Source organism: Actinoallomurus sp. NPDC050550 (assembly GCF_040655075.1).
Taxonomy (GTDB): Bacteria; Actinomycetota; Actinomycetes; order Streptosporangiales; family Streptosporangiaceae; genus Actinoallomurus.
Genome location: NZ_JBFAJC010000021.1, coordinates 113,528 through 170,503 on the forward strand (window position 1 = coordinate 113,528; position 56,976 = coordinate 170,503).

The 56,976-nt window shown below is 70.2% G+C and carries 54 protein-coding genes and 1 pseudogene (2 of these 55 only partly in view); 26 read left to right on the plus strand and 29 right to left on the minus strand.

All coding sequences use genetic code 11. The features are described from left to right. From AB0I04_RS27565 to AB0I04_RS27585, 5 genes are all read right to left on the minus strand, one after another. Window positions 1-680, minus strand: partial view of a serine hydrolase domain-containing protein gene (locus tag AB0I04_RS27565; protein ID WP_360890263.1) — the 5' portion only. Its footprint begins 880 nt before the window's first position; the window shows 680 of its 1,560 coding nt (coding positions 1-680); its start codon is at window positions 678-680; its stop codon lies beyond the left edge, outside the window. Window positions 681-961: 281 nt separating this feature from the next. Next, the gene (locus tag AB0I04_RS27570) at window positions 962-1,432 is read right to left on the minus strand and encodes an aegerolysin family protein (RefSeq protein WP_360890265.1); all 471 of its coding nucleotides are present in this window, start codon (window positions 1,430-1,432) and stop codon (window positions 962-964) included. 279 nt (window positions 1,433-1,711) lie between these two features. Beyond that, the gene (locus tag AB0I04_RS27575; protein ID WP_360890268.1) at window positions 1,712-3,616 is read right to left on the minus strand and encodes an amino acid transporter; all 1,905 of its coding nucleotides are present in this window, start codon (window positions 3,614-3,616) and stop codon (window positions 1,712-1,714) included. A gap of 175 nt (window positions 3,617-3,791) precedes the next feature. Then, window positions 3,792-4,337, minus strand: a complete 546-nt coding sequence (locus tag AB0I04_RS27580) for a TetR family transcriptional regulator (protein ID WP_360890271.1) — start codon at window positions 4,335-4,337, stop codon at window positions 3,792-3,794. Window positions 4,338-4,462: 125 nt separating this feature from the next. Next, window positions 4,463-5,278 (minus strand): helix-turn-helix transcriptional regulator, encoded by an 816-nt coding sequence (locus AB0I04_RS27585; protein WP_360890274.1) that lies wholly within the window; start codon window positions 5,276-5,278, stop codon window positions 4,463-4,465. A 71-nt stretch (window positions 5,279-5,349) separates the two neighbouring features. Here AB0I04_RS27585 and AB0I04_RS27590 point away from each other — a divergent pair, with 71 nt between their 5' ends. After that, window positions 5,350-6,738, plus strand: a complete 1,389-nt coding sequence (locus AB0I04_RS27590) for an MFS transporter (protein ID WP_360890277.1) — start codon at window positions 5,350-5,352, stop codon at window positions 6,736-6,738. Between the two features lie 79 nt (window positions 6,739-6,817). Here the strand turns inward: AB0I04_RS27590 and AB0I04_RS27595 are convergent, their stop codons facing one another. Beyond that, window positions 6,818-7,393, minus strand: coding sequence for a DUF4142 domain-containing protein (locus AB0I04_RS27595; RefSeq protein WP_360890280.1), 576 nt, complete (start codon window positions 7,391-7,393; stop codon window positions 6,818-6,820). A gap of 132 nt (window positions 7,394-7,525) precedes the next feature. Here AB0I04_RS27595 and AB0I04_RS27600 point away from each other — a divergent pair, with 132 nt between their 5' ends. Both AB0I04_RS27600 and AB0I04_RS27605 read left to right on the plus strand, forming a co-directional pair. Beyond that, a complete protein-coding gene (locus AB0I04_RS27600; protein WP_360890283.1) occupies window positions 7,526-7,696 on the plus strand; it encodes a hypothetical protein in 171 nt (56 codons plus the stop codon). A gap of 75 nt (window positions 7,697-7,771) precedes the next feature. Next, a complete protein-coding gene (locus tag AB0I04_RS27605) occupies window positions 7,772-8,395 on the plus strand; it encodes a class I SAM-dependent methyltransferase (protein WP_360890285.1) in 624 nt (207 codons plus the stop codon). A gap of 212 nt (window positions 8,396-8,607) precedes the next feature. Here the strand turns inward: AB0I04_RS27605 and AB0I04_RS27610 are convergent, their stop codons facing one another. Further along, complete coding sequence (locus tag AB0I04_RS27610; RefSeq protein WP_360890288.1) at window positions 8,608-9,609, minus strand: zinc-dependent alcohol dehydrogenase family protein; 1,002 nt, start codon at window positions 9,607-9,609, stop codon at window positions 8,608-8,610. Between the two features lie 25 nt (window positions 9,610-9,634). On the opposite strand from AB0I04_RS27610, the gene AB0I04_RS27615 reads away from it, so the two are divergent. Beyond that, window positions 9,635-10,111: a VOC family protein gene (locus AB0I04_RS27615; protein ID WP_360890291.1), complete on the plus strand. Its 477-nt coding sequence runs from the start codon at window positions 9,635-9,637 to the stop codon at window positions 10,109-10,111. 152 nt (window positions 10,112-10,263) lie between these two features. Here the strand turns inward: AB0I04_RS27615 and AB0I04_RS27620 are convergent, their stop codons facing one another. After that, entirely contained in the window at window positions 10,264-12,492 is a 2,229-nt protein-coding gene (locus AB0I04_RS27620; protein WP_360890294.1) for a SpoIIE family protein phosphatase, read from the minus strand. A gap of 104 nt (window positions 12,493-12,596) precedes the next feature. Beyond that, on the minus strand, window positions 12,597-13,298 hold the full coding sequence (locus tag AB0I04_RS27625) for a metal-dependent transcriptional regulator (protein WP_360890297.1): 702 nt from the start codon (window positions 13,296-13,298) through the stop codon (window positions 12,597-12,599). Between the two features lie 161 nt (window positions 13,299-13,459). Here AB0I04_RS27625 and AB0I04_RS27630 point away from each other — a divergent pair, with 161 nt between their 5' ends. Beyond that, window positions 13,460-14,107: a UdgX family uracil-DNA binding protein gene (locus AB0I04_RS27630; RefSeq protein WP_360890300.1), complete on the plus strand. Its 648-nt coding sequence runs from the start codon at window positions 13,460-13,462 to the stop codon at window positions 14,105-14,107. On the opposite strand, the gene AB0I04_RS27635 is transcribed toward AB0I04_RS27630, so the two are convergent. The 4 genes from AB0I04_RS27635 to pdxH all read right to left on the minus strand — a co-directional run bounded on the left by AB0I04_RS27635 (window position 14,104) and on the right by pdxH (window position 20,283). Then, window positions 14,104-16,215, minus strand: a complete 2,112-nt coding sequence (locus AB0I04_RS27635) for a zinc ribbon domain-containing protein (protein ID WP_360890303.1) — start codon at window positions 16,213-16,215, stop codon at window positions 14,104-14,106. The two genes, AB0I04_RS27630 and AB0I04_RS27635, sit on opposite strands and share 4 nt — an antisense overlap. A gap of 227 nt (window positions 16,216-16,442) precedes the next feature. Further along, the gene (locus AB0I04_RS27640) at window positions 16,443-17,819 is read right to left on the minus strand and encodes an FG-GAP and VCBS repeat-containing protein (RefSeq protein ID WP_360890306.1); all 1,377 of its coding nucleotides are present in this window, start codon (window positions 17,817-17,819) and stop codon (window positions 16,443-16,445) included. Window positions 17,820-18,304: 485 nt separating this feature from the next. Further along, a complete protein-coding gene (locus AB0I04_RS27645; RefSeq protein WP_360890309.1) occupies window positions 18,305-19,630 on the minus strand; it encodes an MFS transporter in 1,326 nt (441 codons plus the stop codon). Beyond that, on the minus strand, window positions 19,627-20,283 hold the full coding sequence (pdxH, locus tag AB0I04_RS27650) for a pyridoxamine 5'-phosphate oxidase (protein WP_360890312.1): 657 nt from the start codon (window positions 20,281-20,283) through the stop codon (window positions 19,627-19,629). The genes AB0I04_RS27645 and pdxH overlap by 4 nt, the downstream gene beginning before the upstream one ends. Before the next feature lie 175 nt (window positions 20,284-20,458). Between pdxH and AB0I04_RS27655 the strand changes: the two genes are divergently transcribed. From AB0I04_RS27655 to serC, 3 genes are all read left to right on the plus strand, one after another. Next, complete coding sequence (locus AB0I04_RS27655) at window positions 20,459-21,565, plus strand: citrate synthase 2 (protein ID WP_360890315.1); 1,107 nt, start codon at window positions 20,459-20,461, stop codon at window positions 21,563-21,565. Window positions 21,566-21,643: 78 nt separating this feature from the next. Then, a complete protein-coding gene (locus tag AB0I04_RS27660; RefSeq protein WP_360890318.1) occupies window positions 21,644-21,931 on the plus strand; it encodes a hypothetical protein in 288 nt (95 codons plus the stop codon). A gap of 79 nt (window positions 21,932-22,010) precedes the next feature. Beyond that, a complete protein-coding gene (gene serC / locus AB0I04_RS27665) occupies window positions 22,011-23,117 on the plus strand; it encodes a phosphoserine transaminase (protein WP_360890321.1) in 1,107 nt (368 codons plus the stop codon). A 64-nt stretch (window positions 23,118-23,181) separates the two neighbouring features. Here the strand turns inward: serC and AB0I04_RS27670 are convergent, their stop codons facing one another. Next, complete coding sequence (locus AB0I04_RS27670; protein WP_360890324.1) at window positions 23,182-23,790, minus strand: TetR/AcrR family transcriptional regulator C-terminal ligand-binding domain-containing protein; 609 nt, start codon at window positions 23,788-23,790, stop codon at window positions 23,182-23,184. Window positions 23,791-23,879: 89 nt separating this feature from the next. Between AB0I04_RS27670 and AB0I04_RS27675 the strand changes: the two genes are divergently transcribed. Beyond that, on the plus strand, window positions 23,880-25,520 hold the full coding sequence (locus AB0I04_RS27675; RefSeq protein ID WP_360890327.1) for an FAD-dependent monooxygenase: 1,641 nt from the start codon (window positions 23,880-23,882) through the stop codon (window positions 25,518-25,520). 31 nt (window positions 25,521-25,551) lie between these two features. On the opposite strand, the gene AB0I04_RS27680 is transcribed toward AB0I04_RS27675, so the two are convergent. Together AB0I04_RS27680 and AB0I04_RS27685 are read right to left on the minus strand one after the other, a co-directional pair. Next, window positions 25,552-25,851, minus strand: coding sequence for a hypothetical protein (locus tag AB0I04_RS27680; RefSeq protein WP_360890329.1), 300 nt, complete (start codon window positions 25,849-25,851; stop codon window positions 25,552-25,554). 4 nt (window positions 25,852-25,855) lie between these two features. After that, window positions 25,856-26,446, minus strand: coding sequence for a helix-turn-helix domain-containing protein (locus AB0I04_RS27685; protein WP_360890332.1), 591 nt, complete (start codon window positions 26,444-26,446; stop codon window positions 25,856-25,858). A 146-nt stretch (window positions 26,447-26,592) separates the two neighbouring features. Here AB0I04_RS27685 and AB0I04_RS27690 point away from each other — a divergent pair, with 146 nt between their 5' ends. The 8 genes from AB0I04_RS27690 to AB0I04_RS27725 all read left to right on the plus strand — a co-directional run bounded on the left by AB0I04_RS27690 (window position 26,593) and on the right by AB0I04_RS27725 (window position 33,813). Continuing rightward, window positions 26,593-27,126 (plus strand): hypothetical protein, encoded by a 534-nt coding sequence (locus AB0I04_RS27690; protein ID WP_360890335.1) that lies wholly within the window; start codon window positions 26,593-26,595, stop codon window positions 27,124-27,126. 41 nt (window positions 27,127-27,167) lie between these two features. After that, window positions 27,168-28,187 (plus strand): hypothetical protein, encoded by a 1,020-nt coding sequence (locus AB0I04_RS27695; RefSeq protein ID WP_360890338.1) that lies wholly within the window; start codon window positions 27,168-27,170, stop codon window positions 28,185-28,187. A 28-nt stretch (window positions 28,188-28,215) separates the two neighbouring features. Next, window positions 28,216-29,550, plus strand: coding sequence for a Dyp-type peroxidase (locus AB0I04_RS27700; RefSeq protein WP_360890341.1), 1,335 nt, complete (start codon window positions 28,216-28,218; stop codon window positions 29,548-29,550). 386 nt (window positions 29,551-29,936) lie between these two features. Beyond that, window positions 29,937-30,497 carry a hypothetical protein gene (locus AB0I04_RS27705; protein WP_360890344.1) on the plus strand — a complete coding sequence of 187 codons (561 nt, stop codon included), beginning with the start codon at window positions 29,937-29,939 and terminating at the stop codon, window positions 30,495-30,497. 340 nt (window positions 30,498-30,837) lie between these two features. Beyond that, window positions 30,838-31,260: a hypothetical protein gene (locus tag AB0I04_RS27710; protein ID WP_360890347.1), complete on the plus strand. Its 423-nt coding sequence runs from the start codon at window positions 30,838-30,840 to the stop codon at window positions 31,258-31,260. Between the two features lie 472 nt (window positions 31,261-31,732). Continuing rightward, complete coding sequence (locus tag AB0I04_RS27715; RefSeq protein WP_360890350.1) at window positions 31,733-32,233, plus strand: GntR family transcriptional regulator; 501 nt, start codon at window positions 31,733-31,735, stop codon at window positions 32,231-32,233. Between the two features lie 245 nt (window positions 32,234-32,478). Beyond that, window positions 32,479-33,369 (plus strand): lipase family protein, encoded by an 891-nt coding sequence (locus tag AB0I04_RS27720; RefSeq protein ID WP_360890352.1) that lies wholly within the window; start codon window positions 32,479-32,481, stop codon window positions 33,367-33,369. A gap of 75 nt (window positions 33,370-33,444) precedes the next feature. Beyond that, complete coding sequence (locus AB0I04_RS27725) at window positions 33,445-33,813, plus strand: YciI family protein (protein ID WP_360890355.1); 369 nt, start codon at window positions 33,445-33,447, stop codon at window positions 33,811-33,813. A 41-nt stretch (window positions 33,814-33,854) separates the two neighbouring features. On the opposite strand, the gene AB0I04_RS27730 is transcribed toward AB0I04_RS27725, so the two are convergent. The 3 genes from AB0I04_RS27730 to AB0I04_RS27740 form a co-directional block, all read right to left on the minus strand. After that, a complete protein-coding gene (locus AB0I04_RS27730) occupies window positions 33,855-35,810 on the minus strand; it encodes a hypothetical protein (protein ID WP_360890358.1) in 1,956 nt (651 codons plus the stop codon). Between the two features lie 16 nt (window positions 35,811-35,826). Then, window positions 35,827-36,777, minus strand: coding sequence for a hypothetical protein (locus AB0I04_RS27735; RefSeq protein WP_360890361.1), 951 nt, complete (start codon window positions 36,775-36,777; stop codon window positions 35,827-35,829). Window positions 36,778-37,008: 231 nt separating this feature from the next. Next, a complete protein-coding gene (locus tag AB0I04_RS27740) occupies window positions 37,009-37,575 on the minus strand; it encodes a Uma2 family endonuclease (RefSeq protein ID WP_360890364.1) in 567 nt (188 codons plus the stop codon). 114 nt (window positions 37,576-37,689) lie between these two features. On the opposite strand from AB0I04_RS27740, the gene AB0I04_RS27745 reads away from it, so the two are divergent. Beyond that, window positions 37,690-39,915: an ATP-dependent RecD-like DNA helicase gene (locus AB0I04_RS27745; RefSeq protein ID WP_360890367.1), complete on the plus strand. Its 2,226-nt coding sequence runs from the start codon at window positions 37,690-37,692 to the stop codon at window positions 39,913-39,915. 208 nt (window positions 39,916-40,123) lie between these two features. Next, window positions 40,124-41,878, plus strand: a complete 1,755-nt coding sequence (locus AB0I04_RS27750; RefSeq protein WP_360890370.1) for a hypothetical protein — start codon at window positions 40,124-40,126, stop codon at window positions 41,876-41,878. A 68-nt stretch (window positions 41,879-41,946) separates the two neighbouring features. Here AB0I04_RS27750 and secY read toward each other — a convergent pair whose 3' ends face one another. Together secY and AB0I04_RS27760 are read right to left on the minus strand one after the other, a co-directional pair. Next, window positions 41,947-43,245, minus strand: coding sequence for a preprotein translocase subunit SecY (secY, locus tag AB0I04_RS27755; RefSeq protein ID WP_360890373.1), 1,299 nt, complete (start codon window positions 43,243-43,245; stop codon window positions 41,947-41,949). Between the two features lie 249 nt (window positions 43,246-43,494). Next, the gene (locus tag AB0I04_RS27760) at window positions 43,495-44,133 is read right to left on the minus strand and encodes a hypothetical protein (protein WP_360890376.1); all 639 of its coding nucleotides are present in this window, start codon (window positions 44,131-44,133) and stop codon (window positions 43,495-43,497) included. A gap of 420 nt (window positions 44,134-44,553) precedes the next feature. Between AB0I04_RS27760 and AB0I04_RS27765 the strand changes: the two genes are divergently transcribed. The 4 genes from AB0I04_RS27765 (at window position 44,554) to AB0I04_RS27780 (ending at window position 46,957) form a co-directional block, all read left to right on the plus strand. Continuing rightward, window positions 44,554-44,997 carry a nuclear transport factor 2 family protein gene (locus AB0I04_RS27765; RefSeq protein WP_360890379.1) on the plus strand — a complete coding sequence of 148 codons (444 nt, stop codon included), beginning with the start codon at window positions 44,554-44,556 and terminating at the stop codon, window positions 44,995-44,997. Window positions 44,998-45,005: 8 nt separating this feature from the next. Next, window positions 45,006-45,749 (plus strand): 3-oxoacyl-ACP reductase family protein, encoded by a 744-nt coding sequence (locus tag AB0I04_RS27770; protein WP_360890382.1) that lies wholly within the window; start codon window positions 45,006-45,008, stop codon window positions 45,747-45,749. Between the two features lie 138 nt (window positions 45,750-45,887). Continuing rightward, window positions 45,888-46,733 carry a phosphoribosylaminoimidazolesuccinocarboxamide synthase gene (locus AB0I04_RS27775; RefSeq protein WP_360890385.1) on the plus strand — a complete coding sequence of 282 codons (846 nt, stop codon included), beginning with the start codon at window positions 45,888-45,890 and terminating at the stop codon, window positions 46,731-46,733. An 80-nt stretch (window positions 46,734-46,813) separates the two neighbouring features. Continuing rightward, window positions 46,814-46,957: a hypothetical protein gene (locus tag AB0I04_RS27780; RefSeq protein WP_360890388.1), complete on the plus strand. Its 144-nt coding sequence runs from the start codon at window positions 46,814-46,816 to the stop codon at window positions 46,955-46,957. Between the two features lie 31 nt (window positions 46,958-46,988). Here AB0I04_RS27780 and thpR read toward each other — a convergent pair whose 3' ends face one another. The 3 genes from thpR to AB0I04_RS27795 all read right to left on the minus strand — a co-directional run bounded on the left by thpR (window position 46,989) and on the right by AB0I04_RS27795 (window position 49,318). Further along, window positions 46,989-47,531 (minus strand): RNA 2',3'-cyclic phosphodiesterase, encoded by a 543-nt coding sequence (thpR, locus tag AB0I04_RS27785; RefSeq protein ID WP_360890391.1) that lies wholly within the window; start codon window positions 47,529-47,531, stop codon window positions 46,989-46,991. A 108-nt stretch (window positions 47,532-47,639) separates the two neighbouring features. Next, window positions 47,640-48,881: an MFS transporter gene (locus tag AB0I04_RS27790; protein WP_360890419.1), complete on the minus strand. Its 1,242-nt coding sequence runs from the start codon at window positions 48,879-48,881 to the stop codon at window positions 47,640-47,642. Between the two features lie 2 nt (window positions 48,882-48,883). Further along, on the minus strand, window positions 48,884-49,318 hold the full coding sequence (locus AB0I04_RS27795) for a MarR family transcriptional regulator (RefSeq protein WP_360890394.1): 435 nt from the start codon (window positions 49,316-49,318) through the stop codon (window positions 48,884-48,886). Window positions 49,319-49,629: 311 nt separating this feature from the next. Here AB0I04_RS27795 and AB0I04_RS27800 point away from each other — a divergent pair, with 311 nt between their 5' ends. Next, window positions 49,630-49,887, plus strand: a complete 258-nt coding sequence (locus AB0I04_RS27800; RefSeq protein WP_360890422.1) for a DUF2530 domain-containing protein — start codon at window positions 49,630-49,632, stop codon at window positions 49,885-49,887. Between the two features lie 153 nt (window positions 49,888-50,040). Here AB0I04_RS27800 and AB0I04_RS27805 read toward each other — a convergent pair. Beyond that, window positions 50,041-50,472, minus strand: a pseudogene (locus AB0I04_RS27805) (MBL fold metallo-hydrolase); the annotation flags it as partial. Window positions 50,473-50,501: 29 nt separating this feature from the next. On the opposite strand from AB0I04_RS27805, the gene AB0I04_RS27810 reads away from it, so the two are divergent. Together AB0I04_RS27810 and AB0I04_RS27815 are read left to right on the plus strand one after the other, a co-directional pair. Continuing rightward, window positions 50,502-50,873: a helix-turn-helix domain-containing protein gene (locus AB0I04_RS27810; RefSeq protein WP_360890397.1), complete on the plus strand. Its 372-nt coding sequence runs from the start codon at window positions 50,502-50,504 to the stop codon at window positions 50,871-50,873. Window positions 50,874-50,910: 37 nt separating this feature from the next. Beyond that, window positions 50,911-51,504 carry a TetR/AcrR family transcriptional regulator gene (locus AB0I04_RS27815; protein ID WP_360890399.1) on the plus strand — a complete coding sequence of 198 codons (594 nt, stop codon included), beginning with the start codon at window positions 50,911-50,913 and terminating at the stop codon, window positions 51,502-51,504. A gap of 761 nt (window positions 51,505-52,265) precedes the next feature. Here the strand turns inward: AB0I04_RS27815 and AB0I04_RS27820 are convergent. The 4 genes from AB0I04_RS27820 to AB0I04_RS27835 all read right to left on the minus strand — a co-directional run. Continuing rightward, complete coding sequence (locus tag AB0I04_RS27820) at window positions 52,266-52,814, minus strand: TlpA disulfide reductase family protein (RefSeq protein WP_360890402.1); 549 nt, start codon at window positions 52,812-52,814, stop codon at window positions 52,266-52,268. 526 nt (window positions 52,815-53,340) lie between these two features. Then, window positions 53,341-53,796 carry a S26 family signal peptidase gene (locus AB0I04_RS27825; protein ID WP_360890405.1) on the minus strand — a complete coding sequence of 152 codons (456 nt, stop codon included), beginning with the start codon at window positions 53,794-53,796 and terminating at the stop codon, window positions 53,341-53,343. Then, the gene (locus tag AB0I04_RS27830; protein ID WP_360890408.1) at window positions 53,793-55,739 is read right to left on the minus strand and encodes an ABC transporter ATP-binding protein; all 1,947 of its coding nucleotides are present in this window, start codon (window positions 55,737-55,739) and stop codon (window positions 53,793-53,795) included. Before AB0I04_RS27830 ends, AB0I04_RS27825 begins: the two co-directional genes overlap by 4 nt. Before the next feature lie 159 nt (window positions 55,740-55,898). After that, on the minus strand, window positions 55,899-56,976 hold the 3' end of the coding sequence (locus tag AB0I04_RS27835) for a hypothetical protein (protein WP_360890425.1). The gene runs 2,063 nt beyond the window's last position; 1,078 of the gene's 3,141 nt are visible here — the last part of the coding sequence; its start codon lies off the right edge, out of view — the gene reads right to left on this strand; it ends in the stop codon at window positions 55,899-55,901.

The following is a 56,976-nucleotide window of genomic DNA, read 5'->3' on the forward strand; positions in this document are numbered from 1 at the left end:
GTGTCCAGCGCGATCTTGCCCTCGGCCACCAATTGCAGTACCAGGGTCGCGGTGAAGGTCTTGGTGTTGCTGCCGATCCGGACATGCCCGTTCGTCGGCGGCTTCGCGGCCCCGCCCAGCTCGGCCGCACCCGCGCTGCCGGCCCACTCGCCCCGCTCATCGTGCACACGCAGCGACACCCCGACGAAACCGGAATCGACGATCTCCTCGATCGCCTTCTGCAACTCCGGGCGATCCTGCCCGGCAGCAGCCGCCGGCGCAGCCTCACTGTCGGCAGTGGCCACCCCGGCGTCGAGGGCGGCGGTGATCTTGCGGGCCATCTCGGCCGTGGTGGTGCTGGGCTTGTCCAGATGGACCTGGGCGGCTTCGATGGCGAGGAGGACGGTGCTGCGGAAGTTGTCGGCTTCTGCCGGAGCCTGCTCGCCGAGCAGGTTCATGGCCGCGGTCAGGGCCGGCAGTACGCGGTCGGCGAGTTCGGCGACGGTCTTGCCCTTCAGCTCGATGTCCTTGGCGTTCGCGGCGAGCACGTGCCCGACCAGACCGGTCGCCGATGTCAGGGAGATGGAGGCATTCGCGGCGGCCCTGCGGGGCGAGCTGGTGGCGGCGGCCATCAGCGACAAGGCGCCGTACGCGGCGGTCCGCAGGGTGCTCTTGTCCTGGCCGGAAAGGGTGATGGACATCGCGGTCTGCTCCTCGGAATCTGTCATGTCGGGGTCGGCGTCGCGCCGCTGCGAGGAGCTTCCACCCTGACCCAAGGTCAACCTCAACGATGATCTAGATCACAGCTCGCTCGCCGCGAACGGCGAGGTAACTCCCGCGCGGACTCCGCTCACCCGGCTGATCAGTGGTCAGTCGACTCAATGCGGGTTTCAGGCGTGCGTGGACCCGCTGACGGCCGATTCACCGAGGATCGCGCCCTGGTGGCGGGAGATGCCGCATGGGGCATCTCCCGCCGGATCCGTCAGGCGGGTATGAAACTCACGGACACGCCCGCGTGGTTTCCGGAGCCGCCGACGATGTTGGAGCGGAAGGCGCCGTCGGTGCCGGCGCTGTCATAGGAGTTCGATCCGATGAACGGATTGTCCCAGTGGAAATGGATGCGCTTGTTGTTGTTGGCCGGATTCCGGCAGGACTGGGTGAAGTAATCCGCTTCTCCCTCGGTCCCGGTGGCGATTCCGGCGGACACCGACTCCCACCGCCCCTGGTCGCCCAGCAGGATGAGCTGGGGCGGCCGGACCTCGAACTCGCCGTGGTCGAGCCGGGTGGTGACGAGGGTCAGGTCACAGCGGGTGAGGTTGTTCAGGAACACCTCGACGCTGCGGGCCGAGTCGGCGCTGGCCGGAGGGATGGACGCGAGTAGACCGCCGCCCAGGACGGCCGCGGCCACGGCGGTCCTGAATCCGGCTCGCATGGGGATTCCGATGTTTCGCATGAGATTTCCTCTCTTGGAGGTCGAAGAATCTCGACGAGTCCAAGGTAGGAACGGCAGCGGAAATGCGTTATCCCGAAACCTGGGGATTGCGGGCCGGCGGTGGGCGAGTTATCGGCCGACGGGACGGTCGGCCATTGACGAATCAGCCTAAAGGATATCAGGGGACATATCATCGAATGCGCATTTCATCCGGCGGCTGCCGCCCAGCCCCGCTGCCGGATACCGTTGGCGTCCCCAGGACGCGGCACATCACCGAGTACTGAGCGCGCTTGCTCCCACTTAGCTGGCGTGGATGCGGGGGCGTTGTTCGGGGTCGGGTTCGGCACGTCGCAGGACCTCGCGGGTGACGGGGGCGACCTCGCCATCGCCGAAGACCAGGAAGCGCAGGAGGTGGCCGAGGGGGTGGCCTTCGGTCCAGTTGAAGTAGGCGTGGGGGATCTGGCCGGTGCGGTCGCGCATGGACATCAGCACGGCGGCGATGGTGTTGGCGACGACCGGTCCCCGGACGGACAGGACGGCGTTGCCATAGCGTTTTTCGCCGGTGACTTCCAGGTCGGTCGTGAAGTCCGAGGAGTCGCTGACGGTGACCTCCAGAAATAGCCGGTCGTCGGCGGCCGAGGTCGCGGTCTCCTCGCGGAAGCCGTTGCGTTTGTCGCGGTATTCGGCGGCGTCGCGCCGCTGGGGCTCATGCGCGATGATCCGCAACGGTCCCGCGGCCACAGCCCGGTCGATCAGCGTGGTCGCGGTGGCGTCGAAAGTGACTCGGGTGCTGCGCAGTTCGAACGACCGGCGCACCCGGGAGGCGAACGAGGTGATCAGGATCCCGAGGATGAACATCGAAGCGATCTTGATGCCGTCAGGCCGCTCGACCACGTTGGTGGCCAGCGTGTAGCCGAACACCGCGGTGATGAGGCCGAATCCGACGGTGGCGATGCGCTGGCCCCTGGCGCGGGCGGCGATCGTCACAGCGAATGCCCCCGTGAGCATGAGAACCAGGACGCCGGTCGCGTAGGCGCCCCCTTGGGCGTCGACGTCGGCCCGGAACATCACCGTGATGATCACCGCGATCGCGACGAACACCAGCACCAGCGGCCGGACCGCCCGTGCCCAGTCGGGGGCCATGCCGTAGCGGGGCAGGTACCGCGGGACCAGGTTGAGCAGGCCGGCCAGAGCCGACGCGCCCGCGAACCACAAGATCGCGATGGTGGAGACGTCGTAGACCGTGCCGAACGCCCCGCCCAGGTACCGGTGGGCCAGGTAGGCAAGGGCGCGGCCGTTGGCCTGCCCGCCGGGTTGGAACTCGTGGGCCGGGATGAGCAGAGTGCTGGCCAGGCTCGACAGCAGCAGGAATCCGCTCATGATCAGCGCGGCGGTCGTCAGCATGTGGCGGGTGTTGCGGATCCGCCCGGCCGGGTGGGCCTCGGTGTCGGAGGCATCGCCGTGCACCTGCGGCATGACCGCCACACCGGTCTCGAACCCCGACATGCCCAGCGCCAGTCTGGGGAACACCAGCAGGGCCACCCCGATCATGCCCAGGGCCGACGTGTGCTGGGTGGTGGCCGCCGTCCACCAGTCCTTCATCACGACCGGAGTGGCCGCCACATGCGAGGCCGCCGTCACCAGCACCACCAGGTTGAGCGACAAGAAGACCGCCACCAGCGCGACGGCGATGCCGATCGCCTCCCGGAACCCCTTGAGGAATACCGCACCCAGCGCGCCCACCATGACCAGGGTGATCCACACTTTGCTGCCGCGGGCCCACTCGGGTGCCAGTGGATTGTGCACCATGTGGGCGGTGGCATCCGCCGCCGACATCGTGATCGTGATGATGAAGTCGGTCGCTGCGAACCCCAACAGCACCAGGACCATCAGTTTGCCCGCCCACCAGGGCAGCAGCCGCTCCAGCATCGCGATCGATCCCTCGCCGCGCGGGCTGTCGGCCGCCACCCGCCGGTAGACCGGCAGCGCCCCGAACAAGGTCAACGCGATCAGCACCAGGGTCGCCAGTGGCGACAGCAGACCCGCCGCCAATGCCGCGATACCCGGCTGGTAGCCCAGAGTGGAGAAATAGTCGACGCCCGTCAGGCACATCACCCGCCACCATGGGCGCCGGTGCTGCTCGCTCGAGACCGTCCCGTGCGGACCCGGATGCCGGGTGCTCTGCTCGGCCAGCCCCTCCAGCAACCAATCCCGCCAGCGGCGCTCTGGCGTCCTGTTCCGTTCGCCCTTCTGAGCAGGTACGTCAGTCCTGGCCTGAGCCATCTCTACCGTTCCCCCAGCACAGAACGGCCCGAGCTACCCGGGCCCCGAAAGTCGATCACCAGCCGTACAGCGGGCGGCCGGCCGTGCACTGCCTTCGTCACCGCAAGGTCAGCAGCGCGCGCAGGGAATCGGCCAGAGCCTCCTGGCCCAGGGGAGGCTCATCGTGCAGCATCGCCTGGATCATCACACCGTCCACGTACACCGTGATGGCCAACGCGGCGGGTCGGGAAATGCGCGCGCTCAGTAGATCGACCATCTCCTCGAACCAGCGGCGGGCGATCGGGCGCAACTCGGGCCGGTGGGTGGCGGCCAGGTACATCTCGACCATCAGCACCGGCTGCTTGACGCACCGCATCTGCCCAGCGATCAGCTCCGCGAGTGAAGCCGCCACATCATCGCTGCAGGCGATGCCCTCGGACAGCGAACGCATCGCTTGGAGGAACTGCTCACCGACGTACGCGATCGTTTCGTCGATCAGGTCCTCCAGCGAGGAGAAGTAGTACGTGGTGGAGCCCAGCGGAACGCCGGCGCGCTCGGCCACCAGCCGATGGGTGAGCTTGCCGACGCCGACCTCTGCGATCAGCTGCCCCGCCGCCTCGATGATGGCGCGGCGCCGCCCCTCCGGGTCACGGGCAGCGACCACAGACCACCTCCGCCTCCAGGGCCCTACGTCCGACCCGCCCGATCGGCCCAACCCACTCGTGTACATCAGTACAAGTACGAATGTACACAATGCCGTCGGATCCCGCTCGCGCCCGCAGACTGGCCTCAGGAGGCGTCGACCAGCGCCCGCAGCTTGGCGGCAGATTCGGCGTCGGCGGGGAGGTGGGCGGTGAGGATCTGCCCGGGGCGGCCGACGCACTCCAGCTTCACGTAGTCGAGCTCGATCAGGCCGACGGCCGGATGGTCGACGCGCTTGCGGGCCGGGTCGTGGCCACGGACGTCGTGCCCGGCCCACAGGTCGCGGAACTCCGGGCTCCTCTTCACCAGGTCGTCGGTGAGCGCGCGCATTCGCGGGTTGCCCGCCTGCTCGGCGGCCGCCGCCCGGAACTTGGCCACCATCGAGCGGGCGTCGGCCTCCCAGTCGACGATGCGCGCGCGGATCTCGGGACTGTTGAACATCAGCCAGATCACGTTGCGCTGCTCCGGCGGCAGCTCGTGGTACTCGGCGACCAATGCCGCCTGCGCGCGGTTGTAGGCGAGGACGTCCCAGGTCTCGTTGGCGATATAGGCGGGCTGTGGGTCGAGGGAGTCGACGAACGCCCGCATCGTCGGATGCACGTCGGCCTTCTCGGCCGCCGGCGTGGCCGGCTGACCGGCCAGGGTGAACAGGTAGTCGTGCTCGGCCGGCGACAGCTGCAGTGTGCGCGCGAGCGCGTCGAGCACCTGCCGGCTGGGCGTGACGTCCCGGGCCTGCTCGAGCCAGGTGTACCAGGTCGTGCTGACGCCGGCGAGCGTGGCGACCTCCTCGCGGCGCAGCCCGGGCGTACGACGCCGCCCGCCTCCGGGCAGGCCGACATCTTCAGGGGTGAGGCGCTCGCGGCGGAACCGGAGGAAGGCGGCGAGCTCATCACGGCTGGACATTGGGCGGTACTCCTTATACCAGGATGAAGCACATCTGGTACCCGTTTACTGTTCCTCCCATCGTGGGAGGCATGACAGCTCTCACGCAAGCCCCCGAACGGACCCGGATCCGGCCATGGCCCGCGCTGATCGCGGCGTACGCGGGCGTCTTCCTCACGATCAGCGACCTGTTCAAGGTGCTGGTGGCCGTCCCGGCCATCGAACGCGCCCTGCACGCGTCACCGGCCGTCGGACAGCTCGTGCTCGCCGGATTCCAGCTCACCTACGCCGTCACGCTCGTGACCGGTGGGCGTCTCGGCGACCGGTACGGCCGGCGGCGGATGTTCTGTGCGGGCGTCGCGCTGTTCACCGTGGCGTCGGCGGCGAGCGGTCTCGCGCCGGACGCCGGCCTTCTCGTCGCCGCCCGGCTCGTCCAGGGGGTCGGCTCCGCGCTCGCCCTGCCCCAGGCATTCTCGCTCGTTCAGGTGCTCTTCCCGCCGGATCGCCGGGACCGGCCGTTCGCGGTCATGGGCGCGGTCCTCGGCATGGCCTCGGTGACCGGGCAGGTGCTCGGCGGGGTCATGCTCCAGGCGTTGCCCTGGCGGGCGGTGTTCCTCGTAAACCTGCCCCTCGGAGCGGTGATCTTCCTGGCCGCCCGGGTCCTGATCCCGGAGTCGCGTGCCGCCACCGCGGGCCGGATCGACCGGCCCGGCATGGCCCTGCTCAGCGGCGCGCTGGTCCTCCTCGTCCTGCCCCTGATCGAGGGCCGTCAGCTGGGCTGGCCGGTGTGGACGTGGCTCTGCCTGGCCGCCGCGCCCCTCGCGCTGGCCGCCTTCGCCGCCGCGGAACGCCGGGTCGCCGACCCGCTCGTCGACCTGCGGCTGTTCCGGGACCGCCCGTTCACCCTCGGCGTCGTGATCGTCCTGACCTGGTACGTGATGGTGAACGGCTTCAACTTCGTGATCGCCATGGAGCTGCAGGAGGGTCTGCGGCTGACCCCGCTGCGGGCCGGGCTGGCGTTCACGCCGTTCGCGCTGGCCTTCCTGGCGGGGTCGCTGGCCGCCGGCCGGCTGGCCCCGCTCCTCGGACGCCGGCTGCTCATCGTGGGTGCGGTGATCGCGGCGGCCGGGCTCACCGTGCTGCTCCTTGAGTCGTACACCACGGTCTCGATCATGGCGGCGACGGTCGTCCTCGGCGCGGGCATGGGGCTGGTGCAGACGCCGCTGCTCAACGTGGCCCTGAAGGGTGTACGGGAGGAGCACGTCGGCACCGCCTCGGGCGTGCTGGCCACGGCCCAGCAGGTCGGCGGCTCGGTGGGCGTCGCCCTGGTCGGCGTGGTGGTGTTCCGTGCGGTCCCTCGCGGCTGGGATCACGCGTTCGCGGCCGGATGCGCGTTCGCCCTGGTCCTCGTCCTCGCCGGTCTCACCCTCATCCTGGCCCTACCGCGTACGCCCCGTCCCATGGAGCAGCCGACCTCGTAGCAGGCCGTAGCCTCAGTGCCCAGTCGCGCGGCGGTCGGTCAGCCTCCGCCCTCGCGAAGGTGAGCGCGTGAGACCAGGCTCAGCCGGAGGTCTCGGCCTTCCGCACCATCGCCAAGTGCTTGCGCAGCTCGGGGAGGGCCTTCTTGGCCAGGGCGATCACCCGGGGGGACGATCCCTGCGAGACCTGGGTCCGGGTGTCGGCGATGACCTTCTGGTGCCCGCTCGCCATGGTGCTGAGGAAGTCCTGGTCGAAGGCCTTTCCCGATTCCTTCTGCAACCGGTCGGCGGCGGCCGCGTCTTCCGGCGTGGGCGTCTTGGGCAGGGACACCCCCAGACGCTCGGCCAGGCGGGTCACCTTGCCGTCGAAGGCGGTGTGGTCGGTCACCAGCATCCGGCCGGCCGAGCGCACCGCCGGGGTCGTGCCCTTCTTCTGAGCCAGCCCGCCGGCGTCGATCTCCGCGAGGTTGGCCTGGTGAGCCTCTCGCAGCCAGGCGCGGTCCTGGGCGGACACCGGAGCCCGGGACGTCGGCGCGGCCGTCACCGACGTCGGCCGCGCGGCGCCGGCGCCGAATGCCGGGGCCGCCGTGACGGTGACGGCCGTCGTGACGATCGCAGCCGCCGCCGGAAGCGCGCGCAGGTACGGATGACGCTGCATGTCTCCCCCTGTCGGTAATTACCGCACTACTATCTGTAATGTTCCTCGCCGTACCCGCGGATGAGCGGCGTCATGCAGTACGGGGCTCCACCGGGTTAGTCTGGGTTCCGGGTCGGACCGGAGGAGAGAAGCGTGAGTGGGGTCGTAACGCTTGCACTACTGGCGATCCTCGTGGCGTTCATCGTCAGTCGCGTCGCGAAACGCATCGGGCTCGGCATGTCCCGTGATCGCGTCATCGGGCTCATGGTCGTCTTCGTGATCGTGGCGCTCATGATGTGGGGACAGCACCACGCCGGAAAGTGAGCGCCGTCACCGAACTCACGGTGCCGACGCTGCGTCTTATCGCTTACGAAGCACCGTCCTGCCCCGGAGGGCCCCATGCCACAAGCCAGCGCGCCCGCGACCGAAGCCGCCTGTCACGTGCGCAGACTTGTGGACTTCGCCGAGCCCCGGCCGGACGACACCTGTCTCGACGTCACTTGCGGCACCTCCGACGTCACACCGCTCCTCGGCCCGCGGGTTCAGCACCTGACCAGCGCGGACGCCACGGCCTTGCCCGAGGGGCCGTTCACGCTGATCACCGCCCGCCTGACGCCGACGCCCGACACGGACCCGGTGGCCCTGGTCCGGCGGCTCCTCGGCGTCTGCTCCGGACGGCTCATCATCACCGACCTCGTACGGACCCGCGGCGGCGACAGCGGCCGCATCGAACGCCTCCGTGACCCGGCCCGTACGACGACGCGCACGTTCGGCGAGCTGATGGACCTGGTCCACGAGGCCGGAGGTGAGACGCGCCGGCTCGAGGTGTTCACCATCGAGCGTCCGGTCGAACCGTGGCTCGCCAACGTCGGGAACGGCGACCGGATCCGGAATGAGCTGACCGCCGAGCTCGACGGCGGCCCGAAGACCGGAGCGCGCCCCCGCCTGATCGGCCGGGAGCTGTGGTTCACCCAGTCGTGGGCCTACGTCGCCGCCGACCCCGCCGACGCGGCACGCGCGTAGGCAACGCCGACGCGGCACGCGCATAGGCAACGCCGACGCCGAGCCCACCAGCGGACCGGACCCAGGCGACGTCGCCGTCGAGCCCACCAGCGGACGGAACGCAAGCAAGGCCGCCGTCGAGACGACCGGCGGTCCAAACGTGGGCGACATCGCCGCCGAACCGTAAGCGGTCGCAACGGCACGCCTGCCGACGGATCGCGTGGTCAAGCCGGTCAGCGGGAACCGGGTGGAAGCAGCACCGCCGCTCCGTTTACCCGGTCGGCGGCCAGGTCCGCCAGCGCGTGGTCCGCCTCGGTCAGGGGGTAGGGCGTGACCGTGACCTTGAGCCGCAGCCGGTCGGCGAGCCGAAGGAACTCCTCGCCATCCGCGCGCGTGTTGGCGGTCACACTCCGAAGCCGGCGCTCCTGGAAGAGGTCGGCCTGGTAGTTCAGGGCCGGGATGTCGGTGAGGTGGATGCCGGCGATGGCGAGCGTGCCGCCACGGTCGAGGCGCTCGAGGGCGGCCGGGACGAGCTCGCCGGCGGGTGCGAAGATGATCGCCGAGTCGAGCGACACCGGGCTCGGATCGAACGAGTCCTGTGCGGATGCCGCCCCGAGCTCGAGCGCCAGGGTGCGGGCCGCCGCCGCCCGGGTGAACACGTGGACCTCGGCACCCTCGGCGATGGCGACCTGCGCTGCGAGGTGCGCCGACCCGCCGAAGCCCCAGATGCCGAGCCGTCCGGCGGGCGGCAGCGCGGCGCTGCGCAGCGCGCGGTAGCCGATGATCCCGGCGCACAGCAGGGGTGCGAGCTCAACGTCGGCCCGGTCGCCGGGCAGCGGATAGATGTACGCCTCCGGGGCGACCGCGAACTCGGCGTATCCGCCGTGCGCGTCCCAGCCGGTGTAGACCGAGCGGGGGCAGAGGTTCTCGTCGCCGCGCCGGCAGTACTTGCACATCCCGCAGGTGCCGCGCAGCCACGCCACCCCGACCCGGTCCCCCGCCGCGAACCGTTCGCCGGGGGTCACCACCTCGCCGACGATCTCGTGGCCGGGCGTCACGCCGGGCAGGTGCGGCGGCAGGTCTCCCTCGGCGACGTGGAGATCGGTGCGGCACACCCCGCAGGCGCGCACGCGCACGAGCACCTCACCGGGCCCCGGCTCGGGAACCGGCCGGTCCACCGCCCGCAGGGGCTCGGTCTTGATCGGCCCGGGTTGCCGGACCTCCCACGCCAGCACCCCTCCACCCTAGACTCCATGGTCCATGACAGATGATCGTGGATCCTCACCCGTCCGCCAGCTCCGCCTGGTCGTCGAGGCCGAGGACTACGAGGCCGCGCTCGCCTTCTACCGCGACGCGCTGGGCCTCCCCGAGCAGGCGGCCTTCTCCAGCGACGAGGACGCCCGCGTCGTGATCCTGGATGTCGGCCGGGCCACCCTGGAGATCGCGAACCCGGCGCACAAGCGGTACATCGACGAGGTCGAGGTCGGACGTCAGGTCGCGCCCAAGATCCGGGTCGCGTTCGAGGTCGACGACGCTCAGGCCACGACCGACCGGCTGGTGTCCGCCGGCGCCGAACAGGTGGCCCCGCCCACGCTGACCCCCTGGCAGTCGCTGAACGCGCGCCTCGACGCCCCGGCCGGCCTGCACATCACAGTGTTCCAGGAGACGCTCACCGAGGACGAACGCCGGTCGCTTAACGGCTTCGAAACGGAGACGGGGCCGTCGGCCGACAGCTGATCGGGGACCGCCCGTCGCTTTGCCGCCGCCGTTGACAGCTTGCCGCCGGTGTCGACGCGCCACTGCCCGGCTTGTCCACTTTGCACGTCAATAGCGGCGGCAAAGAACTTCCGCGGCTCTGGCCCGCCTCACGGCTCAGGCCTGCCTCAGGACTACAGGGGGATTTCGAACCACACGGCTTTGCCGTCGTTTGTTGGGCGGGATCCCCAGCGGGCGGCTAGCTGGTCGACGAGGTAGAGGCCACGGCCGCCTTCGTCGGTCTCCCCGGCGCTCCTGATGCGGGGCAGGCGCATGTCCTTGTCCAGCACCTCGACCCAGACGGCCTTCCCGCCCCGCCGCAGCCGGAGTGTGAACTCCTTGGTGACGGGCTCGCGGCGGCTCAGGTCGGGCAGCTCCCACGGGTCGTCGAAACCGCCCGGGCCGTCGAGGCTCAGCGCGCCCTCCAGCACCAACTCGCGGCGCGGGGTCGGGGTGTTGGCCGCGTGCAGCACGACGTTGGTGACCACCTCGGAGACCAGCAGGCAGGCCATGTCGGACTGCTCGTCCAGCATGCCCCAGTCGGCGAACGTCTCGGCGGCCAGCCGGCGCGCCTCCGACACCATGATCGGCTCGGCGGGGAAGGTGCGTTCCTCGACCTGCAGCCGGGCCGGTGCGGTGCGGACCACGACGATGGCCACATCGTCGTCGATGTCGCCGGGGACGGCCTCGAACGCCGCGTTGGCGATCGACTCGACGTCGCCGCGGGCCGCCTTGCGGACCGCTTGGTACAGCAGCTCGCGCGCCTGCTCCCGGCTGTGGTGGTCGCCGTCCTCCTTGGGACGGCGCTCGATCAGCCCGTCGGTGTAGAGGACCAGCGTGCTGCCGGGCGGCAGCTCGCGGGTCTCCTCTTCGTACCGGATGTCGCCGCCCACGCCCGGCTGGCGGACGCCGAGCATGGCGCCCCTGCCGCTGGCCTCCAGCTCGCCGACCTCGCCGTCGAGGACCAGCAGCGGCGGCTGGTGCCCCGCGTTGGCGAAGGAGAGGTGGCGGGACCAGGCGTCGTACACGAAGTACGTGACGGAGACGAGCGGCGTCTCCTGGCCGCCGGGGGTGGCACCGTTGGCGTACCTGACCGGGGTGCCCATCGTGCGCACCCACTCGTCCAGCTTGAGAAGGATGTCGGCCGGCGGCTTGTCGTCCTGCGCGAACGCGCGCAGGGCCGCCCGCAGTTGCCCCATGACGGCGGCGGCACGGGCTCCCCGGCCCTCGACGTCGCCGATCACCAGTCCGACCCGGCCCGCCGACAGCGGGATCACGTCGTACCAGTCGCCGCCGACCTGCGTCTGAATGCCCTGGCCGTGCGACTCCAGCGGCCGGGCCGGTTCGTACCGCCAGGCGATCTCCAGCCCGTCGAGGGGCGGCGGCCGGTCGCCGGGCAGGAGTTGCTTCTGGAACGCCAGGGCGGTCTCGCGCTCCTCCTCGAACAGCATGGCGTTGTCGATCGCCAGCGCCACCCGGCTCGCGATGGCGCCGATGAGGTCGCGGTCGAATCCGTCGAAGTGCGGGTCGGGCCGTACGGTGAGGCCGGAGAGGGCCAGGCTCATCACGCCGAGCAGCTCTCCGCGCGCCAGCAAGGGCGCCGCGATGATCGAGGTCACGCCGACCTCCTCGCCGAGCCGCCTGCTCGCCGGAGTCGGCGCCTTCATCCGATCGGCGACGACGTCGTCGACCAGGACCGCGTCGCGGCGCGTCATCGCCTTCGCGCAGAAGTGACCGGGCGGGTACTCGACCGTGTCGCCGATCTCCCGCCAGGTGCCCGGCGGCGGGGTCCAGGCACCGGCGTGCCGGCCCACCCGCCGGACGAGCTGGTCGCCGCTGAACAGGTCGATGAAGCAGTGATCGGCGAACTGGGGGACGAGCGTGTCGGCGACCCGGCGCAGGGTCTGCTGCAACTCCAGCGAGCCGGCCAGCCGCTCGCCGATCCGCTCGAGCAGGCCATAGCGGTCCTGGTCGCGCTGGTTGCTTCGCAGCGCCTCCCGGCCGAAGATGACCAGGCCCTCGACGCTGCCGGAAGGGTGACGCAGGGGCACGGCGTACGCCCGGGTGTAGACGGTGCTGCCGTCGGCCCGGATGTTGCAGAAGGTCCCCTCCCACACCGCGCCGCGCAGGACGCGCCGGGCCAGGTCCTTGGCCTGCTCGTGGTCCTCCTCGGCGACGCCGAGGGACAGCCACGACCGGCCGATGTACTCCGGGCCACCGAATCCGAGGAGGGTCTCGGTGAAGGGGTTGGTATAGATGACGTTGCCGTACCGGTCGCAGACGATGACCGCCATCTCCATGGCGTCCAGCACGGTCTTCGGCGGCAGGAACGCGTCGACGTGCGAATCACGTCGGCGCGTCATGGGCCTGTCACCTTGCGATCACTCACTCGGCCCCCCGGACAATCGTCCCCCCGTACTTATTGAACGACGAACGCCGCACCGGGATACGCCGAACGGACGGCACCTCAGCGCTTCGACACGAAGACGTGAGACGCCACACCACGCGGAATCTCGGCGGACGGACTGTCGGCTTCGTCGTCACGCGTCACTCGGATACCGTCGTCGCCGGCCGCAAGCGTCACCTCTCGTCCCGGTTGAATCCCGATCTGCTTGAGTTGGATCATCAGCGCGCGATCGCCCTGAACCTGCTCGCTGATCCGCTGCACGACCACGGGGACCCCGCTCTCGGTCGCGACATCGGTCATGAGCGCCAGCGGCTCCGCCTCCGGTGCCTCGGCGGCGGCGCCGAGCTCGACCAGTCCGGGGATCGGGTTGCCGTGCGGGCACGCCGACGGGCCGCCGAGCAGCGCGACGATCCGCCGCTCGACCTCCTCGGACATCACGTGCTCCCAGCGGCAGGCCTCGACGTGGACGTCCTCCCACGGCAGGCCGATGACGTTGACGAGCAGGCATTCGGCGAGCCGGTGCTTGCGCATGACCCGCACGGCCAGGGACCGGCCGTTGTCGGTGAGCTCCAGGTGACGGTCGCCCTCGACGCGGACCAGGCCGTCGCGCTCCATTCGCGCGACCGTCTGGCTGACCGTGGGACCGCTCTGCGACAACCGCTCGGCAATGCGCGCACGAAGGGGGACGATGCCCTCTTCTTCGAGCTCGAAGATCGTACGGAGATACATCTCCGTGGTGTCGATCAAGCCGTGTGCGGTCAAGGCTTCCTCCAGTCTCGCCCCATGCTACGGCGGATCAGTGACGGTTGGGGAACCGAAAAGGGCAGGGGGCGATCCTTGTGTCCTCATTCTTTGAACGTCTCGTACGGACCTGCTCTTCCCGGCCGGTCCAGGCGGCCCGCCCTGGGTAGATTGAGCGCGCGATGACACGTTTCGAAGGTGCCGAACACTACGTCCCTGCCGGGGCGGATCTCGACGGGCTGCGCCATGCCGTGCAGGACTGCCACGGTTGCGACCTGTACGAGCACGCCACCCAGGCCGTACTCGGATCGGGCGGCCCGGCCGCGCGCGTGGTGCTGGTCGGCGAACAGCCCGGAGACCAGGAGGACCGCCAGGGCGCGCCGTTCGTGGGCCCGGCGGGCCGGCTACTGGACAAGGCCCTCGCCGAGGCGGGGATCGAGCGGGGCGACGCCTACGTCACCAACTCCGTCAAGCACTTCCGGTTCAGCCAGTCGGGGCCGGGCAAGCGCCGCATCCACCAGACGCCGGACGTGGCGCACATCTCGGCGTGCAAGCCCTGGCTCACCGCCGAGCTGCGGATCATCGACCCCGAGGTGATCGTGGTGCTCGGCGCGACGGCGGGAAAGGCGCTCCTCGGCCCGTCCTTCCGCGTGACGAAGCAGCGCGGCCAGCTGATCACGCGCCCGCCGCTGGACGACGAGTCGGCCACGCAGAACGGCTTCTACGTCGCGACCATCCATCCGTCGGCCGTGCTGCGCGCCGACGACCGCGACGCGGCGTACGCCGGCCTGGTCTCGGACCTGAAGGTCGCCGCCGAGGTCCTGCACTAAGGCTTGTCCCGTAATTCATCCCGTGGGATGACACGAGGTGCAGCTGCGGCCAAGGCCTGGTTTTCCGGCGTGGTCAGGCCCCCGATGGTGCTGGGGGTGTGGCTCATCCGGGGTCGCCGGGTCCTGCCGTTCGGCGTTCGGCGAGCAGAGGCCCCAGATGGCTTCGTGGGGCTGCCACGCGACCCGGACCGCCCGGAAAGGGCGGGCGTCGGGCACGGTGTGGTTGACTCGACCAGGGCTCCTTCCAGCCCTTTCCCGTAAACGATCTGGGCGTGCCGGGACATCGTGACATCTCGGCGCGCGGTGGCGGGGTCGCCGGGGTCTGTGCAGGTGACGAACGCGCCGAGTGCGGCCGAGACCAGGTCCCGGTCACCGATCAGCCCGCAGGCCGGGCAGTGGTGCTCACGGTCCCGCAGCGACTTGGCGACCCGATGTCCGCACAGGCAGTCCTGGGACAGCGCGGTGGTGAACGTCGAGGCCCGCACCAGCCGGCCCCCGGCCACAGTGCATTCGGCTGACAGGGCGGCAATGAGCATGCCGGGGGTGGTCTGGGACAGGCGCCGGCCCCACAGCCGGTACCAGGTGCGGATGTCGCAGTCCTCCACCGTCAGGTTCGGCCCGTGGGTGGTGATGATGGTGCGGGCCAGGAGGCGGGCCTGGTGCCGCTTGCGTTCGGCGGCCGACGCGAACGCTTCGGCATGCCGGGCCCGGGTCGCACGGTAACCGTTGGACAACTCGTCGCGGCGGTAGGCCTGCTTGGGTTTCCCGTCGGAGCGGGCGTCGCGGGCACCAGCCGGTACCTGCACCTGCCGCTCCTTCAGCCCCCGGGCGGCGCGGCGTTCGGCGCGGCGAGCCTGCCGTGCCGACGCCGCGTACTGGCGGGCGTTGGTCGCCCGTCGTGACCGGTCCAGCGCCCGCTGCCGTCGACGCCGCTTACGCGCCTCGGCCTCCAGGCGGGCTTGTTCATCGTCGTCGAGGGTGAGCCGGGTCGATTCCGGGCGACCATCGGCGAGGTCCATACCGGTGGGGAAGGACACGATCGACAGGTTGGAGACGTTGCCGTCCACCCCGCCCCGCCGGTCCAGCTCGGTGGCCTGGGCACGCATAGCCCGCACCCGAGGCGAGGAGTAGCCGGAGCCGAGGATCATCAGATGGGCTTCCAGCACCCATCCGCCCGGCGCGGACGCGTCCCGGCGCCGGACCAGGTCGATCTTGTGCCACACGCTGGGGTCGGCCAGGAAGTGTGCCAGCCGGGCCCGCTGGCCCGGCCCTTGGCTGAGCCGCACCGGCAGCACCAGGTCACCCTCGGTCGATTCGGGGCCCCCGGCGAACACGACCGCGAGCGCACCGGTGTGGTCCCACCAGGTCGCCTTGCGCATCCCTGGTTTCCCGGACGCGGTCGTCTTGCCGGTCGGGACCGTCTTCCCCTCGGGCAGTACCGGTGTGGGCATCCGCCCCGGCTGCATCAGACGGCCACCTTCGGTGTAGGTGTCCAGGTGCCCGGGCAGGGTGCCGACCAGCCGGAACGTCTCCCACTTGTTCGCGGTGGTGTGTGAGCGGGCCCGGCCGGGCATACGGGTGAAGTCCCACCACCGGCCGACCTTGGGACGACCGAACGTGCGGCCCGTGGCGTCGGGGAACAGGTGCCGGTCCACACCGTTCCACACCTCGTCGGCGATGTGCATGACCAAAGCCTTGGAGAGGTGGTGCTTGAGGTGGCGTGAGCGTTCCAGATGCCGATAGGCGCACCGCTCCAGCGCTTCACGGGTCAATCCAACGCGTTGCCGCACGGCCCGGGCACCGTCCCGGTCCCGCTCGTGCCTGGCTGCCCAGTACGCGTCGACCTTGGCGCGGACATCGCGCTGCAGTGCCCGCTTGACCTGCCACCCTGCGCCGAACAGCTTGTCCACCCGAGCCAGATCGTGCGGGTCGGTCACCGCCAGCGGCAGCACGATCACCGCCAGTTGTTCCGGCCGCTTCCACGCTGGCGATCTGTTCTTCCCGCGGAACCGGCGAGGCTTGCCCGCCCCCTGGTCCCCGGTCTGGCCCGTCACGATCTGCACGCCCTTCTCGCGGGTGACCTGGCCGATGGTGACGGCCCACAACATCACGACCGACGCTACGCCCCGCTACCGACAGAAATCACTCCGCACCCGATAGCACCCCTGTCATCCCCATCACCTCGACCACGGTTAGAGCCGGGGTTCCAACCAGGGCCAAACCCCGCACTGGAGCCGGGCCCTGCGACAGGGCAGGGCCCTACGCCAGCGCCGAGACCTGCACCAAGGCCGGGCCCCGCCCTGTACCGGCCTCGGGTACCGCCCCCCCTGGGCGGTCAGCCCGCGACGGACGCGCCGAAGGCGGCCTTGGCGGCGGACACGCCGGCGGACTTGCCGCCGAAGACGATCATGCCCGTGATGCCCTGGCCCGGGTAGATCGAGACGCCGCCGTCGCCGCTGTTCTCGCCCGGGGTGCCGACGGCGAGGTCGAGCCTCGTGTCGCCGTCGAGGTCGGCGAGGGAGAGGGCGCCGCCGTACCGGTCGCCGGTCTCCGCGACGCCCGGCACACCCTCGGTGTTCTGGCTGAACGCCGAGGAGCCGGAACCCAGCTTCCAGTGTGCGTTCCCTCGTAGGACGGTGACGGCCCCGGCGTTCCGGTGCTTGCCGATGGCCTCACCCGGAGCGCCGACCACCACCTCGGAGCGCCCGTCGCCGTCGACGTCGTGCGCGGCGATCGCGGCGCCGAACTCGTCGCCCTTCTCCCCGTTGCCGGGCACTCCGCTGGAGTCCTGCGAGAACACCCGCGGGTGCCCGAGATCGCCGCCGGGGTAGATCTTCACGAGTCCCCCGTGGGATCCCGCGGGGGCGCCCGCGACGACGTCCCCCCGGCGATCTCCGTTGACGTCGGCGATCGCCAGGCCGCCGGTGGACCCGACGCTCGCCGTGCCGGATGCCGCCCGCAGCCCGGTCTTCGATCCGTGGAGGAGACTCAGGCGGCCGTCGGCGTTCCACGCCGCGTCGGCGTACCCGTCACCGTTCACGTCACCGGCGGCCAGGGCGACGTGCGCCGCGGCCCTGCCCTTGATCGTTGCCACGACCTTCGCGTCGCCGGTGGCGAACCCGATCACCAGGAGGGCGGACTTCGTCGCCGCGAGGAGGTCGGGGTGCCCGTCGTGATCGATGTCGCCGACCGCGAGGGCCCGCCCCGCCCCGTCGCCGAGGGTCAGGACCGCGTGCCGGGTCAGCCCCGACCGGCTCCCGGTGAAGATCTCGATCGTGCCGTGTCCGGGGTCGCCCACCGCCAGGTCGGCGTGCCCGTCACCGTCGAAGTCCGCGGTCGCGACCGCCGTGCCGAACGCGCCTCCCGTCCGGAGCGGGGCGAGGATTTGATGGCGCTTGACGTTCGCGCCGCCGCGCGAGCCGTACACGACGGCCACCCTGCCGCCGCCGGACGCGCCCGGCGCCCCGATCGCCAGATCGCCGTACCCGTCACCGTCGACGTCGGCGACCCCGGGCGTGCGGGCGGCGGCCTCGGCCGTACGGGCTGCGGCCCACGGCGCACGAGCAGCGGTCTCCGACGTACGGGTCACGGTCCCCGGCGTACGGCCGACGGCCGACAGTGTGCGGGAAGCGGCGTGGGCGGGGACCACACTCAGGGTCGCGGGCAGGCCGATCAGGGCGAGCGTCATCGCCGCTCGCAGGCGTCGCTGCATGAAATCTCCGGGCGGGTACGGATGATCATGTGGGCGCTGCGAACGGTAGTGCGCCGGTCGCTCCGGGGCAATGCCCTGCCCCGGCGAGTTCCCGGGAGCCCGCCGCATCGCCGTTCCGGCGATCTCCTACCGCACCGCCGCCCGCACCGGCGCCCCCGCAAGCTCCCACCGCACCGCCGCTCCCGCGAGCCTGCCAAAGCACCGCCATCCTCCCAAAGCACCGCCATCCTCGCGGGCTCCGCCGCTCGGCCGTTCCCGCGAGCTCCCATCGCACCGCCGCTCCCGCGAGCCTCACAAAGCACTGCCATCCTCGCGGGCTCGGCCGCTCGGCCGTTCCCGCGCCTCCGCCGCTCCGCGGTTTCCCACGCCTCCGCCGCTCCGCGGTTTCCCGCGAGTCCCCGCGAGACCTCCGCCGCCCGTGTTCCCGAGACCCCCGCCGTCCCGCTGCTCCCACGAGACCGGCGCCGTTCCGCCCGAGGCCCGGGCTACCGGTCCGCGGTGTAGCGGCGGAAGGACGGTACGGCCAGCCCGACGAGGACGACGAGGACCGCGCAGGCGAGTCCGCCGCCGACCCAGGAGGCGGTCGCGCCGACCCCCGCAGCGAGCGCCCCGGCGCGGAGATCTCCCAGCCGGGGACCGCCCGCGACGACGACCGTGAACACCCCCTGCAGGCGTCCCCGCATCTCGTCGGGGGCGTACGTCTGCAGGATCGTCTGCCGGAACACCCCCGACACGAGATCCGCCGCGCCGCCGAGGGCGAGGAACAGGACGGCGAGCCACAGTGAGTGCGCGAGTCCCGACGCCGCCACGGCCAGGCCCCACGCCACGATGACGGCGATCAGCGCGACGCCCTGGCGGCGGATCCGGCCGATCCAGCCGGACAGCAGGCCGCCGATGACGCCGCCGACGCCGATCGCCGCGATGAGCCAGCCCACGGCCCCCTCCCCGCCGAAGCGGGTCTCGGCGACCTCCGGGAACAGTGCCCTGGGCAGGGCGACGGCCATCGCGATGATGTCGACGACGAACGACATCATCAGGACGGGCCTAGTGGCGAGGAAACGCAGGCCCTCGATGACCGAGCGCAGTCCGGGCCGCCCCGTCTCGTCGCCCATCGGCGGCATCGACGGCAGGCGAACGGTGGCGTACAGCCCGACCGTGAACAGCGCGGCGTCGATCCCGTACGCCATCGCGTAGCCGCCGTGCCCGATCACGACGCCGGCCAGCATGGGGCCGGCGAAGGTGGCCACCTGCGAGGCGGTGAAGTTCAGGGTGTTGGCCGCCGGGACCAGTTCGACCGGCAGCAGGCGCGGAATGACCGCGCCGCGGGTCGGCGAGGAGATGGCGACCCCGACCGCCTGCACCACGACCAGCCCGATGATCAGTGGAACGCTCCCAACGTGGAGCAGCGCCTGCATCAGCAGGCCGAAGGTGGACGCCCACGTGATCAGGGACGCGATGATGAGCAGCCGCCGGCGGTCCACGGCGTCGGCGATCGCGCCGCCCCACAGGCCGAAGACGATCAGCGGGATCAGGTTGGCCGGGCCGAGCAGCCCGACCCAGAACGAGGACTTCGTCAGGTCGTACACCTGGACGGAGATCGCCACCGAGGTGAGCGCGAAGCCGGCGAACGCGACACCCTGTCCGATCCACAGCCGCCGGAACGCCGGGTGCCGCAGCGGGCGCGTGTCGATGGCGGCCCGCCGAGCGAGCCCGCCGAGGCGAGTCGACCGGGCGGCGCGTCGGGCCGTGGACGGGTGATCGTCGACGGTGGAACGCAGGTCACGCGAGGAGGAATCGGGGTCGGGGCTCACGGACTAAGTCTCTCGATGACCCATTCGCCCTCTTCGCCCGGGGCCGCACGCCGGTAGCGGAGCCGGTCGTGCAGCCGGTCGGGGCGCCCCTGCCAGAACTCCACGCTCCTCGGCATCACCCGGTAGCCGCCCCAGAAGTCCGGGAGCGGCACCTCATCCGGCCAGAGCTCCTCCAGCTCGGCGTAGCGGCGCTCCAGTTCGGCGCGGTCGGTGATGATCGCGGACTGGTTCTCGCTCGTCCAGGCGCCCAGCTGCGAGCCGTACGGCCGGGTCGCGAAGTACGCCGCCGACTCCTCGCGTGGCAGGCGCTCGGCGGTCCCCTCGACGATCACCTGGCGGCGCAGCGGGTGCCACGGGAAGAGCAGCGCCACCCGGGGATCGGCGGCGATCGCCTGCGCCTTGCGGGAGCGGTGGTTGGTGAAGAAGCGGAACCCGTCCGGGCCGTACCCCTTGAGCAGCACGGTCCGTACACTGGGCCGGCCGTCGGCGTCCACGGTGCTGAGGACCACGGCGTTGGGCTCGGTCAGCCCCGCCCCGACCGCGTCGGTGAACCAGGTGCCGAACTGGGTCAGCGGGTCGGGTGCGAGGTCTCGGGCGTGCAGGCCCCCGCCCATGTAGGACTCTCGGAAGGCTGCGACATCATGGTGCTCCACGACAGGACATCCTCTCGCGTGAGGCCGTGGAGGACGCGACAAGGTTCCCGCGAGAGTTGCCCAAACGGAAAAAATTGCGCATCTCACACCCCCCTGGGTACGGACCAGCCCCGATGAAGCGGTTCAATTACCAATTGGCGTCTGTACATCAAGGGGACGAAAGGCAGGACAGAACATGTCCGACTTCAAACCCGGCCTCGAGGGCGTAGTCGCCTTCGAGACTGAGATCGCGGAACCGGACAAGGAGGGCGGGGCTCTCCGGTACCGGGGAGTCGACATCGAAGACCTCGTTGGCCGCGTCTCCTTCGGTGACGCGTGGGGCCTGCTGGTCGACAACAGCTTCACCCCCGGGCTGGCTCCGGCCGAGCCGCACGTGCTGCCGGTGCACTCGGGCGACGTCCGCGTCGACGTCCAGAGCGCGCTGCCGATCATCGCTCCGGCGTACGGCATGCGCCCGCTGCTGGACATCAGCGACGAGCAGGCGCGCGAGGACCTGGCCCGTACGTCGGTGACCGCGCTGTCGTTCGTGGCGCAGAGCGCTCGCGGCCTCGGCCTGCCGATGGTCCCCCAGAGCCGTGTCAGCGAAGGCACGACGATCACCGAGCGGTTCATGATCCGCTGGCGTGGTGAGCCGGACCCGCAGCACGTCAAGGCCATCGACGCGTACTGGGTATCGGCCGCCGAGCACGGTATGAACGCCTCGACCTTCACCGCCCGCGTCATCGCCTCGACCGGCGCGGACGTGGCGGCGTCGATCTCCGGTGCGATCGGTGCGATGTCCGGCCCGCTGCACGGCGGTGCCCCGGCTCGTGTGCTGCCGATGATCGAGAAGGTCGAGCAGCTCGGTGACGCCCGCAAGGTCGTGACCGACATCCTCGACAACCACGAGCGGCTCATGGGCTTCGGCCACCGCGTCTACCGCGCCGAGGACCCGCGCGCCCGCGTGCTCCGCCGTACGGCGAAGGAGCTGAACGCCTCTCGGTTCGAGGCGGCCAAGGCTCTGGAGGACGCCGCGCTGGCCGAGCTGCGCGAGCGCCGTCCCGACCGTCCGATCGAGACGAACGTGGAGTTCTGGGCCGCGGTGATCCTCGACTTCGCCGAGGTGCCGCCGCACATGATGCCGGCCATGTTCACCTGCGCCCGTACGGCGGGCTGGGCCGCGCACATCCTGGAGCAGAAGCGCACCGGCCGCCTGGTCCGCCCGAGCGCCCACTACGTCGGCCCGGCGTCCCGCCCGGTCACCGACGTCGCGGGCGCGTCCGAGGTGCTGGACAAGCGCTGACGGCGTTCCCTCCTGTAGGGCCCGTGATGCTCCGGCGTCACGGGCCGTTCGCCTTTCGGCCGGAGGGAGGATGGGGCCATGTACACCGGCCCCCGCGACGAGGAACCCGACGAGCGTGACGTCGAGCTGCTGCGGCAGGAACGCGAGCGGCGCGAGCGCGTCCGGCACCGCGACGCGCTCTCCTGGAAGATCGTCGGCTGGGTGATGGCCGGGGCCCTCGCGCTGCTGTCGTACGACTCCGGGGGCGCGGCGCTGGACGCTCACCGCGCGGGCCGCCCGTGGCTCTACCCGGCGACCGTGTCCGTGGGCTGTGCGCTCGTGCTGCTCGGCCTGGTGGTGGCCTGGGCGCTTCGCCGCCGCTCCTGACCCGCGCGCGTACGGCCCGGCGTCTCAAGCTGTGGAAAGGCCGCTGCGCGGCGCTGCGCCTCAACTATTCTTGCTGCACGTGACCGACATCGTGCTCCCCGACAGCCTCAAGCCCGCCGACGGCCGCTTCGGCTCCGGGCCGTCGAAGGTCCGTCCCGAGCAGGTGGCCGCCCTGGCGGCGTCCGGCGCCACCTACCTCGGCACCTCGCACCGGCAGCGGCCGGTCAAGTCGCTCGTCGCGCGCGTCCGCGAAGGGCTGGCGCAGCTGTTCTCGCCGCCCGAGGGATACGAGGTCGTGCTGAGCAACGGCGGCACGACGGCGTTCTGGGACGCCGCCGCGTTCGGGCTCGTACGGGAGCGGTCCCAGCACCTGACGTTCGGGGAGTTCTCCTCGAAGTTCGCGAAGGTCACGAAGAAGGCCCCGTGGCTCGCCGACCCGTCGGTGATCGAGAGCGAGCCGGGTTCCCACCCCTCACCGGTGGCCGACGACTCCGTCGACGTCTACGCCTTCACCCACAACGAGACCTCCACCGGCGTCGCCATGCCGATCGAGCGCCCGTCGGACTCCGGGCTCGTGCTGGTAGACGCGACCAGCGGCGCCGCCGGTCTGCCCGTCGACGTCGCCGAGACCGACGTCTACTACTTCGCGCCGCAGAAGGGGTTCGCCTCCGACGGCGGGCTGTGGCTGGCGCTGATGTCCCCGGCCGCGCTGGGCCGGATCGAGGAGATCGCCGCCTCCGGCCGCTACATCCCCGACTTCTACGACCTGACCGTCGCGGTGACCAACTCCCGCAAGGACCAGACGTACAACACCCCCGCGGTCGCGACGCTGCTGCTCATGGCCGAGCAGATCGAGTGGTTCCTGGAGCGGGGCGGCCTGGCCTGGTCGACCGGGCGCAGCGCCGAGTCCGCGCGGCGGCTCTACACCTGGGCGGAGAAGACCTCCTACACGACGCCGTTCGTCGCCGACCCCGCCCAGCGCTCGAACGTCGTGGGCACGATCGACTTCGAGGGCGTCGACGCCTCCCAGGTGGCGAAGGTCCTGCGCGCCAACGGCATCGTCGACACCGAGCCGTACCGGAGCCTGGGCCGCAACCAGCTGCGCATCGCGATGTACCCGGCGATCGACCCGGACGACATCGAGGCGCTCACCGCCTGCGTCGACCACGTCGTCGAGCGTCTTTAGATGGGATCGCCCGGCACGTGATCAGGCGGAGGAGGAGCCTGGCGGGGCTGTGCGTTCTTCGCCGTCAGTCCGGTGTGGCCGCCGCGCCGTCGAGGACCAGGTCGATGATCTGCCGGCTGGCCTGTTCCGGGACGAGTTGGTCGGTGTTGCCCGATGCCATGCGGGCGAGGAGAGGTGAGACGAGAAGCTCGGAGATCAGGTCGGGGTCGATGTCCGGGCGGATCTCTCCTCGTTCCACGCCGCGTCGCAGGACATGGTTCATGGCTTCCCGGCGGGGAGCGATGATCTCCTCGAAGTAGCGGCTGTGCAGCCGGGGGAAGGTCGCGGCCTCGGCGTTGAGGGCTCTCAGCATGCTGCTGGCCCGCTTGTCGACGACGCGCTCGGCCAGGGCCTGCAGGAGGACGGCCAGGTCGTCGCGGGTGCCGGCACCGGGCGGCGAGGGCCGTCGTTCGTTGATCGTCTCCAGCACGTCGAGGTAGAGCTCGTCCTTGGTCTTCCAGCGCCGGTAGACGCTGTTGCGGGAGACTCCGGCCTGTTTGGCGATGGCCACCAGCGACAGGCCGGTGAGGGTGGCGCCGGCGGCGACCATGTCGAGGACCGCGTCGATGATGGCCGCGTCGGTGGCAGGGTCGCGCTGCCGCCCGCCGCGACGGCCTTGGAGTTCCGCGTTCACTCCAGTAACGATACAGGGCTGTTTCGTTTGCTCCCGGCTTGCGGTAATAATGGAACAGACCTGTTCTGATTCGTTTGCGGAGGTTCCTCATGTCCGATGCCAGCACTGCGGCCGCCAGGGCAGGCAGCGACACCGCTCCGGTCGCTGCCGATCCGCCGCCCGCACGCGTTCCCGTTCTGATCGTGGGCGGCAGCATCGTGGGGGCTTCGGCCGCGCTGTTCCTCGCCGTCCGCGGCATCACCCCCGTCCTGGTCGAGAAGCACGCCGCGGTCTCGACCCGGCTTCGCGCCAAACTGTTCTATCCGCGCACGATGGAGGCGTACCGCAGTGTCGGGGCCGACCAGGACATCTACGCCGTCCAGCACCGCCTCCCGCCGGCCGACCATGCCGCGGTGGTCACCTCGCTCGCCGGCCCGGAGCTGCGGCGCTGGCGGCTGCCGGCCGCGGAGGACTTCAGCAGCGTCTCGCCGTGCCCCAGCGCCTTCGTCAAACAGGCCGACCTGGAGATGGTCGTCCGCGCACACGCCCGCGCCGCCGGCGCCGACCTGCGTTTCGGCCACCGCCTTCTCGAACTACGCCGGCACGATGACCACGTCGCGGCGCTGATACGCCGTGCCGACGGCAGCACGTACACCGTGGCGGCCGACTATCTGCTGGCCGCGGACGGAAACGGCAGCGCCGTCCGCGAGAGCCTGGGCATCGGCCGCAGCGGCACCGAGGTGATCGCGCACGTCGTGGAGATCGGCTTCGAAGCCGATCTGCGCCAGATGCTCGAGGGCCGTCGGCTCGCCCTGGCCTTCACCGGCCCGCCCGAGCAGGCGTTCCTGTCCTGGAACACCGCGCAGGACCGCGGGACGGTGTCGGTGACCTACGATCCCGCACTCACCGATCCGGCGACATTCGATGGCCGACGGTGCCGTGAGATCGTCTCACGCGCGCTCGGGCTGCCGTCATCGCGCTTCACGCTCACCGGGAGCCGACCCTGGCAGATGGGCGGCTGGGTGGCCGACTCGTACGGCGCCGGCCGGGTCTTCCTGCTCGGCGACGCGGTACACGTCACCCCGCCGACCGGCGGCTTCGGCGCCAACACCGGCATCCAGGACGCCTGGAACCTCACTACCAAACTGATCTCGGTCCTGCGCGGCCACGCGGACCCGCGGCTGCTGGACGACTACGAGCCCGAACGCCGCGCCGTGGGTCGGATCACGGTCGAGCAGGCGCTGCTGCGCGCCCGCGACCGCGCCCAGGTCCCGATCGAGGACCGTCCGCTGCTCAGTGAGGCGGCGGTGGCCCTCGGCTACCGCTACCCCGTACCCGGCGACGACCCGGCCGATCTACCAGCGGCCGAGGAGCCGGACCGCTGGCGCGGCGAGCCCGGCACCCGGCTGCCGCACCTGCCCCTCATCGGCCAGGACGGGCCCGGCTCCACGCTCGACCTGGTCCGCGACGGCCGCTACCTGCTCCTCGCCGGACCCGAAGGACACCTCTGGGTACAAGCCGCACACCAGCTGGACCCGCACGGCACCTTCCTCGACGCGACGCTCCTGCCCCGCCAGATCGCCCCGGCAACCACACGGCCCGCCGACGCGTGCGGCATCAGCGACCACGGCGCCCTGCTGGTCCGCCCCGACCACGTGATCGCCTGGCGCACTCCCAACTCCGCCCCCGACCCCCTCACCGCCCTCGCCGACGCCACCCGACGGGCCCTGGGCCGCCCAACGGCACACTGAGGCAGCAGGACTCACGTCGGAATATCCGGGCTCACGGCATGGGAGTCGAGGCCGGCCGGCCCCTGCCGAAGGCGCCGATGGTGGCATGGAACACTCCCATGGCCAGAACGCCGACGGCGGCGGCCGAGAAGGCGGGCACAGGGTGGGCCGTCATGTCGGCGGCGACCGCCGTCAGCGCGGCGATGACGTACATCGCCCAGCCCGCGACGAGGTTGACCAGCGGGCCACTGCCGAACAGGCAGGGGAAGCGCTCCTTGGTGATGCCTTTGACGAAGTGCGGGGTGGCGTTCGCGCCGAAGACTCCGGCGAGGAAGCTCAGGACCAGGCTCATGTGATCATCTCTTCTCGGGGGTGCCGGTGAGGCCTCGAACGGTCAGCTCGACGAGCTGCCGGAGCCGGGCGTGCAGGACCTCCGGCTCCTCCCGGGCCTGAGTGATCCCGGCCAGGGCGTCGAGCAGGAGCGTGGCGGCGTCGCGGGCGGACAATGCGTGGCCGAGCAGGTCGAGCTCGTCGGCGCAGTCGAGGAGGACGGCCTCGACCACGTCGCGGTAGGCGTCCTCGAAGGCTCGGACGACGTCCTGGGCGATGTCCGCCGCCTCGCTGAACAGCTCCGCGCGGAACTCGGCGTCGATCGTGCCCGCGAACAGGTCGAGCTTGACGACCAGCGTCCCGTACAGCCGCTCCACGACCGGTCGGCCGGCCCGTCCCGCCTCCCGCGCCGCCGCCGTGACCCGCTCGGCGATCAGCTGCCCGACCGCACGGAAGATCTCTTCCTTGTTCTTGAAGTGCTGGTACACGGCCGGCCGTGACATCCGCGCCGCTTGCGCGACGAGGTCCATCGACGTACGGCGGTAGCCGTACCTGCCGAACACACCGAGCGCGGCGGACACGACCTGCTCCCGCTTCGCCTCCATCGAGGTGGACATACTGACACTATATATTCAATTTGTCAGTTCGTCAGGCCTACGGGCAGTTGCGTGCCCTTCGAACGCAGGCTGGCCTGTGGGATGATTTGACGTGTCAGGTGGCCTTTGGCCTGTTCCCCCTCTGACCGGGTGAGGGAGGAGCCGGCATGGACATCACGCCGCAGGCTGTGGTGATTCCCAAGGAGACCGACCACCTCGAACAGGGCAAGTACGGTCCGGTCTTCCCGCGGACCCCGGCGTGTTACGGGTTCACGATCATCGCCGACGTCAAGCCCGGCCACGCCGAAGCCATCCGTAACCACGGTCACGCGCTGGCCAAGGCCTTGGAGGCCGATCCGTCTCTTCTGGCGCCGCTGAAGCTGCACTACCTACGCTGGGTGTTGTTCGATGACGACACCCGGTTCATGTACCAGGGGATCTTCGACACCGACTTCGACAAGTACACCGAAGACGCGATCGCGTTGTTCACCAAGGCGGGGGTGAACACGGCGTTCGAGAACCTCGTGGGCTTCCCCGAGGACTGGAAGACCAATCCCGAGGCCTTCGTCACGTTCGTCCGCGAGCACCACTGCCCGAGCTTCATCGAATACGGAGAGTATCCGTACGTCACCGCCGATGAGATCAAAAAAGCGCTGCGGATCAAAGGCGCCCTGTCGGAGATGCTCGACCAGATGCAGTAAGACCAGGCCCCCGGTGCGTCCTACTGGTGATCGGAGGCGAGATGAGCGAGTCCAGGACCGCGCGCGTCTACAACCAGAACCACGTACCGCGCCCCTACACCCCAGGCCGCCGGCGGGTGAGCATCTACATCTCGTGGAGCTATCCGGCCGAGGCGGGCAGGAACCCGGCCGAGCTCGACAACCGGTTCTCCACGCTGACCGAGGTGCGGCGGGTGAACTGGCCGGCCTATGAGGACCCGCGCTGGTCCGATCCGCTGCGCTTCCAGCAGGGCATCGCCGGATCGCTGGAGCTGTTCTTTTGGGGATGGGCGCCGTTCCAGCAGTTCGTCGAGGAGGCCACCGGCCACTGCGTGCCGGTGTACCAGCGCATCGACCAGGCAGGCTTCCGCACCGTGCTGGACGAGCGGGTGCTGGATGACACCGACACCCTGTTCGTCTTCGGCCTGGACCACATGATCACCGGGCAAGAGGCCGAGCCCGCAGAAATCGAGGCGCTGCGGCATTTCCTGGCCCGGGAGGGCACCTGCCTGGTGCTGGGACCGCACCACGACGTGGGGGCCTCAGACGATATGGCCGTACGCGACGCCGAGTACCACCACCATGGAGACGCCCTGGTACCCCGCCGGCAACGCTTCGGCCGCTACGTCCGCGACCTGATGCGCGGCCTCGGGGTGCCGGTGGAAAACCGCTATGGGCTGCGGCCCGCGGTACAGCAGGCCAACAAGATCGCGCCGCTGTCGGTCAATCAGGACCTGGATACCAGAGGATGGCTGGATGGCGTGACCACCTTCAACTTCCACATGCACCTGCCGCACTACGCGGTGACGACCGACGAGCCGGACGTCATCTATGTGCTGGGTCGCCAGCCGATCGACCCCTCGAGACCGCCGCACCCCTTCACCGAGGCCGGCAACACCGAGTTCAACATGTGCTTGTGGATGCCCCCTGAGGGAGAACGCGCCGGCGACGTGCTGCTGGCCGACTCCACGATCTTCAGCTCGCTGTTCGGCGGCGATGAGAGCCTGCGTGCCTTCTGGATGAACATCGTCTCGGCGAAGTGACGCCCCAGGCGGCGGGAGAGGGAGATTGGTGAGTACACCAACGCATGCCGCGCTCGAGCTCGACGACATCCAACGCGGCGTCCTCAGCCCCCGGCCGACCCCGTACGCGGCCACCTACATCCTGTTTCGTATCGACGACCGCGCGCACGGCCGGGAGCTGATGCGGCGCGTACGGGCCGTGGTGACCTCGGCCGCCGACACCACGAGCCCGCTGGGCGATACCTGGGTGAGCGTCGCGCTCACCTTCTGCGGCCTCAAGGCCCTGGGCGTGCCGCCGCAAGCTCTGGAGACCTTCGCCTGGGAGTTCCGGCAGGGCATGGCCGCCCGGGCCGTAGCGCTCGGCGACGTCGGCGACAGCAGTCCCGAGCATTGGGAGGCGCCGCTCGGCGCACCCGACGTCCATGTGGTGCTGACCGCTCTGGCGCCCGACAGTGCCCGCCTTCAGGCGGCCATCGACCGCGCCCGCCCTGCCTATCAGCACCTGTCCGGGGTGAGCGCGATCTGGCGGCAGGACTGCCATGCGCTGCCCACCGAGACCGAACCCTTCGGCTACCGCGACGGCATCAGTCACCCGGCCGTCGAAGGCAGCGGCATCGCCGGATCCAACCCGCTGGAAGCACCGCTCAAGGCTGGGGAGTTCGTGCTCGGCTACCCCGATGAGCTCGGTGGCGTCCAAGCCCCGCAGCCCGAGATCCTGGGCCGCAACGGCACCTACGCGGCCTTCCGCAAACTCCACCAGCGCGTCGCGGCCTTCCGCCGCTACCTGAAGGACAACGCCACCGGACCCGAGGACGAGGAACTACTGGCCGCCAAGATCATGGGCCGCTGGCGCAGCGGCGCCCCGCTGGCGCTCAGCCCCTCGTGCGATGATGCCGTCCTGGGCGCCGACCCTCGCCGCAACAACGCCTTCCTGTACGAACACGACGACCCGGCGGGGTTCATCACCCCCTGTGGCTGCCACATCCGCCGGGGCAACCCCCGCGACGCAGCAGTGGCCGGAGAGCCGAGGCTGCACCGTATGATCCGGCGCGGCACCGCCTACGGACCGCCGCTACCCGACGGGATGCTGGAGGATGACGGGGCCGACCGAGGCCTGATGTTCGCCTTCATCGGAGCCCACCTGGGCCGGCAGTTCGAGTTCGTCCAGTCCGAATGGATGAACGACGGCGTCTTCTTCGGCGCGGGCAACGCACGCGATCCTCTCATCGGCTCCAGCGACGGCCCCGACGACTTCACCATCCCTCAACGGCCGCTGCGACGGCGCCTGCGAGCGCTGCCCCGCTTCGTCATCACCCGTGGCGGCGAATACTGCTTCCTGCCTGGGCTGAACGCTTTGAACTGGCTCGGTGATCTCCGCAGCTGAAGGCACGGCCAAGAGCCACTGAGAGTTGAGGCACGTCGCCTACGTGTCAACGGCGGCGTTTTTGATCAGTTCGATGCTCAGGTAATTGAGCAGTCGGGCTGATCGTGGGCGTCAGGGAGTGGCGTTTGAGTTGGGCGTGTTTGCGGGGTTCCGTTGGTGATCGGAAGCCACTTGATGCTCTGCGGGGTGGGGCTTTGCTTGATCCTGGCGAACGGGCCGTGGCGGACGCCGGTGCCGATTGACAGCGGCCAACATTAATTCCCCGGGTACGGCCAGTTAGTCCAGTTACTCTCAGTCGAGAACTCGGAAGGTTTGGGCGCAGTTTGTTGGTGCTAGAAGGGCAACGGTCATCTCGATGTGTAGGCGTACTTGGGGAGGAGGTCGGCGTGGGTGAGCGGGGCCAGGAGGCTGTGGCGGCGATCCGGGCGGTCTTCGATCGGGTCACCGCCGACGGGTTGGTGCCGGAGTCGGTCGCGGGCGCCACGGACGAGCAGGTCGAGGCGTTTGCCGCCGCACAGGGCGTGAGGGTGGTGCCTGAGACCGTTCGTGAGGTACTGCACCTGATCGGTGTGCGGAAGGGGTTGTGGCAGGCTGGTAGTTCGCTCGGTGTGGACGCGGTCGGCGGCGATGCCAAGCGATACGCACAGGCGACTCTGTCGCGCGACGGCGGCGCGATCCAGGACGCGGACGGGCTGCTGGTGCTGGTCATGCACCAGGCATATGAGTTCCACGTCATCGACGGCGCCGACCTCGGCAACCTGGATCCGCCGGTCTGGCTGATCACCGAAGGAGAACCGGCAGACCCGGTCTGGCGCTCGGTCACCCACTGGTTCGACAGCATCAGCCCAGATGTCAGCGCCTATCGCTCCCGACTGGAGTTGCTGGTCAAGCTCGGCAAACGAATGCCGTCCTGGGCGCAGCACCTGCGACCCGGCGACACAGGATGAGCGGGGTGAACGGGCGCCGGCTCGTGTCGCCCCCAATGAGCCGATTGAGGTCGACCGGCCGAGGCAGTGACACTCAGTGAAACCCACGGCCAGTTAGCTCCCCGCCAAGTGGCCGTCGGCGGGGAATCGGAACTGGCCACCAACAGCCGATCAAGTGGTGGCGTCGGCGCAGCAGAAGCGGGCCACCACCGGCGAGGTGGCGGCATTCGGGGTCGATGTGCTCGCACGGTTCGCCGCCCGACTGGCACACGGCACGATCGCCTCGGATGCGGAATCGGAGATGGTTCCCGTGATCTTGCGCCGTCCAAGGCTGCAGCGATGACCCCTGGCTATGCGGGAGATGAGATTTGCCGCCTTTGCCCGGCAGGTGCGGGATCCGAGCCTTCCCTATGCGCGCAGGGAGAGCGCGTACCGCGAGTGCGTGGCCCTGTGCCACCCGATCGGGTGGCACGAAACGACCAGCTTCCTGGAGGAGAAGGCCGGGTCGTTCGGAGGCGATGACGGGCCCCTGCTGCGGGCCCTCGACCTGCTGGAGGCGAGCCGGGACGTGTGGATGGCGGAGCTCCGCGGATACGAGCAGCAGCGCAGGCGGGAGAAGCGCGAAGGCCGCCGGACCCCAAGCAGCAGGCCGCCTTCTGTTCCGATGTACTGGTACGGGGCGCCGCTCGAGGGCGAACTGTACGCGCTGCGGTACTGGCGGCGGCGGCACAATCGAACTTTGGGAGATCTTGGGGTGCCACCGGTCGGGTGGCGGCCCCGGTAGGGCAGCCAACTGGTGAACAGCTCGGTGACCGGAGTCAGGTGCGGCGCGAACACCCCGTCCAGCAGCTCCCACCCGCCGCCCAGGCTGAGCCTGTCGGGCCGGGCCTGTTGCACGGGATCGGCCCGAGGGCCGTTCGCATTCTCCGCGAGACGATCGGCTGAGCTCTCGTCGAAGGGGGAGCGGGTCGTCGGCGGGCACGACCCGGTCGAGGGGTGCGTTGTAGTGGGTAAATCTCGATGATCTCCGTGGCAGACTTCATCGATCCGCTGCCAGCAGGCGCGTAGCTGCTTGATGTTGATGAGGGCCTCGCCAGAAACGACTCTGGCGAGGCCCTCGGTCCGCGGCAGGGAACGGTGTGCCAGTCAGGCCGCCTTGCCGGGTCGGGCGGTTCCCGCTCCTGGTGGTGCTGGCCGCCGGCGTGCTCGCGTGGGCAACGCGGTGCTGGCTGCGGTAGCTGGGGCCATGAGGACCGGTGACGCGCTCGGCGAACCGTACCCGGCGACGCTCCCGCGTATCGGGTGGCGCAGGCCGGAACCTTCACGCGGAAGCAGTCGCGACGAGCCTGCAGAGCACGTACGGCGGGTGGGTCATCATCTGGTCGGCCTGGCGGCAGGCCTTCACCGCCTTCTCCGCGATCAGCACCGACCCGGTGGTCATCGACGAGCCGTCCGTGTCCCGGCTGCTGCAGCGGATCGGCGAGGTCGAGCTGGCCGCGAGGACGCCAGGGCATTCGGTGGACGGCGTCGTGGACGACGTGAACGCCCGCCGAGCGGCGGAGACCATGCGGGACCGCATCGTCTGCGGCGACCGGCCGTCCGGCCGGAAGATCCTCTCCGGCGACGAGCTCGCCCCGATACTCCGGGTCGACCGGCGGGCCGTCCACCGGGCACTGTCGCATCTCGAACGGCTCGGATACCTGAGGACGGTCCCCGGCAAGGGAACCTACGTCCGGCCGCCCTCGGACTGGCCTTAGCGGGTCCTGGCCAGATGCCGCACCGTGGACGCATCGGTGACCCGCAGATCCTCGCCCGCCTCAGCGAGAAGCCGGAAGTACTGCATTTCCCACTGACGGCAGGGCCATAGATATGGCACATAGAGAGCAAAAACCCGTAAACCCATCAGTAACACCGAACCGAAGGGGTAGAAAACGTCCAAGGAAAGGCGCGACGGTAGCTCAATGTCGCACTCTTAAATCCCAACATCAAAGAGGTGGTACGGTTGTACAACGGAGATGGAACACCACTCAAGCCTCCCCCTGGCTATGACCTGAACATCGCCCGAACCTGTTCTTTTATCGTCAACGTAGCCTGCGATATGTGCGAACAGTGGAAGGCCGCAGGCAAGCCGAGCCCCGACAAATTTTCCTGGAAACCCTCCGATAGCTGCCCTATCACCAGCGCAATGTTTCCCGTTGATCACTGGAAGTTTCAAGGCCCCATCTGGAGCACTTTCGCCCCCGAAGGCAAAGCGGTCAGCGAACCATTTGCGATATTCGCCTATGGACCTGACACTCAAACGGCATTTCTGGCCTTTCGCGGGTCTCAGACGAGCGACGATTTCATCATGGACGGCAAGATCAAGCTGGTGCCCTATACTCCGCCGACGGCCTCGCCTATAACAGACATCCAGGTGGCGCAAGGGTTCTATGGCGTCTTCAACGGTCTTGACCACGGCGCCTTGATGGGCACGTTGTCAGAGCTCGCCCGCAGCGGCGGAAAGCTCATTGTGACCGGGCACAGCCTCGGTTCGACTCTGGCGACCTTGACCGTGCCGATGGCATGCGCCGCAGGAATACCCAAAGCGAACATCCTGCATTACAACCAGGCCAGCCCCAAGGTTGGGAATTCGAAGTTCCAGGCCTACTACACCGACTTGGGCGTGCAGACATTCCGGCTGGTGAACACCTACGACGCGGTGCCGAAGCTACCGCCGGGGCCGTATGTTCCGGTCGGTGTCGAGGCCCCGTACGGTGCCGACTACCCGACCGAGGCGGAATGCCATAATCCCTGCTGTTCGTACTCCTACGCTCTGTTCAACCCCACCGCGCCCTACAACCCGGAGATTGATACATGCATGGCCCGGTCGAATCCTGATTTGCGCACTCCCTAACGATCGTCGCTCTCTAAGCTCACGGGCAGGCGGTGGTGATCGCCTCGGTCCCAGGGGTCGTGTCAGGGTTGGGGCATGAAGTACATGGTGCTGATGTACGCCGATCCCGCAGCGACCGAGGCGATGTCCGCGGAGGAGCGGGCCGACGTGTTCCGCAGGCACGAAGCGCTCCACCAGGACTTGGAAGGGTCGGGTGAGATGCTCAACGGCGCCGGGCTGGCCTACCCGAAGGACACGACGACCATCCGGTGGCGCGATGGGGATGGATCTGCCACGACGGACGGGCCTTTCATCGAGGCGACCGAACAACTGACGGCCTACTACGTGATCGACTGTGCGAGCCCGGAACGGGCGCGTGCCATCGCCGAACGCGTGGTCGATTTCCACGTCGTGGCGGTCGAGGTACGGGCGATCCACGACTCATTCGGCATGGACGGCGCCTGATCGGCCGATCCGGTCACCAGGCCACCGGAGCGATACGACGGTCACAGCTCCGGGGGCGGGGCGGCGCCGTGGCCGGCGTCGGGCGGGCCCCAGGGCAGGCCGTGGCGTTCGCAGGCGCGGCGCAGCTCGGCCAGGTCCGGCGGGAACGACACCCGCCGCAGGACCCGGCCCACCGGGCTCCACACCACCAGTCTCGGTGCCTCGGACTCGTCGATGCCCACGCCGCCGAGCGCCTGCCGTGTAACGCTCCACTCCGTGCGCCCCAGCCGTGTCACCGACGAGATCCCGGACGAGGAGATGCGCAGTTGCGGCCGGTTGCGGTCGTACAGCCACGTGCCCGCGAGCCCGAGGACGAGCCCGGTCGGCGCGGCCCACGACAGCGCGGTCCAGAACCCGCCGAGGTCGCCGCGCAGCCAGACCGATCCGAGCACCGCGACCAGCTCGCAGAGCGTCGCGGTGACGGCGTACGCCAGCACGCGGGTGCGCCGGGGCACGTCCAGCTGCACCGGAGGCAGGGTCTTCGTCTCCGGCTCCGTGAGGGCCGGGGACGGTTCGAGGGCCGCCTCGATGCGGGTCATGGAGCCGTGGAAGGCGGCGTTGACGTACGCGTCGTACTCGGCGTCGGTGATCGGGAGTCGCATCCGCCGGGCGGCCTCGCGCAGGTCCGTACGGGAGATGCGGAGCATCGACAGCGGCGCGGCGAGGAACTCGTCGCCGTCATCGTCGTACATCCGCAGCCAGGCGTGCCCGTCGACGGTCAGGAGCTCCATGCCGCCGATGCGTTCGCGGGGCATCCGCAGGATGACGTCGCCCGCTCCGTCGGCCCAGCCGATGCCGTCCTCGTCGACGACGAGGCGGCCGCCGGGTACCCGGGCGAAGATGTCCGGCAGTCCCGCGAGGCCGTACTGGGACGGCCGCCGTACTCCCTGCTCGGGCGTGACGACCTGGTAGCCCCGCTCGTTGAGGGCGTGCGTGAGCTGGAAGGCGTCCAGGCCCTCGGCGGGGAGACGCGCCAGCACCTGCAAGCGGTACCCGAACACCGTGGCGACGGTGTGCCGTCCGGTCAGCCGGCCCGTCACCGGGTCGACGGCCGTGCCCGGGCCGACGACGACGGCGGCGACATGGTCGGCGCGCACCCTCCACTCGGCGACCGTCGCGTGCCGGACGCGCAGCTCGTTCGGGCTGATCGACCACGACAGCGGCGCGCCGGTCAGCCGGCGGCGGCGCGCGCCGAGGACCGCGACCGCGCCGACGACCGCCCACAGGCCGCCCATGAGCCGGTCGCCGAACCCGAGGCCGCCGTCGAAGGCGGACCGGACGAGCATGGTGAGGGCGAGCAGCGAGAGGAGGATCCCGAGCGCGACGGAGCGCCGCCGCCCGGTCACCGCGGTGTCCAGGGTCGTCGGCGTGGTCAGCGCGGCGGGGTGGGGTTCGTGGGCGACGGCCAGCAGGGTCGCCTCCTGGTCGCGCAGGCGCTGCTCGGCGCGGCGGCCGAGCGCGCGCGGCGCGTCCTCCTCCGACGGCAGGTCGCCCTCGTCGAAGACCGAGCGGTCGCCGTCGATGACGTGGGTGGTGATCCCGAGCCTGCGGGCCGTCATGTAGAACGTGAGCGGCTCGAAGCCCATCTCGGTGAGGGTGCCCGCGGCGGTCGACCCGAACTTGTGGAAGATCGTCAAGACCTCGTCGTCCGCGGTGACCGTGAACTCCTCGATCCGGTCCCGCTCGTACGCCTCCTCCACCGAGCCGTCGGGCGCGAGGCGTTCGAGGCCCGCCTCGGACAGCCGCCAGACGCCGGTGCTGCGCGACCGCAGGCCGAGCAGCCACGGCATGAGGTTGCAGGCGACGACGGCCCCCAGCCACACGCCGGGCTGCGGGATGGGGAGAAGGGCCACCAGCAGGGACAACAGCGCGAACGGGCCGGGCGCGACGGGGCGCGACCGCCGCGCGGGGGCCCGAAGGCCGATCAGCTCGAGGTCCACGAGAACAGATCGTGACATGTCAGCGTCCCATTCGTCATGACGCTCGTCTGCGAGCGAACACCACAACACCGGCCAGGGCGAGCGCCCCGACGATTACTACGCCCAGCATCGTGCGGCCCTTGTGCATTCCGTCACCGGTCCCGTCGGCCGTCGTCCGGTGCTTCGAGGTCGGCGTGGGCGACGGCAGCGCCTCCTTCGGAACCGGCCCCTGCCACAGCGGCTGCCGTACGCCCTCGCCGCTGAACAGCAACGACCGGCCGTCGGCGGTGTACGTGATGCCCTCGCCGAGCTTCTGGTCCGGGACCTTGACGCCGGTGAGCTCCTTGCCGGGCGCGGTGTAGATCTCGGCGTCCCAGTAGCCGCGGATGACGAAGGTGCGCCCGTCCGGCGCGAACGCCCCATCCGTCGCGTACAGCGGGGCGTCACCGACCTGGTGCATGACGTTGTAGCCGCTGGTGCTCAGTTTCTTCGGCCCCTCGTACAGCGATCCACCGAACTCCTTGCTCGCGATGTAGATCTGGCTCGTCCGCGGGTCGACCATGAGCGTCTCGGCGTTGTGCGATCCGTCCTCGAACTTGATGCGGTACCTCGTGGCGGGCACCGTCTGGGTACGGATCGTCTTCGGCTCGGGGATGCGGTAGACGGTGGAGTACGGCTGATCCTTGAGGTTGTCGCCGATGTCACCGACGTAGAGGTAGCCGTCCGCGCCGACCGCCATCGCCTCCCAGTCTCGGTTGTGCGCCCCGCCGAGCGTGATCGCCGCCCGGACCCGGCAGTCGTCGATCCCCAGCGCGAACAGCTGATTAGAGCCGCCCGAGTCGTTGAACGTGTAGACGATCCCGGGATGGCGCCGGCTCGCACCCAGCCCGCTGGACTCGTCGATGCGCGGGTCGTCGATCGTGCAGAGCTCTTTCGCGCCCTCGGCGAGGGCCCGTACGGGCGCCACCGCCCTGGCGGGCACCGCCCACACCAGCGGACCGCCCACGGCCAGGAGAGCGGCGAACGTACGCGCCCTGACCGGCGCCGATCGACCGGGTGACCCGCCCCGGCGCAGCCGCCTCAATGGAGGAGCGTGCCGAGGACGACGGCGAAGACGAGCGCCGCCAGCACGGTCGGCAACAGCCATCGAGGAGCACGATTCACAAGCCGAGCCTATGCGCTCCGGCGCGAGAATCGCGCAGCCCCCGTCCCAGGCGTCGCAGCACCTGACGGACGGTCAGCGAACCTTCCCCCTCCGCCACCGGGCGGGATCGATCTCCACAGGGAACGGCCGGGAAAGCTTGACCGGCTCCTCCGACGCGACCACCTGCCGATAGGCGCCATCGATCAGCTCGAAGACGGTCAGTCGCGGAACGGGAAGGAGTTCGGCGATCCAGTAGTGCGGAACGCCCACCTCGGCATAGGCCTCGAACTTCTCCCCAAAATCCCGGTTGCGGCTCTGCCTGCTCCCGCTGATCTCCACCGCCAGTACGACGTCGGCCGCCTCGAACTCCTGCGGCTCCGCATCGACGGCGTCCTCCAGCACCACCGCGAGATCAGGAACCTTCAACCAGTCGTCCCGCTGATGAGTGACGACCTCGACCTCTTGTACGACCTCCAGACCGGCGGCTCTGGCGAGCTCCCTCAGGACAACGGCGATCTCAAGGGAGGCCACCTGGTGAGGGGCTGCGGGGCGGGGGCTCACGATCAGGACACCGTCGTCTATCTCGTACCGGTGGAACTCGTCCTCCGGCAGTCGGCGGAGAGCGTCGACGGTCCAGCGACCGTGACTCTCCGTAAACATTACCGACACTGTGTGTCCTCTCCCACCGAGTTGCGAAACTCAGCGTAGTTCGAATCTCATTGATCGTGTGGGGAGGTCGCCTGATCTGTCGTTGATCTCGGGCAGTATGTCCACGTGTCGGAGCCACAGGCGGCATCTTCCGCGCCCGGGACGCAGGTCTTGGAGGCCGTGCTCGAGCGGATCACCTTTGCCAGCGAGGAGACCGGGTACACCGTCGCGCGGGTCGCCACCGACCGGACCGGCCCGGAGCTGCTCACGGTCGTGGGGGCGCTGCTCGGCGCGCAGGTCGGCGAGAGCCTGCGGCTGACCGGGCGGTGGACGTCGCATCCGAAGTACGGCCGGCAGTTCGAGGCGCACTCGTACACGACCGTGCTGCCCGCCACCGTGCAGGGCATCCGCAAGTACCTCGGCTCCGGGCTGATCAAGGGCATCGGCCCGGTGATGGCCGACCGGATGGTCGAGCACTTCGGCACGGACATCCTGCGGGTGATCGAGGAGGAGCCCGAGCGCCTGGTCGAGGTGTACGGGCTGGGCCCGAAGCGATCCAACCGCATCGCCGCCGCCTGGGAGGAGCAGAAGGCCATCAAGGAGGTGATGGTCTTCCTGCAAGGGCACGGCGTGTCCACGTCGCTGGCGGTGCGGATCTACAAGCAGTACGGCGACGAGTCGATCTCGGTGGTGCGGAAGGAGCCGTACCGGCTGGCCGCCGACGTGTGGGGCATCGGGTTCAAGACCGCCGACACGATCGCCCAGGCGGTCGGCATCCCGCACGACAGCCCTGAGCGGATCAAGGCGGGGCTGCAGTACACGCTGTCGCAGGCGGCCGACGACGGGCACTGCTACCTGCCCGAGCCCAACCTGCTCACCGAGGCGACGAAGATCCTGGAGGTGCCGCGCGAGCTCGTCGGCCCCTGCCTGGAGGAGGCGGTCGCCGCGGAAGAGATCGTGCGGGAGCGCATGGCGGCCGGTGAGGGCGAGGTGCCGGCGGTGTACCTGGTGCCCTTCCACCGCGCCGAACGCTCGCTGGCGACCGGGCTGCTGGACCTCCTGGGCACCCGGGAGGACCGCCTGTCCGCCTTCAAGGGCGTCGACTGGGACAAGGCCCTCGGCTGGCTGCGGCAGCGGACCGGAATGGACCTGGCCCCCGAGCAGGAGGAGGCCGTACGCCTGGCGCTGACCGAGAGGGTCGCGGTGCTCACCGGCGGACCCGGCTGCGGGAAGAGCTTCACCGTGCGCTCCATCGTCGAGCTGGCACGGGCCAAACAGGCCAAGGTCGTGCTGGTCGCGCCGACGGGGCGGGCGGCGAAGCGGCTGGCCGAGCTGACCGGTCACGAGGCCGCGACTGTGCACCGGCTGCTGCAGTTGCAGCCTGGCGGCGACCCGAAGTTCGACCGCGACAACCCGCTCGACGCGGACCTCGTCGTCGTCGACGAGTCCTCCATGGTCGACGTCATCCTCGCCAACAAGCTGGTCAAGGCCGTTCCGCGCGGTGCGCACCTGCTGCTCGTCGGCGACGTCGACCAGCTTCCGTCGGTGGGCGCCGGGGAGGTGCTGCGCGACCTGCTGGCCGCCGACGTGATCCCCCGCGTACGCCTGACCAAGATCTTCCGGCAGGCCCAGCAGTCCGGGATCGTGGTCAACGCCCACCGGATCAACGCGGGGCAGTCGCCGCAGACGCGGGGTTTCCCGGATTTCTTCCTGTTCCCGTGCGAGGAGGCCGAGCCCACCGCGGAGCTGACCGTCGAGATCGTGGCGCAGCGGATCCCTCGTAAGTTCGGCCTCGACCCGCGTCGCGACGTCCAGGTGCTCGCCCCGATGCACCGTGGCCCGGCCGGCGCGGGGAACCTCAACACGCTGCTGCAGGAGGCGCTCACGCCGCACCGCGAGGGGAAGGCCGAGCGCCGCTACGGCGGGCGGGTGTTCCGCGTCGGCGACAAGGTCACCCAGCTGCGCAACAACTACGACAAGGGCGCCGCCGGGATCTTCAACGGCACGGTGGGCGTGGTCACCGGCATGTCGCTGGAGGAGCAGACGCTGACCGTGCTCACCGACGAGGACGAGAGCGTCGACTACGACTTCGCCGAGTTGGACGAGCTCGCCCACGCGTACGCCGTGACGATCCACCGTTCGCAGGGCAGCGAGTACCCGGCCGTCGTCATCCCGCTGACGACGAGCTCGTGGATGATGCTGCAGCGCAACCTGCTGTACACCGCCGTCACCCGAGCCAAGAAGCTCGTCGTGCTGGCCGGCTCCCCCAGGGCCCTGGCCGCCGCCGTCCGCACGGCCGGCGCCGGACGCCGCCACACCGCCCTCGACCACCGCCTCCGCCCCGACGCCTGATCTCCCGACCGGGCCGCGCGTCTCCGAGGGAGTCCAAGACCCCGGCCGGCTCCACCAGCCGTACACCGTCGGCGAACAAGCTCGCCGACTGCCGCGCCACCCGCTCCGCCGGCCGGTCGCCCGCGTCGGTTGCCCGCGCCGGTGGCCGGTTCCGGCCATGGATGCGACGTTCGCGGCCCTCCGAACGATTTTTAATGGGGGTGCTCGCGTGCGGATCAAGTCACTGACCTCGTCGGAGCGGAGACTGTGGGATGCGTTCCCGACCGGCGAACGGGTGACTCTGGGAAACGGTGACCCGCGCCACGGCGCCTCTTGGGGGCCCGACCGCACGATCCGCGCGGAGGTGATCCGCGAGCTTCTCGTCAGCACCAGATCACCGAGCCGGGCGGGCGTCCCGGCGGTACGGCTCACCGGGGCCCGCATCGTGGGCGAGCTCGACCTCCGGTTCGCCGCCGTGTCGTACCCGCTCAGCCTGCGCTCGTGCCACATCACCGACCTGCTGAACCTCCACGGCCTGCGCTGCCGGGAGATCGATCTGGCGGGATCGCGCGTGCGCGAGGGGCTACACGCGTCGACCGCGTTCATCGACGGCCACCTGCTCCTCAACCAGGCGCTGATCGACGGGACCGTCCGGCTCATCGCGACGCACATCGCCGGAGCCCTCTTCATGAACGGCACACGTCTCGGCGGCAGAGGCGGCCGGCCCGTCTTCGAGGCGGACCGGCTGCGGGTGGACGCCGACCTGCTGTGCCGCGACGGCTTCCACGCGGACGGCGAGATGCGCCTCCCCGGTGCCCGCGTCGGCGACAGCGTCGACTTCCACGGCGCGACGCTCGACAATCCGAAGGCGTGCGCGCTCGCGGCGCCCCGGATCGTGGTCGGCGGAGACCTCCTGGGACAGGGCGCCTTCTCCGCGAACGGATCGATCAACATGGACGGCGCGACCGTCGAAGGCCGGCTCGACCTCGACGGCGCGCGGCTGAACAACCCCGGCGGTTACGCGCTTCAGGCCGCCCGCCTCACGGTCGGGGGTGAGATGCGCTGCGGCGCGGACTTCGCGGCCGACGGCGAGGTGCACCTGCTCAACGCGCGGATCACCGGCCCCCTCACCGTCGACGACGCGCGGATCCGCAACCCGCACCGCGTCGGGCTGCACGCCAGCGGGCTGACCGCGGACGGGTTGTACGGCCGCCGGCTGCTCGTCGAGGGCGCCGTCCGCCTGTCGGGGGCGCGGATCACCGGCCCGCTGGACCTCGCGGGCTCCCGCTTCAGGGAGAGCGCCGACCTCAGTCTGGGGTGCTGGTGGCTCACGGCCCGTGAGCTGAAGCTCCGGCCGGCCGAGTGCCCGAGCGGCGTGGTGGACCTGCGGTACGCCCGGCTCGGCCTGCTGGAGTACGAGCCGAAGACCCTGCCCGGGGAGCTCCGGCTCGATGGCCTCACGTACAACGCGATCGAGCCCTCCACGAGCGTCGACGCCGGCCTGGCCTGCCTCGACCGGGCGCCACCGGGCTTCCGGCCCCAGCCGTACGAGCAACTGGCGGAGACCTACCGCGGTGTGGGTAACGACGCCTACGCCCGGAACGTCCTGCTCGCGAAGGAACGCCGCCGCCGGGCGGGCCTGCCGCTGCCCGTACGGCTCTGGGGGTATCTGCAGGACTTCACCGTCGGGTACGGCTATCGCCCGTGGCGGGCCGCCCTCTGGCTCGGCCTCATGCTCGTCGCCGGGACGATCGCGTTCCACGTACGCCACCCTGTGGCCGCCGAATCCGGCCCGGCGCCGCCCTTCAGTCCCTTCTTCTACACGCTCGACCTGCTGCTGCCGATCATCGACCTCGGGCAGCGGAAGGCGTACGCCCCGCCGCCCGGATGGTCGCAGTGGCTGATGTACGGCCTGATCATCGTCGGCTGGATCCTCGCCACGACGATCGCCGCCGCGATCACCCGTGCCCTCCGCCGCCAGTAGCGAAGGGGGCGCGCAGAACGCTCGGTGAAGGAGCCGGGCCCGTCCGGCCCCTTCACCGAGCGTCGGCGCTACTGGAGAAATCCCTCGTAGTTGTGCTGCTGCAATCGGCTCTCGATCTGCTTCACGGTGTCCAGCGCGACGCCGACGACGATCAGGAGGCTGGTCCCCCCGAACGGGAAGTCCTGCGTGGCGCCGAACAGCGACAGCGCGACCATCGGGATGAGCGCGATCAGCCCCAGGTAGAGGGCCCCCGGCGCGGTGATCCGGGTGAGCACGTAGTCGAGGTACCCGGCGGTGGGCCGCCCCGGACGGATGCCGGGGACGAACCCGCCGTACTTCTTCATGTTGTCGGCGATCTCGGTCGGGTTGAAGGTGATCGCGACGTAGAAGTAGGTGAAGAACACGATCAGCCCGAACAGAGTGACCATGTGCCAGGGATCGTCCTGCCGGGTGAGCGGGGCCAGGGTGCGGTTGAGGAACATGTTCCGAGGCCACATCTGTGCCGCGAGCGCCGGGACCGACAGCAGCGACGAGGCGAAGATCGCCGGGATGACGCCGGCCTGGTTGACCTTCAGCGGGATGTAGGTGGACGTACCGCCGTACGCGCGCCGGCCGACCACCCGCTTGGCGTACTGTACGGGGATGCGCCGCTGGGCCTGTTCGACGAAGACGACCCCGGCCATCACCGCGAGGCTGGTCACCGTCACCAGTGCGAAGGTGAACCCGCCCTTCCTGGTGTAGATGTTCCAGAACTCGGTCGGGAAGACGGCGACCACCTGCGTGAAGATCAGGATGGACATGCCGTTGCCGATGCCCCGCTCGGTGATCAGCTCACCCAGCCACATGATGACGGCGGTACCGGCGACCATGCAGGCCACCATCGTGACGACGGTCAGCATCCCGGGGGCGCCCAGGATCCGCTGCCCGCAGCCCGGGAAGAGGTTGCCGGACGCCGCCATCGCCACGACGATCGTGCCCTGGAGGATCGCCAGCGCGACCGTGAGGTAGCGGGTGTACTGAGTGATCTTGGTGGTGCCGGCCTGCCCCTCCTTCTTGAGGGTCTCCAGACGCGGGATCACCACCGTCAGCAGTTGCAGGATGATGCTCGCGGAGACGTACGGGTAGATGCCCAGCGCCATGACCGAGAGCTTGAGCAGCGCCCCGCCGCTGAACAGGTTGACCATGCTGAAGACGTCGGCCCGGCTGCCGTGAGCGGCGGCCTGCGCGCACGCCCTGACGGCCGACACGTCGACGCCGGGCGCGGGCAGGTTCTGGCCGAGCCGGAACACGACGACGATGCCGAGCGTGAACAGCAGTTTCCGACGCAGGTCAGGAGTCCGGCAGGCCCGGACGAGGGCGGTCAGCATCCGCCCTCCCAGCGAACGGCCGAGCCGCTGCGGAGGGCGACGGCCCTGCCACGACGGTGGGGAACGGCCGCGCCGAGGGCAAGCGCCGAGCCGCGACCGATACGACGGGCGGACGGATCCGAGTACGAGAAAGCGCGTGATCGGGCGAGCACCGAATGTGCTCGCCGCGCGGTGATACGAGAGATGACATGCCTCCACACGGGAACGCCGCGGCGCTCACGAGGACGCCACGGACGACGAACGGGAACGTCAGGAACCCGTGTGGGAAGGAGGCCCGCGGAGGCTGACCGCGGAGGTGAAGACGGCCGGCGGCGCCACCGAGTGCGCAGCGACGACGGCGGCCACACGCCGGGACGTCCGGGCGTGATCTACGGATGCCGCCGGTACGGCGGAGCCCGGACCGGCCCGGTCGGCCGCGGGTTCGTCACCGGCCAGCAAACGTGACGCGACGGTCCCGCGCCCGGCACCGATGCGATCCGCGACCAGATGGACGGCCGCCGTCCGCCCGGCGCGGGTGCGATCCGCGACGGGGTGGGCGGCCGCCGTCCCGAACGACGGCCTCTCGATCGCGTCCGCCGCGGCGGACCCTCTCGGAACGGCGAAGGCGCCGGCCCCCACCATGCGGACGAACGCCGATGCGAGTCGGCGCGGAACGTGGGCGGTGCCGGCCGGAGCCGCGCGGGAACGCCCGGAGCCCCGGTCGAGGGCGGCGACGGTCGCCGCCGAGCCACCGGTTCCGGCGGCGTTGGAGGTCTCTCCGCTGCCCACGCGGATGACGTCGGCGACGGCGGTGCCCGGGATCGCCGCCAGGACGGCGGTCATGACGAAGCCGAAGAATCCGGCGAGCAGTGTCAGCAACCGTCCCCGGAGCAAGGTGCGGCTCTTCACGCCCACCCCCGCTGACCGTCCGACCCGTCCTGTCCCGACCGGCGGCCTGTACGCCCCCGGCCGATCATTGATCACGATAGACCGCGTCGCCGTGCACCGTCCACGTTTCGCCCAGGCCCCGGGCACGCACAATGCGCGCGCAGGAACCGCGGAACCGGCCGCTTCGCGGCATATCACGGCCGGTGAGGCCGCCTCCACCGAGCCCTGTGTCCGCTCTCCGCCGGGCCCTAGGTCCCTCCTCCGCGAGCCCCGTGTTCCATCCTCCGCCGCGCTCCGCGCTCGCTCTTCGGCGACGAGTCCGGCCGTCGGGTGCAACCGATCCCGGCCGGGCGGGGTTCATGAGGCGGCGACGCGAGATCGGCGCACCACGGGGGTGCGCCGGCCGCGACGCCGACGTGATGAGAAAGGGTCCGGATGCCGATGAGCGGTCGCGACGACGTCCTCACCGTGCTCGACGCGTTCTTCGCCGCGGAGGCCGCCTACATCACGGCGGGTGGTCCGGGCGTCGCCGACTTCGGTGGCATGGCGGCGCATCTCGCGCCCGACGTCGTGATGCACCAGGCACCGACGCTGCCGTACGGCGGCGTGTGGCGCGGTCACGACGGCATAGAGCGGTTCATGGCCGCGATGAGCGAGGCCTGGCTGTCGCTGGAGTTCCTCGAACGCCGGCAGTGGGTGGACGGCGACACCGTCATCGTCTCCAACCACGGACGCCTGACCGCTCGCACCACCGGCCGGTCGATCGAGACGACGGTGCTCCAGCTGATCACGGTCCGGGACGGCCTCATCACCGAGTTCCGGCCCTTCTACTGGGACACCGCGGCCGTCAACGACACCCTGACCCGTCCCACTCCTGAGAAATGAGGATGAGCATGTCCCGTCTTAACGGCAAGGTCGCTCTGGTCACCGGCGGCAGCCGCGGCATCGGTGCGGCGATCGCCTACCGGCTGGCCTCTGAGGGCGCCGACGTCGCGATCACGTACGTGAACTCCGACGAGCAGGCCCAGCAGGTGGTCACGAAGATCGAGGCGACCGGTCGGCGTGGGATGGCCGTCCAGGCCGACGCGGCGGACCCGCAGGCGGTCGTGGGCGCGGTCGACCGCGTCGCGGCGGACCTCGGCCGTCTCGACGTCCTGGTGAACAACGCCGGCATCGGTGTCGTCGGCCCGGTCGAGGATCTGTCCCTGGAGCAGGTCGACCAGGCGCTGGCCGTGAACGTACGCAGCGTGTTCCTCGCGTCGCAGGCGGCGGTCCGGCACCTCGGTGACGGCGGCCGGATCATCAGCATCGGCAGCGGCCTGACGTCGCACGTGCACGCTCCGGGGCTGAGCGTCTACACCATGAGCAAGTCCGCCCTGCTCGGCCTCACGAAGGGCCTGGCGCGCGAGCTGGGCGGACGCGGCATCACGGTGAACGTCCTGAACTGCGGGTCGGTCGACACCGACATGAACCCGGCGGACGGCGGCCCGTTCGCCGACGAGCAGCGAAGGCTCACCGCCGTCGGCCGCTACGGCATGCCCGACGAGATCGCCGGCATGGTCGCCTACCTCGCCGGTGACGAGGCCGGCTTCGTCACCGGCGCCGCGTTCGCCATCGACGGCGGCCACGCCGCCTGACGCCCGGCGATCCCATCTCGGTCCCCGTCGTGCGCCACTCCATCCCCGCTCGGGTCGCTCACCTGCGCGACCGGTACGTTCATCAGGTAGCGGTGAGTCGGTCCGAGCGGGGCCGTGGGCGTGAGATTGCGAGAACATATGGAGCTGGTGCATTCGGGCAAGGTCCGCGACGTCTACGCGGACGGCGACGATCTGATCCTCGTCGCGACCGACCGGGTGAGCGTGTACGACGTCGTGCTCCCGACGCCGATCCCGGACAAGGGAAAGATCCTCACGCAGCTGTCGCTGTGGTGGTTCGAGCAGCTCGCCGACGTCATGCCCAACCATGTGATCTCCGCCGACGACGTGCCGGCGGAGTGGGCGGGACGGGCGATCCGCTGCCGCCGCCTGGAGATGCTGCCGGTCGAGTTCATCGCCCGGGGCTACCTCACCGGCCTGGGTCTGAAGGAGTACCAGAAGCAAGGGACGGTCTCCGGGGTGCCGCTGCCGCCGGGCCTCGTCGAGGCGTCCCGGCTGCCGGAGCCGGTGTTCACGCCGACCACCAAGGCGGCGACCGGGCACGACGAGTTCATCACCTTCGACGAGGTCGCGCGGGAGATCGGGGCGGAGACCGCCGAACGCCTCCGCGACGCGACTCTGGAGATCTACCGCCGGGGGGCGGCGCTGGCCGCCGAGCGGGGCATCATCATCGCCGACACGAAGCTGGAGTTCGGCCGGGCGCCGGACGGCACTCTGGTCCTCGCCGACGAGCTGCTGACCTCGGACTCCTCCCGGTTCTGGCCCGCCGACGCGTGGGAGCCGGGCTGTCCACAGCACTCGCTGGACAAGCAGTTCGTGCGCGACTGGTCGGCGACGGTCACCGACTGGGACCGCACTCCGCCGGGCCCGCCGATCCCGGACGACATCGTCGAGGCGAGCCGCGCCCGCTACATCGAGCTGTACGAGCGCATCACCCGCTCACCCTGGCGGTCGGGGCGAAACTGATCGTGTTACGAGCCCCGGCTCGGTCGAGCGGCCGGGCGCGGGGAGTGGCCGAAGGCCGCGGCATACAGGGATCCGCCGCGGTGATCGCGGTGGAGGCCGCTCACCGGCCGGCCGTCGACGGAGCGGCCTCTGGGGTCGTGGCCCCCGCGCAGGCGTTCAAGGCGGCCGATTTCCTGGACGTCCTCGTCCCCTACGGCGTCACCTGGTCGGTCGCGACGATGTGACGCGGTTCTTGTCGTGCCGTCGCGGCACGGCTTATGCGAGGGGCCACGCGGCCAGGGTCTCGTACCGTGGTGCCTCACCGCCGAGATGGCTACGGACGAGGTGGATCTCGCCGACCGTCCAGAGGCTGCCTTCGAAGGCGTCGACCTCGGCCACGAGCGGCCGCAGGTCGAGCGGTTCGCGGGCGCGGGCCAGCGTGAGATGGGGGTGGAAGCGCTTGTGTTCGTCCGCGTCGACGCCTTCCCTGCGGGCCGCGGCCACGCACGAGTCGGCGAGACGCCGCAGATCGGACTCGAGACCGGTCCACAGCACCCGGGCGGACGCGGGGCGCGGAAAGGCGCCCGCGCCGGCGAACATCACCGTACGGTGCGGATGCCGCCCGGCGGCGCGTTCGAGCCGGGGCAGCAGGCGCGGCACGACCCGATCGTCCACCTCGCCGTAGAACGCCAGCGTCACGTGCCACGACGCCCGGCGCGTCCAGCGCAGGTCCGGATGCGCGGCGCGGTGGGGGCGGAACGCGGCCTCGACCTCGTCGAGCACGGTCTCCGGCGGCATGAGCGCGACGAAAAGCCTCACATGCGCCAGCTTCTCATTCACGGACTGTCAGGCCGACCCGTCGACGAAAGGCCGGCCCCTCGGCCGCGACCCCGCCCCGACCGATCAGGCCGACCGACGTCCAGGCCGTCACCGCGTCGTCGCGAGCAGTCCCCGGAGCCGGCCGGCCCGTAGGGCGTCGAGGGCTGGGCGCGGCGCCATGACGGCGACGACTCCGAAGACGGCGGCGAGGGACACGATGCCACCGATGATCATGCTCGATCGGGGCCCGAAGACCTCCGCCAGCCAGCCGATGAGCGGCGAGCCGATCGGGGAACTGCCCGCGAACACGAGCATGTACAGGCCCATGACCCGACCCCGCATCTCCGACGGCACGCTCAGCTGCATGACCGCGTTGGCGGCCGTGTTGAACGTCAGCAGCGCGATGCCCGTGGGCACCAGCAGCACGACGAAGGACACGTAGTCCGGCATCAGACCGCTCGCGATCTCCAGGACGCCGAAGACCGTCGCGGCGCCGAACAACAGCCGCATTCTTAGGTTCTTGCGGCGCGCGGCCAGCAGCGAACCCGACAGCGCGCCGACGGCGAGCATGGTCGAGGCGAGGCCGAACGAGGACGCGCCGCTATGGAAGACCTGGCGGCTCATCAGCGCGGTCGTCATCTGGAAGTTCATGCCGAACGCGGCGACGAACAGCACCAGCGTGAGCACCATGACCAGGTCGCGGCGCTGCCGGACGTACCGCAGCCCTTCGCGCAGCTGACCCTTCGCCCGGGGGACGGGCTCCCGGAGATTCAGCTCGTCCTCGCGCATCAGGTAGAGGCCGAGGAGCACCGCGCCGAAGGATCCGGCGTTGACGAGGAAGACCGGGCCGGTGCCGATGGCGGCGATCAGCACGCCGGCGACCGCCGGGCCGAGGATCCGCGCCATGTTGAAGATCGCGCTGTTCAGCGCGATGGCGTTGGACAGGTCGGCGCGCCCGACCATCTCCACCGCGAACGTCTGCCGGGTCGGGTTGTCCACCACCGTGGCCATGCCGAGGCCGAAGGCCAGCGCGTACACGTGCCAGACCTGGGCGCTGCCGGTGACCGCGAGCAGGCCGAGCACCAGCGCGAGCGCGCCCATAACCGCCTGGGTGACCATGAGCACGCGCCGCTTGCGGTACCGGTCGGCCAGCACGCCCCCGTACAGGCCGAACAGCAGCAGCGGCAGGAACTGCAGGCCCGTCGTGATGCCGAGCGCCGCCCCGCTGCCGTGTGTGAGGTCGAGGACCAGCCAGTCCTGCGCGACCCGCTGCATCCACGTGCCGGTGTTGGAGACGACCTGACCGGCCGCGAACAGCCGGTAGTTGCGGTTGCGCAGCGACCGGAACAGGCTCAGACCTTGCTGAGGCGCTCCAGGATCGGCGCCGCCTGGCGCAGGATCTCCCGTTCCTCGGGGGTCAGCTCCGCCAACCGCTGGGCCAGCCACGCCTCCTTGCGGCGCCGCTCCTCCTTCAGGAGCTTCTCGCCCTCCTCCGTCACGCTCAGGATGACCTGCCGCCGATCCGTCGGATGCGGGTTGCGTGTCAGCAGGCCCCGCTCCTCCAGCGCGGCGATCACTCGGGTCATCGAGGGGGGTTGTACCTTCTCGTGCTCCGCCAGCTCCCCCGGCGTCAGCGCGCCGTGCCGCGAGACCGCGCCGAGCGCGGCGAGCTGGGTGACGCTCAGCGACTGTCCCGCCTGAGCGCGCATTCGTCGTGACAGCCTGCTTACGGAGACGCGCAGGGCCGCTGCCAGGCCCGCACGGCTTCTGGTCTGGGATGTTGGCATTTTCTTTAGCATGAGTCATTACTCTTGCTAACGATACGCGTGCGACTCGTATTCCGCAAGGTCGTTAGCAATGCGTACGACTCTGCCCCTCCTCCCGGAGAACGGCACAACGTGCCACCGATCACCGAGCCCGGCCGTCGACGAACCCTCCGGCGAGCACTTGCCGGGAAGGTAACGCACCACACCCCCGCGCGGCACCCCGGGACCTGCGGAAATCGACGAATTCTCGCCGCCCGGGCCGTACGGCTCGGACGGCGCCAGGGCGTAACGCGATCCAACGGCGATCACGCCGGCCGGTTACGCTGATTCCCATGAGCCGCGAGCGACGTCACGTCACGGAGCCCATCAAGACCAACGACGTCCTGACCGCGGCCGCCGGCGCCGCGGCGTTCGCCCTGGCGTTCATCGTGCTCCTGATCGTCCCGCTCCCCGCCCGCGACCACTGGTGGCGCTGGGTGTGCGTGGTCGGCTGCGCGATGGGCCTCTTCGGCTGCTGGTACATCCCGCGCCTCCAGCGTGCCCGCGAGGCCGCCGCCCACCGCCACTCCGCCGACCACGCGACCGGCTGACACCTGCGCCGGAGCAGGCCCGACGGCTTGATCATCGAGGTCGTTATAGCGGGCGACGTTCTCGATCCCGAACCAGGAGTCGCCGGGGTGGCTCCGGGCCGGGGTCAGGAGCGGGCCGTGCGCCCGGTGCGCCGGCATGAAGCGCTCGACGCTCTCCCGGTGATGCTCGGCGGCCGGATCGGTGACGGCCCGGTACTCCTCCTCGTGGAGGTGGACCGTGGCGTGCGGGAAGTCGGGAAGGCCGCCCGTGTGGTCGCGGTGGAGGTGGGTGAGCACGATGTGGCGCACGTCCGCAGGGTCGAAGCCCAGCCGGGCGACCTGCCGGAGCGCGGTCTGGCCGGGGTCGAGGACCGGTTCGGCGAAGGCGAGGAAGTCCGCGCCGAGCCTCTCGCGGGCGTTCGCCACATCCTCGTCGCCGAATCCGCTGTCCACCAGGACCAGGCCGTCGGAGTCCGTCTCGATCAGCAGGCAGTGGCAGACCGCCCGCGCGGGCGGCACCTCCTCACCGACCGCGGCGATCACACTCATGGATCCACAGTCCAGATGATGTACTCGCATGACACTTCCTCGTCGTTCGTCGAACATCGTCCGCGAGGACGCTAGGAGGCACGCTCGTGGCTCACCAAGGCGTTGGTCACGGCCAGGGATTGCTGGACGCCTGTTCCGGCCCGGTCGTCGAGCCGAACCCGAACTGTCCCGTCGAGATCACCCTCGGCGCGCTCCGGGGACGCTGGACCCCGCTGATCCTCGGTGAGTTCCTGCGCTCCGGTGAGCTGAGCTATTCCCAGCTCGCCGCCGCCCTCACGGGTCTGTCGGACAAGGTGCTCTCCGAACGGCTGGCGCAGCTGACCGAGGCAGGGATCCTGGAACGTCGCCGGACCCCCGCCTGGCCGCCGCGCGTCACGTACGCGCTGACGGACCGGGGCCGTGCCCTGGCCCCGGTCCTGGAGGCGTTGTGGTCCTGGGGGCGCGGTGACGCCACCTGAGCACGGCTTCCAAGGGCGACCGTCTATAGTTAGTTGGGTGACTGACTCAACGAAGTCCCGGGTGCGCGGAGTGGACAAGCGCCGCCGCCTGACGGCGGCGGCCGCCCAGGTCCTCCACCGGCAAGGGGTCGAGCGCACCACGATCGCCGACATCGCGAAGACCGCCGACGTCCCCGTCGGGAACGTCTACTACTACTTCAAGACCAAGGACGAGCTTGTCCAGGCCGCCCTGTCCGAACACGAAGGGTCGCTGGCCGAGCTCACCGCCGAGCTCGACAAGCTCCCCGACCCCCTCGACCGCCTCAAGGCCCTGGTCGAGGCGTGGGTGAGCCAACGCGACATCGCCGCCCGCTACGGCTGCCCCACCGGCACCCTCGCCGCCGAACTCGACAAACGCGCCGACGGCACCCTCGACCGGGAGGTGGGCCGGGTCATCCGCGTGCTGCTGGACTGGGCGGAACACCAGTTCCACGCGCTCGGCCTCCCCGACCCCGGCGACCTCGCCGTCACGCTCGTCGCCGGCTACCAGGGCATGTCGCTCCTCACCAACGCCCTGCGCGACCCCGAAATCATGACCCGTGAAGGCGACCGCCTGATCCGCTGGCTCGACACCCTGACTTCCGGTACGTGACCGCTTTCGCCTATTCGGCATCGGAATGATGGAAAAACCAATATCGATCGCACCGACAAATAGGAGCGACCATACCCTAATTGGTAGCTGCACCGCCTTTTCACACAAGACTTGATCTTGGTCCGGAAGCGGCATAGGTTTCACCCAACCGATTTCCGGCGGTTTAAGGAGGTTGCAGGTGTCTCGATTGTTGGGCGCGATGAGCGACAGGCTGCTGGGCGCAGTCCTCAAAGAACAGTCGGCCGGCGCATGCGTTCCTGAGCACGGCTCACCCTGCAAATGCGTGAACGGATGGCAGTACATCTTCGACTGCAACGGCATCTGCCGATGGGACGACGGCCGTTGCTAGTGGGCGATAGCCGATAATTCGGCCGTCCGGGCGGCTCCCCGGAAAGCGCGCGCCGATGGGGGGCCGCTCGTTTCGCGCCGCGATCGATACGGCGGTTCTCAAAGGGGCCGCAGCACCGTCCCCAGCACGGTGGCCGCCGAGATGTAGCCAATTGCCTGGAGTCCAGGCTTCGCTCCGCGTCGCCACGCACGACAAGACAGTCGGATGGCACCACCGCCCGTGGGCCGCGCCGACCGCGGCGAGCACATCATGACCCGTGAAGGCGACCGCCCGATCCGCCGGCTCGACACCCTGACCGCCGACGGCGACGCCCCCGACCCTGACAGCGGGAAGACCGAGACGGACGAGGGCGGACCGGCCGCCCGAGCAGCCGGTCCACCCTCGAGGCGATCCCGCCGTCCGGCCACAGCGCCTATTCGGCGCGTGCGGCGGAAGCGGTCGCGGCCGGGAGCGGAAGCCGGTTCACCGCGAAGGAGCTCGCCGTGATCTTCCCGTCCGTGTCGATCAGGGCGAATGTCGGGTAGCCGGACACGTCGAAGGCGGTGCCGATCGGACCGTCCGTCTGTTCGACGACGACATCGGTGACCTGTGTCAGCGCGGCGAGGTGCTCCCGGGTCTCCTCTTCGTCACCGTGGAGGACGGCGAGGACGGGCCGGTCCTCGTCTCCGGCGAGCGTTCGGGCGAGGTCGACGAAGCGCGGTAGCTGCACCTCGCAGGCGCCGCAGCCGGGAGAGAAGAACGCGATGACACCGCCGCTCACGGTCGACCGCGAGACCGTGTCACCGGTCGTGGTGCGCGCGGTGAACTCCGGTACGACCGCGTTCGCCGGCAGCATCAGATCCTCGGCCGGGTCATGCCCACCGCTCTGCGCCCGGAGCCGACGGATGATGCCGTACGTCAGCAGGAGATTCAGCAGGCAGACCACAGCGAGGATGATCAGCGCCGCGACCACGTAGGGCATGGATGACTCTCCGATCAGGTGAATGAGACATCAGACTCGAACAGCCGGCACCATTTCAACGTTTATAGAGTTGCGGAATCGCCGACAATAAACAATAGAGCGAGCGTTACCGACTACAGTCCCATTGCGCGCAAACAAGGGGCGAACATACCTCTATGGATAGTCGGAAATAAAGCCCCGCGCAAGACTTGATCTTGGTCGGAGAAGCCACATATATTGCTGCCAGTCGATTTCCGTCGTTTAAGGAGGTTGCAGTGGCTCGAATGTTCGCCGCGATGAGCGACAGGCTGCTGAGCGCAGTGCTGAAGGAGCAGACCGCCGGCGCTTGCGTTCCCGAGCACGGCACGTTCTGCAAGTGCGTGAGTGGGAAAAAGTACGTCTACAGCTGCAACGGCCCATGCGTTAGGGACGGGTCTTGCTAGTCGTCGATAACCGATAAGCCGGTTGTTCGGGCGGTCTCCCGGAAGGCATACGCCGATGGGAGGCCGCCCGTTCTTTCGGCGGAACAGGATCGAAGATGCAGTGTTCACAGCGGGCGTAGCACCGTTCCCAGCACTGTGGTCGCGGAGACGTAACCGAACTGCCGGGAGTCCAGGCTCCGCTCCGCGTCGCCACGCACGATGAGACGGCCGGGCGGCACCACGGCACCGCGGGCGGCGCCGACCGCGGCGAGCGTCTCCTCCGGCACCCGGTCTCCCGGTACGGCCGCGACACGCTTCACCAGCCACGGCGGGTCGGGCTCGGTGTCCGGTCCTGCGACGGGATTACGAAAGACCGCCACGTCCCCGCGCCGTGGTCGTACGGTGCGACGCACCAGCAGGCGGTCGCCGTCGGCGAAGGTGGGCGCCATGCTGCTCCCCGTCACCCGGACCAGCGCCAGCCGCGAGCGAAGGACGATCGCAGCGGTGCCGCAGAGCAACACCGTCACGCCGGCGAGGACGGGCAGGGAATCCGGCCGGCGGGCGACCGCACGACGCGTCACGAAGCCACCTCATTCTGGTCGTTCGCGCCGCGCGCGGCGGAGGAGACGGCTGCGGGCCGGTAGCCCGCGGCCTGGAGGTTGAAGAGCCTGGCGTAACCGCCGTCGAGGACCATCAGGTCGTCGTGGCATCCGAGTTCGGAGATCCGCCCGTCCTCGAGAACCGCGATCATGTCGGCGTCGCGCAGCGCGCTGAGCCGGTGGGAGATGAGCAGGCCGGTCCGTCCGGCGCGGTGCTCGCCGAGCGTGTGGTGGATCTGATGTTCGGCCTCGGGATCCAGCCCCGCGCTGGGTTCGTCGAGGATCAGCAGGTCCGCCTCGGAGCGCATCAGCGAACGGGCCAGGGCCACCCGCTGCCACTGCCCGCCCGACAGCGTCACGCCCGTGCCGCCGTCCTCTTCGTCGAGGTGGACGCGGCTGAGCTGCGTCTCGTACCCGTTCGGCAGGCGTCGCAGCGTGGCGTCGATTCCGGCCAGCCGGGCCGCCGCGCAGACCCGATCCCGGTCCGTGGCCCGCGGCAGATCGCCGAGGCCGATGTTCTCCTCCGCGGTGAGGTCGTACGTCATGTAGTCCTGGAAGGTCACGCCGATGCGTCTGCGCAGGGCGTCGACGTCCATGTCCCGCAGGTCGATGCCGTCCCACAGGATCGCCCCGCGCTCCGGGTCGTAGAACCGGCACAGCAGCTTCACGAGGGTGCTCTTGCCCGCACCGTTGACGCCGACCAGGCCCAGCGACGAACCCGCCGGAAGGGTCAGATTCACGCCGCGCAGCACCCACGGGCCGTCCAGGTCGTACCGGAACCACACGTCGCGGAGCTCCACCTGCCCTCGCAGAGGCAGTGCCGGCCCGTGACCCGCAACAAGGTCGTCGCGGTCCTCCATCAGGTCCAGGAAATGGCCGAACAGCCGCACCGCCTCGGCCGCCGACCCGGCCTGGAGGACGACACCGCCGAACACTCCCTGCACGCCCGCCACCGCGGCGATGAACAGCGTCACGTCGCCGACGGTGAAGCGCTGGTGAGCCGCACCGATCACCACCACGAGGATGCCGAAGCCCGTCACCACGCCGTTGAGCACGGCGAACCCGGACTGGGTCAGCGCGACGCGCCGCGTGACCGCCAGCTCCGCCTCCGTCGCGCCGCCGACGGCGCTCACCAGCCGCCCGTGGAGAAAGCCGCCCAGCCCGAAGAGTCGGATCTCCTTCGCCGCCCGAGGATCCGTGAGCAGGGAACGGTAGAACATCCGGCGCCGGTACTTCGCCGACATGGCCTCGGAGACCTCCACCTGACGGCGGGCGATCGCCAGCCGGGAGATCAGCGCGGCGGCACACGAGGCGAGCAGCAGTGCCGCCATCGGCGGCCACACCGCGAGCAGCACCCCGAGGAACCCCCCGACCGAGGCGACGGCCTGGACGACCTGCTGCCCGAAGAGCGTGATGTTGTGCGGCGCGTCCTGGGATGCCTGCTGAGCCAGCCTCAGCCGGTCGTGGAAGGCCGGGTCCTCGAACCTGCGCAGCCCCCGGAACTCGTTCACCTTGGCGAACAGCCGACGCTCGACGTTCACGACGAGACGCTGGCGGACCATTTCGTCGAGGTAGCCGCCCACCTGCCCGAGGACCGCGGTGAGGGCGCCGGTCAACGCCATCGCCGTGCCCAACGCGACGGCTCGCCCCGCGTCGGCGCGGCCACCACCGAGCTCGTCGAACAGCAGCTTGCCGAGCCACGCCATGACGGCCGGCCCGACGCCGGAGGCGGCCGTGACGCACACGAGCAGCGACGCACCGACGGGAGCGGCCCGGAACTGCAGGGCCAACGCCGAGAGGACCGCCCGCAGGCGCGGCCGGCTCCCCCGGATCGGGTCCCCTTCGGGGAGGCCGTCGGCGTTCTCGTCGCCAGGTGTGTCGGCTGCGGCCGCCGATTCGTCCGGTGTCGGACTGATATGCGTCACTCCGTAACCATCCGCGTCACCCAGGGGTCTCCCAAGATCTCCGAAATGGACAGCCGGAACCTACGGCTCTGCTCCGGCGGCACACAAGGGACCTGGGACCTAATTCGGTCCGGGTGACGGACCGGTCACCGATCTCACACGGATCGGGCGCGTCCGCGATCAGGCGCCCAGGTCCTCCTCGGCGAGGAGGTCCGGGAGATTCTCCGGCTCGCGGAGGGCGGCCTCGGCGAGCAGGCGATCGGGCCAGCGGTCGCACGCCCACGCCAGCCCCCGGGCCAGACCGGCCGGGCCGCTCGCATGGACGGTGCCGTCGGCGTACCACCAGGCGACCTCCTGACCGTCCACGACGAGGCGCTCATGGTGGACGTACGTCTCCGGCGCCTCGGCGAGGACCGCCAGCGCCACCGCGGGCACCGGGCGCTCCTCTCCTGCCGACTCGACGACGCCGGGGACCTCCTCGCCGCCGAGGGAGAGCTCGAGCGCGTCCGCCACATGCGGCGGGACGAACAGCAGCGGCTGGCCGCGTAGCAGCGGCAGTAGGTCGGGACGGTCGACCACGATGACGTCCTCGGCCGGAACGACCTCCGGCTCGCCGTCCACCAGCGCCCGTACGTGGTCCGGCGGGTCGACGTGCAGGTCCGTACGGGCCAGCGCGGCCCACAGGTCCCGCAACCGCTCGCGGGACACCGTACGGGCCGGATCGGCGAGGCGGTCGAGGAGCTCGGCGGGGCCGTCGGGCTCGGCGAGCAGCGCGTCGACCGTGGTGCGCACGCCGAGCGCCACGGCGAAGCGCGAATCCAGGCCCGCCGGGGCCTGGTCGTACAGGTCGGCCAGGTCCTCGCCCCGGCACAGCTCCCCGGGCCGGCGGCCGTCCAGGACGGGATGCCGGCGCAGCCACCACGCGGTGTACGAGGGGACGTCCACGTGGCGGCCGTCGGCGAGGACGACGCGGACGGGATCGACGACGGCGGCGCGCAGGTCCGGCTCGGCCAGGAGGCGGAGCGCCTCCCGCCAGTCGGCGACGAACTCCAGGTCGCGCACTGCCGTGAACTCCGGAATGACATACCCCGCGTCGAACGACTCCGCCCACTCCTCCTCGCCGTCAAGGTGGGACTCCGGCTCGATGACGTCCTCGGCCCGGACGAGCGCGAACGTCCGCAGCACCCCGGCGGCCTCGAGCACCTCCGCGCCATACCGCTCGACCAGGTCGGCGTCCACGACGCCGAACGGCGCGTCG

Excerpts from the sequence above, each read along its gene's own strand:
- AB0I04_RS27570 (WP_360890265.1), bottom strand. The coding sequence starts at position 1,432 with ATGCGAAACATCGGAATCCCCATGCGAGCCGGATTCAGGACCGCCGTG.
- AB0I04_RS27585 (WP_360890274.1), bottom strand. The coding sequence starts at position 5,278 with ATGTCCAGCCGTGATGAGCTCGCCGCCTTCCTCCGGTTCCGCCGCGAG.
- AB0I04_RS27590 (WP_360890277.1), top strand. The coding sequence starts at position 5,350 with ATGACAGCTCTCACGCAAGCCCCCGAACGGACCCGGATCCGGCCATGG.
- AB0I04_RS27595 (WP_360890280.1), bottom strand. The coding sequence starts at position 7,393 with ATGCAGCGTCATCCGTACCTGCGCGCGCTTCCGGCGGCGGCTGCGATC.
- AB0I04_RS27605 (WP_360890285.1), top strand. The coding sequence starts at position 7,772 with ATGCCACAAGCCAGCGCGCCCGCGACCGAAGCCGCCTGTCACGTGCGC.
- AB0I04_RS27615 (WP_360890291.1), top strand. The coding sequence starts at position 9,635 with ATGACAGATGATCGTGGATCCTCACCCGTCCGCCAGCTCCGCCTGGTC.
- AB0I04_RS27620 (WP_360890294.1), bottom strand. The coding sequence starts at position 12,492 with ATGACGCGCCGACGTGATTCGCACGTCGACGCGTTCCTGCCGCCGAAG.
- AB0I04_RS27630 (WP_360890300.1), top strand. The coding sequence starts at position 13,460 with ATGACACGTTTCGAAGGTGCCGAACACTACGTCCCTGCCGGGGCGGAT.
- AB0I04_RS27635 (WP_360890303.1), bottom strand. The coding sequence starts at position 16,215 with ATGTTGTGGGCCGTCACCATCGGCCAGGTCACCCGCGAGAAGGGCGTG.
- AB0I04_RS27640 (WP_360890306.1), bottom strand. The coding sequence starts at position 17,819 with ATGCAGCGACGCCTGCGAGCGGCGATGACGCTCGCCCTGATCGGCCTG.
- AB0I04_RS27655 (WP_360890315.1), top strand. The coding sequence starts at position 20,459 with ATGTCCGACTTCAAACCCGGCCTCGAGGGCGTAGTCGCCTTCGAGACT.
- AB0I04_RS27660 (WP_360890318.1), top strand. The coding sequence starts at position 21,644 with ATGTACACCGGCCCCCGCGACGAGGAACCCGACGAGCGTGACGTCGAG.
- AB0I04_RS27675 (WP_360890327.1), top strand. The coding sequence starts at position 23,880 with ATGTCCGATGCCAGCACTGCGGCCGCCAGGGCAGGCAGCGACACCGCT.
- AB0I04_RS27680 (WP_360890329.1), bottom strand. The coding sequence starts at position 25,851 with ATGAGCCTGGTCCTGAGCTTCCTCGCCGGAGTCTTCGGCGCGAACGCC.
- AB0I04_RS27685 (WP_360890332.1), bottom strand. The coding sequence starts at position 26,446 with ATGTCCACCTCGATGGAGGCGAAGCGGGAGCAGGTCGTGTCCGCCGCG.
- AB0I04_RS27690 (WP_360890335.1), top strand. The coding sequence starts at position 26,593 with ATGGACATCACGCCGCAGGCTGTGGTGATTCCCAAGGAGACCGACCAC.
- AB0I04_RS27695 (WP_360890338.1), top strand. The coding sequence starts at position 27,168 with ATGAGCGAGTCCAGGACCGCGCGCGTCTACAACCAGAACCACGTACCG.
- AB0I04_RS27710 (WP_360890347.1), top strand. The coding sequence starts at position 30,838 with ATGAGATTTGCCGCCTTTGCCCGGCAGGTGCGGGATCCGAGCCTTCCC.
- AB0I04_RS27725 (WP_360890355.1), top strand. The coding sequence starts at position 33,445 with ATGAAGTACATGGTGCTGATGTACGCCGATCCCGCAGCGACCGAGGCG.
- AB0I04_RS27730 (WP_360890358.1), bottom strand. The coding sequence starts at position 35,810 with ATGTCACGATCTGTTCTCGTGGACCTCGAGCTGATCGGCCTTCGGGCC.
- AB0I04_RS27740 (WP_360890364.1), bottom strand. The coding sequence starts at position 37,575 with ATGTTTACGGAGAGTCACGGTCGCTGGACCGTCGACGCTCTCCGCCGA.
- secY (WP_360890373.1), bottom strand. The coding sequence starts at position 43,245 with ATGCTGACCGCCCTCGTCCGGGCCTGCCGGACTCCTGACCTGCGTCGG.
- AB0I04_RS27765 (WP_360890379.1), top strand. The coding sequence starts at position 44,554 with ATGAGCGGTCGCGACGACGTCCTCACCGTGCTCGACGCGTTCTTCGCC.
- AB0I04_RS27770 (WP_360890382.1), top strand. The coding sequence starts at position 45,006 with ATGTCCCGTCTTAACGGCAAGGTCGCTCTGGTCACCGGCGGCAGCCGC.
- AB0I04_RS27775 (WP_360890385.1), top strand. The coding sequence starts at position 45,888 with ATGGAGCTGGTGCATTCGGGCAAGGTCCGCGACGTCTACGCGGACGGC.
- AB0I04_RS27795 (WP_360890394.1), bottom strand. The coding sequence starts at position 49,318 with ATGCCAACATCCCAGACCAGAAGCCGTGCGGGCCTGGCAGCGGCCCTG.
- AB0I04_RS27800 (WP_360890422.1), top strand. The coding sequence starts at position 49,630 with ATGAGCCGCGAGCGACGTCACGTCACGGAGCCCATCAAGACCAACGAC.
- AB0I04_RS27820 (WP_360890402.1), bottom strand. The coding sequence starts at position 52,814 with ATGCCCTACGTGGTCGCGGCGCTGATCATCCTCGCTGTGGTCTGCCTG.